We start from the raw sequence: 56712 nt of genomic DNA, 5'->3' as shown, positions 1-56712 counted from the left end.
AGCCGCCAACGGCTTCGGCAAGGTGATGGTCGGGCAGGGCGGCATCCTGTCGACGCCGGCCGCCTCGCATGTCATCCGCAAATACATGACCTTTGGCGGCATCATACTGTCGGCCAGCCACAATCCGGGCGGTCCGCACGAGGATTTCGGCATCAAGTACAATGCCGGCAATGGCGGCCCGGCGCCGGAAAAGCTGACCGACGCGATCTTCGAAAAGACCAAGGCGATTTCGAGCTTCAAGATCGCCGACATCGATCCGATCGACATCGACACGGTCGGTGCGGTCAAGGCCGCCGGCATGACCGTCGAGATCATCGACCCGGTCGCCGACTATGCCGAGCTGATGGAAAGCCTGTTCGATTTCGACGCATTGCGCAAACTGTTCAAGTCCGGCTTCCGCATGCGCTTCGACGCCATGCACGCGGTGACCGGGCCCTACGCCAAGGAGATCCTGGAAAACCGGCTTGGCGCGCCCAACGGCACCTGCCGCAATTTCAAGCCGCTGCCGGATTTCGGCGGCCACCATCCGGACCCGAATCTTGTCCATGCCAAACACCTCTATGACGAAATGATGGGGCCGGACGCGCCGGATTTCGGCGCCGCCTCCGATGGTGACGGCGACCGCAATTTGATCATCGGCAAGGGCATTTTCGTCACCCCGTCGGATTCCGTTGCCATGCTTGCCGCCAATGCGCGCCTGGCGCCGGGCTACAAGGCCGGTTTGAAAGGCATTGCCCGCTCGATGCCGACCAGTGGCGCGGCCGATCGTGTCGCTGAAAAACTCGGCATCGGCATCTATGAGACGCCGACCGGCTGGAAGTTCTTCGGCAATCTGCTCGACGCCGACATGGCGACGATCTGCGGCGAGGAGAGTGCCGGCACCGGTTCCAACCATGTCCGTGAAAAGGACGGCCTGTGGGCGGTGTTGCTGTGGCTCAACATCCTGGCCGCGCGCGGCGAAAGCTGCAAGCAGATCGTCACCGAGCACTGGGCGACCTACGGTCGCAACTACTATTCTCGGCACGATTATGAAGAGGTTGAGAGCGACCGCGCGAATGCGCTGGTCGACGAACTCCGCGCCAAACTCGGCTCATTGCCGGGCACCAGCGTGCGCGGCATGACAATCGCCAGCGCCGACGATTTTGCTTATCGCGATCCGGTCGATGGCTCGATCAGCGAGCACCAGGGCATCAGGGTGCTGTTTGAAGGTGGTTCGCGCGTCGTCTTCCGGCTGTCCGGCACAGGTACGTCGGGCGCGACGTTGCGCGTCTACATCGAGCGCTACGAGCCGGACGGAGCGAGGCACGATCTCGACACGCAAGAGGCGCTTGCTGATCTGATCGCGGCCGCCGATGATATAGCCGGCATCAAGAGTCACACCGGTCGCAACGAGCCGAGCGTGATTACTTGAGAGTGGCTGTGTGCGCTTTCCCTTCTCCCCTTGTGGGAGAAGGTGGATCGGCGCGCAGCGCCGAGACGGTTGAGGGGTGCGCGAAGGATCGCCGTCGGCGCCAAGCTGGAACGCCCCTCATCCGTCGCCTTCGGCGACACCTTCTCCCACAAGGGGAGAAGGGGGAGCCCGCATGACGTCACTCGGCGCTACCGTCACCTGCGAAGGCATCCGCTTTGCTGCGTGGTCGCAGGCCGCCCGCCGGCTCTGGGTCTCGGTCTTCGACGAGCAAGGCAACCGGGAAATCGAACGGCTCGAACTGCACCCGGAAGGCGAGGGCGTCCATGCGCTGTTCGTTGCAGGCCTTGGCCCCGGCACCCGCTATGGCTTTCGCGCCGATGGCGATTATGCGCCCGAGCGTGGGCTTTGGTTTGATCCCGACAAGCTGTTGACCGATCCCTACGCCGTCGAGATCGACAGGCCCTACGCCTATGACTGGCGGCTGGGCCGGCGCCGGGGCGAGGGGGCCGATACCGCGCCGCTGGTGCCGAAGGCGATTGCCGCCGCCTTGCCGAAGCCCGTGCAGGCTGCGCCGCCGCTTTTTCGTGCCGGTGGTCTGATCTACGAGGTGCCGGTACGCGCCTTCACCATGCTGCACCCAGACGTTCCTGAAAAGCTGCGAGGTACGGTCGCCGCCCTCGCTCACCCCGTGGTTGTCGAGCATCTGAAGAAGATTGGCGTTGGCGCGGTCGAGCTGATGCCGGTGACCGCCTCTATCGACGAGCGACATTTGCCGCCGCTCGGGCTGCGCAACACATGGGGCTACAACCCCGTCACCTTCATGGCGCTCGATCCGCACCTGGCGCCGGGCGGCATCATGGAATTGCGAAACACAGTCGCCGTGCTACGCAAGGCCGGCATCGGCGTTATCCTCGATCTCGTCTTCAACCACACAGGCGAGAGCGACAGGCTTGGTCCGACGTTGTCGCTGCGCGGCCTCGACAACCAGGCCTATTACCGGCACACATCAGACGGCAGGCTGGCCAATGAGACCGGGACGGGCAACACAGTCGCTTGCGACCATCCCATCGTTCAGGAAATGGTCCTCGACACGCTTCGCCATTTCGTCAGGGATGCCGGCGTCGACGGCTTCCGCTTCGACTTGGCAACCATTCTGGGGCGGGTCGAGGGCACATTCGATGCCGAGGCGCCGCTGCTGAGAGCGATGCGCGACGACGCGCTGCTGGCCGATCGCGTGTTGATCGCCGAGCCGTGGGACATCGGTCCGGACGGCTATCAGCTCGGCAATTTCCCACCATTCTTCCTCGAATGGAACGACAAGTATCGTGATGATGTCAGACGCTTCTGGCGCGGCGACGCCGGCATGGTCGGCGCCCTGGCGACCCGGCTCGCCGGTTCGTCCGATGTGTTTGCCGCGAACGGGCAAGACGCCAGCCGCAGTGTCAATTTCATCGCCGCCCATGACGGCATGACGCTCGCCGACATCGTGCGTTATGAGCGCAAGCACAACGAAGCCAATGGCGAGCAGAACCGCGACGGCCACAATGAAAACCTGTCCTGGAATAACGGCGTGGAAGGTGATGCGGACGACCCAGCCGTAGCCATGGCTCGCCTGAACGACCAGCGCGCGCTGCTCGCCACGCTGTTTGTCTCACGCGGCACCATCATGCTGACCGCGGGCGACGAATTCGGCCGCACCCAGCACGGCAACAACAACGCCTATGCGCAGGACAACGCGATCACCTGGCTCGACTGGCCCGGCCGCGATCAGGCGCTGGAGCGCTACACGGCGCTGCTCTCGACGCTGCGCCGAGCGATGCCCGCGCTTTCCGACACAAGCTTCCTTGCTGGCCAGCCGCCGGCAGGTTCGGAGATACCGGACGTCGCATGGCTGACCGAGATGGGCGTGCCGCTCGACGAACAGAGTTGGCAGGATCCGCAGCGGCACCGCCTTGTCATGATCCTGGCCGCCGATGACGACCGCAGTCTTGCGGTGCTCATCAACGGCGATCGCCGGGCCTGCATGTTCACCTTGCCCGAGCGAGATGGATTTTTCTGGGCTCCGGCCATCGAAACGCCGGATGCGGCGGATATCTCCCGGCCGATATCGGGGCGGACAGTTATCTTCATGATCGAACGAGTGCAGACCGGCACAAGGGAGAAGCGCAATGGGGGCAGGTGACAAGGCCGGATGGTGGCGCGGCTGCGTCATCTACCAGATCTATCCGCGCTCCTTCCAGGACACGACCGGCCACGGCAGCGGAGACCTCAGCGGCGTTACGTCGAGGCTCGCTCATGTTGCTTCGCTTGGTGTCGACGCCATCTGGCTGTCGCCCTTCTTCAAGTCGCCGATGGCCGACATGGGCTACGACGTGTCGGATTACTGCGATGTCGATCCAATGTTCGGCACGCTTGAGGATTTCGATGCGCTGGTCGCCGAGGCGCATCGTCTCGGCCTGAAGATCATCATCGACCAGGTGCTGTCGCATTCATCCGACAAACATGACTGGTTCGTTGAAAGCCGCGCCAGCCGCGATAATCCCAAGGCCGACTGGTATGTTTGGGCCGATACCAAACCCGACGGCAGCGCACCCAACAACTGGCTCTCCGTCTTCGGAGGCCCGGCCTGGGAATGGGATTCGACCCGCCGGCAGTATTACATGCACAATTTCCTCGCCTCGCAGCCGGACCTGAATTTCCATAATCAGGAGGTTCAGGACGCGCTTCTGGAAACGGTGCGGTTCTGGCTCGAGCGTGGCGTCGATGGCTTCAGGCTCGATACGGTCAACTACTATGTCCACGACCGCTGGCTGCGCAGCAATCCACCCTTGGCATCAAGCGTCGCCGGTACCAACAGCGAGACCAACACCTACCTCTACCAGGAGCACCTGTTCGACAAGACGCAGCCGGAAAACCTGGCGTTCCTGCGCCGCTTCAGGGCGCTGCTCGACGCCTATGAGGACCGCGCCGCTGTCGGCGAGATCGGCGATGAGGGCCGCTCATTGCAGACGCTCGCCGCCTACACCTCCGGCGGGGATACGCTCCATATGTGCTACACCTTCGACCTGCTTGGCCCACAGTTCTCTGCGGCGCATGTGCGCGGTTGCGTCGAAGCCTTCGAGGCAGCCGTTTCCGATGGCTGGGTCTGCTGGGCGTTCTCCAACCATGACGTGGTGCGCCATATCAGCCGCTGGACAAGGCCGGGCAGCGATCCCGACGCGATCGCAAGATTCTCGATCATGCTGCTCTCCTCCCTGCGCGGCTCGATCTGCCTCTACGAAGGCGAGGAACTCGGCCTTGAAGAGGCGGAGCTTGCCTACGAGGATCTGCGCGACCCCGTCGGCATCCGCTTCTGGCCGGGCGTCAAGGGTAGGGATGGGTGTCGAACGCCGATGGTCTGGGAGGCCGGCGCCGACAATGCAGGCTTCTCTACGGCCAGGCCGTGGCTGCCGATACCGGCCAGCCATCGCGCCCGAGCAGTCGACGTCCAGAACGCCGACACGGCCTCGGTGCTCACGTCCTATCGGACCGCGCTGGCGTTGCGCAGGGAGCATGAGGCGTTGGTAACAGGCTCGATCCGCTTTCTTGACGCTGAGGGCGACGTGCTCGCATTCGTCCGCCAAGGCGGCGGCGAGAGACTGCTCTGTATCTTCAATTTCGCTAGGGAGCCGGGGACCTGGCCGTTGCCGCCTGATATTGGAGCGGTTGCAAAGCTTGACGGCGATACAGCGGTCGTCGAGGAGTCCGAGCTTTCGCTGCCTGCGCTCGGATACTACCTTGGTCGCCTCGATTGATGCCTCGGCCGTCCCTACTGGACGAGCACCGAGCGTCCGCAGGTCGCACCGGTGACACGGACATCGGCCTGGCCGACGCCGACACCGAGCGCTGAAAGCACATTGTAGAGCAGGTCGTCGACGGGTGCTGTTACACCGTTCAGCACCGCCACCACCGCCGGCTTGACCGTTCCGAGCAGTGCGGTCAGGTCGATCCCCAGGCCAAGCGCATTGACTGAAAGCGACAGGTTGCTGACCAAGGATGTGGTGAGCGACTGCGTAATGTTGCGCGTCGAAACGGTCTTGATCGTCTTGTTGGCGATGTCGGTCGCATCGAAGGTCAGCGTCGTCGGGTTGTTGTTGGTGATCGCGGTGGCGGCGGAGCCCATCACCTGTATCAGCGGAATGTTGATCAGCAGCAGCTTGAGGCTCACATCCGCGATTTCCGCGTCGGTGAATGTCTGCGGTTGGCTGAAGTCGCCAAAGCCTGATGAGTTGCTGTTGGCCAGATGCAGCGAGGCGATACCTGGGTGTGCGGCGATGGAAACCTTGATGCTGGACGGCCCTGTCGGACAAGTGATGTCGGTCAGTTTGGCTTCGGCATAGGCGACTTCCACATTGAGCGGCAGATTGACGGCCAGCAGGCTGATGCCGCCACCGAGACTGGGTGTGCCGACGCCAACGGTGGCCACCAGCTTGATGCGCGTCTGGGCCGTGCGCACCACCGTGCCGATGCCGTCGACCGCGAGCCACGGCGAAGATTTCGCCGGCTCGCCAATGGCAATGGTAAGCGCGGTGGACAAAAGCCCGGGTACGGTGGCCCCGAGGTTGACCTGAGCCTGGTTCGTGCCGTTGGCCAGCACGGCGGCGGCGGTCAGCATTCCCATGGCGCTTGCGTCAACGCCAAGGCCGGCCGGTTTTTGCCCGAGGCCCAGGCTGCCGAAGGAGCCGAGGTCGACAAGTTTGTTGAGCGGGATCTTGACCGTGCTGGTCGCCTTGGACGCGATCGTCTGCAGGGCGACCTTGGCCGTATTGCCAACTCCGGGCACGTTGGCCATGGCAGTTGCGATCTGGCCGACGGTCGCCTTCGATGCCAGTACGTCCGAATAGGACACGCCGGTCAGGTTCAGCTGCGTGGCAAGGCCGTCGACGAAGGAAAGTACGCTCACATCCGCGGAGATCAGCGCGTTGTAGTCCATGACACTGAGCGAGATGTTGCCGCCGAGAAGTCCGCTGAGGAGCGCGTTGAGAATGCCGCCATTGACGCTGAGCAGCCTCGATCCGACCGAGAAGGTCGCCTGCGGCGTCATGCTGGCGGTGGCCTGCGTGCCGATCACGGGAGAGGGGATCAGCGAACTCGCGAAATAGCGGGCGGGGATCTTCTTCAGGGTGACACGGACGGCATTGTAGGGTGTTACGCTGGCCTGGAAGCGCTGGCTCACATTGGTGCCGGATGCCGCGTATCGCCCGGGCGTGACCGTAACGACGGTTTTCCCTACGGCCGGAGCGATCGTCTGTCCCGAGCCTTGAACGACCACCCCTGGCATGCCGTTGTCGGTCAGCGTGGTCACGACTGCTGTGTTGACGTTGGTGATGTTCGAGGCGGCGGTGATCGCCGCCAGATCCACCATTGCCTGCGCCTCGCGGCGCTCGGTGTAGATCGAGGCTTCGTCGATAGCCACCGCGGCCAGCGCCAGCGCCACCGGCGCCATGAGCGCCGTCATGACGGCGAAATTGGCCTTTCTGTCGCCCAGCATCAACCGTGCAAGCCGGAAGATCTCCTTGCGCTCACGCAGCAACATTCAGATGCCTCCGACCCTGATCGTTGACTTGCGCGTGATGGTGGTGCCTGGCATCGCTATGCCTGGGAAAAGATTCCAGATCGGCAGGTTGCGGGCATCGTATTGGATGGACACAACGAACTGACTTCCATCGGCCACGCTATCATTGGCCTGGTAGGTCAGCTTGCTGGCATCCACGAAAGGATACCCGCCGGCATTGTTGGTGACGAAGCTGGCGACGAGCGTCTGCCGTTCGGTCTGGTTCAATCCGGAGATCGCTGTGCGGGCCGCGTCCGCCGCGATCTGCTGGATCGAGTTGGCAGCGCCGAAATATATACCGTATGCAACCATCCCGAGTAGAAGAAGGATGAAGATCGGTGAGAGCAGGGCGAACTCAACCGCCGAAGTTCCTGACGTATCCATCTGGAATCGGCGGCTTATGACCGTGGGAATGACATTGCGTACCATGGCTCTGAACATGCCAAAGTTCGGATGCAAAAGCGAAAACTCTAGGCGCAACCTGGAGGTGTGCACGATTGAAAGACAGTTCTAATTTAGTGGATGCTTGCTTTGATTTCTGACTATTGACTTAAGGTCAATCAGTACTCGGTTGAAAAGACCTTACCTCCTGTCTAGTCTCCTGCCACCAGCCATCGGAGGGAACCGGTGGCGCGCTCAAAGGGGTCAGATATCGGCTCCGGGGCGTCAACACTTAAAAGGTGCGCCGACGGCAGCGCCGACAGGGAGAACTTCATGCTGATGAAAAACATGCTGAAGGCGACGGTGCTCGCCACGACGATGGCTTTGGCGGCCGGCACGTTCTACACACCGGCTTTCGCCGGGACCGTCTATAACAGAGGCAGCGCCGCCGAAGCGGAGACGGTCGACCCGCACAAGACCTCGACTGTCTACGAAGCCGATATCATACGCGACCTGTTCCAGGGCCTGGTCATGCATGACCAGAAGACCAACCTCATTCCGGGCGCCGCCGAAAGCTGGACGGTGTCCGACGACGGCACTGTCTACACCTTCAAGCTGCGCAAGGACGGCCTCTGGTCGGATGGCAGCCCGGTGACGGCGGACGACTTCGTCTATTCGTTTCGACGGCTGGAAGATCCGGCCACCGCTGCCGAATACGCTTCCATGCTCTATCCCGTGAAGAACGCCGAGGAAGTCAACACCAAGAAGGGCAAGCCGGAGGATATGGGCGTCAAGGCACTTGACGCAAATACCCTCGAAGTCACGCTCAAGGCGCCGACGCCTTACTTCCTGGAGATGCTGACCCACCAGGCCACGTATCCGGTCAACAAGGCTTCAATCGAAAAGCTCGGCGCCGACTGGATCAAGGCGGGCAATCTCGTTTCGAACGGCGCCTATACCCTGGCCGAGTGGATTCCCAACGACCACATGAAGCTGGTCAAGAATCCGAAATTCTGGGACGCCGCGACCGTCAAGATGGACGTCGTCAACTATATCCCGACCGAAGACCGTTCATCGGCGATGAAGCGCTTCGAGGCCGGCGAACTCGACAGCTACGGCGACCTGCCGACCGAACAGCTTGCTGACCTCAAGACCAAGTTCGGTGATCAGGTCCGCGTCGGACCGTATCTCGGCACCTATTACTATGCGATCAAGACCGACAAAGCGCCGTGGGACAACCCCGAACTGCGCAACGCCATCTCGATGGCGATCGACCGGGACTTCCTCGCCGAGAAAGTCTGGCAGAACTCGATGCTGCCTGGCTATTCTATGGTGCCCCCGGGCATCGCGGGCTACACGCCGGCAATGGCCAAATACGCCGACATGTCGCAGATCGACCGCGAGGACGCTGCCAAGAAGACCCTCGAGAAACTCGGCTATACGCCCGAGCATCCGTTGAAGATGGAGATCCGCTACAACACGTCGGAAAACCACAAGAACACCGCGGTTGCCATCCAGGAACAGCTGAAGCCGCTTGGCGTCGACGTCACGCTGCTCAACACCGACACCAAGACCCACTATTCCTTCCTTGAGCAGAAGGGCAACTATGATGTGGCGCGTGCCGCCTGGATCGCCGACTACAAGGATCCCGAGACCTTCCTCGGCATCACACGCAAGGCCAGCGGCAACAACTATTCCAACTATGTCAGCCCGGCATATGAAGCGGCCATGGACAAGGCGGCGGCTGCCGGCGGCAAGCCAGAAGAGCGCATGAAGGACCTCACTGAGGCCGAGCGCATCCTTGTCGATGACGTCGGTAACATTCCGCTTCTCTACTACAGCTTCCACGATATCGTTTCCTCGAAGCTGCATGGCTTCGATGACAATGTCATGGACATCCATCCGTCCCGCTTCGTCAGCAAGGACTAACTCCCTGGCCAAGCCGCCGCGCCCTTCAGGGCGCGGCGGCAGTGGTTTGCCATCGCATCGGCCCGGGAACCGGAATCGATTTTCGGCATGTCGGTGCGAAGATTTGAAGGCTAGAGCGCAACCGTCCGGCTGGACGCGCGTTGCTCTGGATCAAGCGGGGCACCGATGCTGCGATACGTATTACGGCGGCTTCTAACCGCCATCCCGACGCTGTTCGTCATCGTGACCATGGCGTTTTTCCTGATGCGCGTCGCGCCAGGCGGTCCATTCAACCAGGAGCGGGGGCTAAGTCCCGAGATCAGGGCCAACCTTGAAGCCCAGTTCGGCCTCAACGATCCGCTCTGGCTGCAATTCGTCCACTATCTCGGCAATCTGCTGCGCGGCAATTTCGGCCCGAGCTACAACATGCCGGACTTCACCGTCACCGAACTGTTCGCCAAGGGGCTGCCCATTTCGGTCCAACTCGGTGCTTCGGCGCTCGTCCTGGCGCTTCTGCTCGGTTCCGTGCTCGGCACCATTGCCGCGCTCAACCAGAACAAGCTTGGCGACTACACGGTGATTGCGTTGGCGACCGCCGGCAGCACCATCCCCACCTTCGTCATCGCACCGGTAATCCAGCTCCTGTTCGGGCTGACCTGGAAGCTCTTGCCGATCGGTGGATGGGGCGACGGCGCTTTCATCAACAAGGTCGGCCCGGTGCTGACGCTCGCTCTGCCGCAGATCGCCATCGTCGCCCGGCTGATGCGTGGTTCGATGATCGAATCCTTGCGGTCCCATCATATCCGCACGGCGCGCGCGCTCGGCCTCTCCGACTGGTCGGTGGTGGTCAAGCACGCGCTGCGCGGCGCCATCCTGCCGATCGTCTCCTTCACCGGCCCGGCAGCCGCGGCATTGCTGACCGGCTCGGTCATCGTCGAGACGATCTTCTCCATTCCGGGCGTCGGCCGCTATTTCGTCGATGCCGCGCTGAACCGCGACTACACGCTGGTGATGGGAACGGTGGTGGTGATCGCCATCTTCACCATCGTCTTCAACCTGATCGTCGACGTCATGTACGCGGTCGTCGACCCGAGGGTGCGCTATGACTGACATTGCAGCCACAGCTCCCGCCGTCGTCGGTCGCTCGCTCTGGGGTGATGCCTGGGCGCGCCTCAAGGCCAATCGCGCCGCCATGTTCAGCCTGTATTACCTCGCCCTGATCGGTGTCGTCAGCGTGTTCGGGCCCTTGTTCGTGCCGCATCAGTACACCACCATCTATGCCGACTATGTGCGCATGCCGCCGAGCCTGTCGGCCTATCCGAAGGCCGACATGATCGAGACGGCACTCACCGAAGCGATCAAGCGCATGCGGGTCGACATCAAGGAGTGGCGGCAGGAAGGCAACCAGGTCTTCGTTACCGTCAAGTCGACCAAGCCGATCGACGACCGCAACATCCGCTATCTCGACCGCTCCGATGCCTTTGACGACACCAAGATCGAGGCCAAGTCGCCTGACGGCCTCGAAGTGACCATGAGTGCCTCGATCAAGCAGCAATATTTCCTGTTCGGCACCGACAACACCGGCCGCGATCTGTTGTCGCGCACGCTGATGGCCGGGCGCATATCGCTGGCCATCGGCCTGCTTGCCGGCGTCGTGGCGGTGGCCATCGGCGTGGTCTACGGGGCCGCTGCCGGCTTTGCCGGCGGCAAGGTCGACGAGGTCATGATGCGCATCGTCGACGTGCTCTATTCCTTGCCCTTCATCTTCTTCGTGATCATGCTGGTGGTGTTCTTCGGCCGCAACTTCGTGCTGATGTTCCTGGCGGTCGGCGCCGTGCTGTGGCTCGACATGGCGCGCATCGTGCGCGGCCAGGCGCTGTCGATCCGCCGGCAGGAATATGTCCAGGCGGCGGAAGCCATGGGTGTCGGCCAGCGCGGTATCCTGCTGCGCCACGTCATTCCCAACCTGCTCGGCCCGGTGGTGATCTATATGACGCTGCTGGTGCCGCAAGTCATCATCCTGGAGAGCTTCCTGTCATTCCTCGGGCTCGGCGTGCAGGAGCCGATGACCAGTTGGGGCGTGCTGATCTCGGTCGGCGCCAAGAACATCGGCACCGCCAACTGGCTGCTCCTGTTTCCCGCCTTCTTCCTCGTCTCGACACTGTTCGCGCTGAACTTCGTTGGCGACGGCCTGCGCGACGCGCTCGACCCGAGAGATCGATAAAGATGGGGATCGCTGAAATGGCTGCTTCCGAAACGATCCTCAGCGTCAAGGATCTGCGCGTCCGCTTCCGCACGCTCGACGGCGCGGTCGAGGCGGTGAAGGGCATCAACATCCACGTCAAGTCAGGCGAAACCGTTGCAGTGGTTGGCGAATCCGGCTCCGGCAAGAGCCAGACGATGATGGCGGCGATGAGCCTGCTGGCATCGAATGGCGAAGCGACAGGCAGTGTCGACTATCGCGGCCGCAATCTTCTGACACTGAGCAAATCCGAGCTCAACAAGGTCCGAGGCCGCAAGATCAGCATGATCTTCCAGGAGCCGATGACCTCGCTCGATCCGCTCTATTCAATCGGCAACCAGCTGATCGAACCGATCCGACGGCATCGGGGCCTGAATGCTGCCGAGGCGCACGAAGAGGCGCTCAGGCTGCTGCGGCTGGTGCATATCCCCGACCCCGAGCGACGGATGAAGTCCTATCCGCACGAAATGTCCGGCGGCCAGCGCCAGCGCGTGATGATCGCCATGGCGCTCGCCAACGACCCTGACATATTGATCGCCGACGAGCCGACGACGGCGCTCGACGTGACGATCCAGGCGCAGATCCTGATGCTTTTGGCTGAATTGCAGCGCAAGCTCGGCATGGCGATCGTCTTCATCACCCACGATCTCGGCATCGTCCGTCGCTTTGCCGACCGGGTCTATGTCATGCGTCAGGGCGAGGTTGTCGAGGAGGGGGAGGCCGAAGCCATCTTCGTCAACCCGCAGCATGCCTATACGAAAATGCTGCTGGCGGCCGAGCCGACCGGCCACAAGGCGCCACCACCCGCCAATGCACCGGTGCTGCTCGAAGGCAGGAATGTCGAAGTGACGTTCAGGATCGGCGGCGGGTTTCTGGCCGGCGAGCCGCTGATGCTGCGTGCCGTCGATCACATCTCGATCCGGCTGCAGCGCAACCAGACCATCGGCATCGTCGGTGAATCCGGCTCGGGCAAATCGACGCTCGGCCGCGCTCTGCTGCGGCTGTTGCCGAGCGACGGGCTCATCCGTTTCGGCGATCGCGACATTTCCCAGGCGGACCGGCAGGCGATGCGACCGCTACGGCGTCAAATGCAGCTCGTCTTCCAGGACCCGTTCGGCTCGCTGTCGCCGCGCATGACCGTCGGTCAGGTCATTACGGAAGGGCTGCTGGTGCATGAGCCGAACCTTTCGGGCAAGCAACGCGACCAGCGCGCCGTCGAGGCCTTGCGCGAGGTCGGCCTCGATCCGAACGCCCGCAACCGCTACCCGCATGAATTTTCCGGCGGCCAGCGCCAGCGCATCGCCATTGCGCGGGCCATGATCCTGAAGCCCAAGCTGGTGGTGCTGGATGAGCCGACCTCGGCGCTCGACCGCTCGGTGCAGAAACAGATCGTCGAGCTGCTGCGCAAACTGCAGGCCGACCACGAACTGTCCTACCTCTTCATCAGCCACGATCTGTCGGTCGTGCGCGCCATGGCCGACTACATCATCGTCATGAAACAGGGCAAGATCGTCGAGGAGGGGCCGACCGAGGCGATCTTCAGCAATCCGCAGCACGTCTACACACAGACGCTGATGGCCGCGGCGATCGACGTCACGCGGTTTCGCCTGAGCGCCTGAGCCACTGCAGGCAGTTGCCGCAGATGGTCTGTTCACTCAGTCCGTTGACCGCGGGCACTTGCGCGCCCGTGCCCCGACAATCGCCTCTTGTTGCTGCTTCAGCCGATCGATTCTGGCCGTTTCACGGCTGGCGACCGCGGTCTTCACACGCGAGCCGCCCAGCAGCCAGCGCGGAACACTGGTGTTCGCGACCTTGCCACGGGTGATTGCGGTTTGTGAGATGTCACGGGCAACGGCTCCCAGCGCGCTGTTGAGCTTGGCACACGTCATCGAATCGTATTTCGCCGGATCGACGGATCTGCTGATCGATGAACAGCCAGCGACAAGAAACAGTGCAATCATCAGGACCGGTGGCAAAGCTGTCGTCGAATTCAAATTCATGTCGCATCCGGCTCGCCGTTTCATCGACCCATCATACCCATCGAACTACCTAGGGCCGAGGGCCATTTCGTCAAAGTTTGCGACTGCGAAGGACTCTACCACCGCGCTCAGCCTTTCCGGCCAAAGCAGGAACATTCTCGGTCACTCGCAGTTGGTACCCGTCGAGTGCTTTAATTCAATCACTGGTAAACGGAGAGAGCCCGTCTCGGCTAACGCCGGGACCGGCTTTTCGTGCATTTTGGTGATCTCCGACCACAACGGCTGCCGGGTCGTTCATTCGATGTCCCTGGAAATTCTCACGCTGCTTCAGCAACGAACGTCGTCGGGGCGCAACCGTCGAGCATTGCCTGGGCGATGTCGGTCTCATTTCCATCGACATGGGCCGTCACCAAAACGATCCCCTCGGTGTTACTCCGATCATCCGTCTTCACGGCAGTCATGGGGAATGTTCCAAGCAGACCGCCAGCAACGCCGCCACAGGCCCCGCCGGCCACGACTGTTGCCCATACGCTTGCAGCAAGAGGACTGATGCCGTGGGCCGCAACAGCGCTCAGGCAGGCCAACCCGCCGGCGGCAGCGCCGAGGATGACCCCCAAAGCGGAAATCCACAGAGATCCAACTTCGTCATTGTAAGGTCCGATGATGGCGATCTGTACCCGAGGAATTCCGGCCGCCACCAGATCGCTGGCGACCCGGGCCGCTTGGGCATGGGAATCAAAAAGTCTGCTGATTGTTGGCATGGTCACTCAAGGCTTTTGACTGTTTGGCAGCGTGTCGGTGACGAAGGATGCGGCAATCAGGTCGTCGCTTTCAATTCGGCCCTGGCGGTCTTCCATGATGGCCGCGACCTTGTGGAAGGTCTTCATTTCGCCCTCGGTGATTTGGGCCTTCTCCATCTTGGACTTGAGGTCAGCGACGCGCATCCCCAAGGCATGTGATCTTGCAGTCTCAGGGTTCGACATGATGATGGTCATCCGTTTCATTTTTGTTGGTCTTTGCCCCAACCAACCGAACTGGGGCAAGTGCAAAAGGTTCCCAAGTCGGGCTTCGGTCGGGCAAGGCACCGGACCTAGGTCTGATCGCAAAAAGCAATGATCCTATTGGGGGCGTCGCTCGGAACGGCCACTGCCTGCGGTCGTTGTCCGCTGCACGTTTGCGGGAGGAAGCTGATGGAGAGGAGTGTTGGCCAAGCGCGCTGGTTGCTCGCACCGGTCTTCGCCGTGGCCATCACCTTCATCGTGATGGGAATAGCTCTTGGCTGACCATCCGGAAGACCTGCTCGCGAAAGTTTTGCACATCGGTGCAGCTACGTCCCTTCCTGCGCTGATAGGGTTCGCTCGCTGCTCCTGTGTGACGGGCGAACCCTCAACTTTCAGGAGCGACGACCAAATGCCCGACTCCTGGGAGCCGGGCGGTTCGCGATCAGTAACCGTCGTTTTCTATCACCACGGGGTGGTGGCGATGAGTGGAGACGGAGCCTGTCACGACGACGGTGTCTCGACGATGATGCCGGCGCCCATGGTCATAGAACGCATCCGCACCGTGCCGGCGGTGGTGCAAGCGCTGGCCGTCTTCGTTGATGATCTTGACGCTGTTGTGGTGTCGATGGTGGGTTCTAATAACCACATCGGTCTCGGCAGCCGAAGCCATAACGGGCAATCCCATGGAAAGCGCCAAGGCGCACATGATCATTGTTTTCATTGCAGTTTCTCCATTTCCTTAATTAGCCCTTCGTCGGATAACTGCCTCTGATCACTTTGGTTCCGGCCTTCCCCAAGGCCAGCCAGAACACTTGCGGCAAGTCGAAGAACGGGCGATCGCTCTTGCAGAGAGCGATGTGTCTGACCGCATCAGTCTCGCTCGGCGCATGATGGCTCCTGACCCAGCCGGCGGTCTGCTTCTGCCGTCGGGGTAAATAGGCTCCGAGGCCAATATGAAGGCAATTCACCAGGCCATCGCTCGATCTCGCCAAACAGCGGAACATTAGGCACGTCTGATAGTTCTATTTCTCGCAGCCAGCACTGCGGCTTTGGTGTCTGCTGCGGATCAGCCGCTAAGGCTGGTCGGCCCGCGTCTCCGCCAGAGGCGCGGGCTTCCCCCAGGCAACAGGAGAGAAATTATGAACAACATCATTTGGCTCGTCGGAGCGGTGGTCATCGTCCTAGTGATATTGAGCTTTTTCGGCCTTCGTTAAGCGCGACGTGAGCCATGTCCATCGACCCTCTATCGGAAGGTGATCAGCCGAAGCGGACACTGCGAAAGCGACGCAAGCGGCCGGCCGAAGATCGACACGATGGCAGGGAGGCCATCGTCTCTGTGCCATCTGAGGAAAAGAGCTTTCGCGTCTGGTTCCTGTCCAATGAAACAGGCATCAGCCTGGACCAGGCTAGCGAACTTGTCGACAGAATCGAGGCAGATGGCGCGGCATTGATGAATGCCGCGCGGCTAATGAAAATTCACTCGCAATGACTGGCAAATCTGTAGCCGCCGACGTCGTCGGCGACTTCGAGAAGCTCACTGGCGCTACGTGCCCGACGACGAAAGACAAGACTCTGGGTTTGTCTCATCAAGCAGTGAGCTCTATCTTCAGGCGGGATATCAGTCTGAGCGCCGAAGTCGGGATGCGCTAACACTTTGTTTTTTCTGGTCGGAGTGGCAGGATTTGAACCTGCGACCCCCTCGTCCCGAACGAGGTGCGCTACCAGGCTGCGCTACACTCCGTGACCAGACCGCGGGCTTATAGCTGCCGTACTTCGTTCCTGCAAGCGGCAATGGCAGCGCTTCTGTCGCATTTCGTCCGCTTTCGTCGGGCATTTCGGCCAAGCTCGGATTTCGGTCCGGGATAAACGTGGCTTAAAGCCTTGTGTGCTAAGCCGCGGCCCTCGATAGATTGTATTTTCTGCCGCCTGGAGCTCTGCTGTCTTGCCCCCAAAAATCGTTGGCGACGCCCGGCCCAACAGTTTCGAATTCGAAACCGAAGCGCTGATCAAGGCGTCCGGCTTTCGCGAATATGATGCGCGCTGGTGGTTCGGCCATCCCGGCTCCGCGCAACCGCCAGAGCTCAATCTGATCGGCGTCCAGGCGCTCGGCATGGGGCTTGGCACGCTGATTCGCCGTCTCGGCGCCGGGCCGGATATCGTCACCGGGCATGACTTCCGCTCCTATTCGCTGTCGATCAAGTTGGCGCTGGTGTCCGGCCTGATGGCGGCGGGCGCCCGCGTGAGGGACATCGGCCTGGCGTTGTCGCCAATGGCCTATTTCGCTCAGTTCGCCTTGGATACGTCCTCGGTCGCCATGGTCACCGCCTCGCACAACGAGAATGGCTGGACAGGCGTCAAGATGGGCGCGGCGCGGCCGCTGACCTTCGGCCCCGAAGAGATGAGCGCGCTGAAGGCGATCGTGCTGGCCGGCGATTTCGATCTTGCCGGCGACGGCTCCTATGATTTCGTCCGCGATTTTCGCGCGACCTATCTCGACGATCTGACCCGCGACAAGCGCATCACGCGAAAGCTGAGAGTGGTCGCCGCGTCCGGCAACGGCACCGCCGGCGCCTTTGCCCCGCAAGCGCTGCAGCGCATCGGCTGCGAGGTCATCCCGCTCGATGTCGAACTCGACTATACCTTCCCACGCTACAATCCCAATCCTGAGGACATGCAGATGCTGCATGCCATCAGGGACAAGGTGCTAGAGACCGGTGCCGATGTCGGCCTTGGCTTCGACGGCGACGGTGATCGCTGCGGCGTCGTCGACAATGAAGGCAACGAGATTTTTGCCGACAAGGTCGGGGTGATGCTGGCGCGGGATATTTCCAGCCAGCATCCGGGCTCGACTTTCGTTGTCGACGTCAAGTCGACCGGCTTGTTCAACACCGACGCAGTGCTGCTCGCCAACGGCGCCGTCACCGATTACTGGAAGACCGGCCACTCCTACATCAAGCGCCGCGTCGCCGAGCTTGGCGCCGTCGCCGGTTTCGAAAAGTCAGGCCATTTCTTCTTCAACCCGCCGATCGGCCGCGGCTATGATGATGGGCTGGTCACCGCCATCGCTATCTGCCAGATGCTGGATCGCAGCCCCGGCAGTTCGATGGCCGATCTCTACCGCGAGCTGCCGCTGACCTTCGGCACACCGACCATGTCGCCGCACTGCGCCGACGATGTGAAGTATGGCGTGGTCGAGCGGGTGGTTGCCGACTTTCAGGCCATGAAGCGGGATGGAATGGTTTTCGCCGGCCAGAAGATCGGAGATCTCATAACCGTCAACGGCGTGCGTGTCGTCGCCGAGGACGGCACCTGGGGGCTGGTGCGCGCCTCGTCTAACAAGCCGGAGCTCGTGGTGGTCGTCGAAAGCCCGGTATCGTCGCAGCGTCGCCGGCAGATGTTCGAGGCCGTCGACGCGGTGCTGCGCCGCAGCCCCGAAGTCGGCGCCTACAACCAGACTTTTTAAGATCAGCGATCGGTCGTGGAAGCTGTCCGCTCCAGGACGCTCCAGTCGAACGACCGCGCCCAGTCGGCAAATCCGTGCCAGCGGACTTCCGGGAATTCCTTGCGCAACGCGGCGATATCGACATCGTAACCGACGCGGTCGAACCACTCGAACATGAGTGCCGCGTCCTCGCTCTGCTGGCGGGCCGCCGCGATCGGGATTTCCTGATAGCGGATCAGACGGCCGATGGCCTCGGACAGGATTTTCGCCTGCTCTTCGCCGGACAGTTCGTCCCCGGCGAAGTCGAAGCGCTTGCCGAATACCTGTTCTCGCCGCTCGACCAGGGCAGCAACGAAGGCGCCGATGTCCGTCAGGCTGACAAGCTGGAGGACGCGTTTGGCAGGCAGGGCGAAGGCATGTGTGCCTTGGCTGAGCGCGTCGATCGACCATGGCGCGACGGCATTTTCCATGAACGCGACCGGCGCGCTGATCGTATAGGGGATGCCGAGACCGACGACATGTTTCTCGACGAGATATTTGCTCTCGAAATGCGGGATATCGGTTTTCTTGTCGGCATCGGCGACTGACGAATAGATCAGGTGTCCGACGCCGGCAGCCTTCGCGGCATCGGCTGCAAGGATCCCCTGGCGGGTCTCTTCCTGCAGACCGGCCTCGTAGCTGTTGCCCATCAGGAACATCGTGTCGACGTCTTTTGCCGCCCTCACAACGGAGGCTGCGTCAGCGAGATCGCCGGCCACGATATCGGCGCCCGCCGACGCCAGTTGCCGCGCGGCCTCGCTGTCCGGCTTGCGCGTCAGCGCCTTTACGTGATGGCCCCTCGACAACAGGGCACGGGCAACCGCGCCGCCTTGTTGGCCGGTGGCGCCGGTTACCAGGATGTTTCGCTTGCCGGTCATGATCTCTGCTCCTTCTTGTTTCTCCTGGAGCAAAACTAGGGCCTGTCGCATTGATGCATAATTGGCTATAATTGGAAAACTTAGTGCCAATTTTAGATACAATGCTCGACCTCAACGACATCATCGTGTTTGCCCGCGTCGTCGAAGCCGGCAGCTTCACTGCTGCCGCGCGTCTGCTCGCCATGCCCAAGACAACGGTCAGCCGCCGCATTGCCGCGCTCGAGCGCGAGGTCGGCGTGCGCCTGCTGCAGCGCACGACACGCAGCCTCAACCTGACGGATGCCGGGCGTCTCTACTATGAGCAGAGCAGCCGGGGGCTGCGGACGATCGAGGAGGCAAATCTGCGCCTCGCACAGGCGAGGGCGGAGCCGTCGGGCACGATTCGCATTTCGGCCCCGGTCGGCTTTGGCGGCCATTTCCTCATCCGCGCCGTGGTCGACTTCCTGGCAATGTATCCGAAAACCAACGTCGAGCTGCGCCTCACCGACGACAGGCTCAATCTGGTCGAGGACGGTATAGACCTCGCTTTCCGCACCGGGATCCTTCAGGATTCGACGCTGATCGCCCGCAAACTCGGCTCCACGCACAGGCTGCTCTGCGCCAGCCCGGACTATCTCGCGCGGCACGGCATGCCCGAGAGCCCGGCGGACCTTGCGCACCATCAATGCGTCATCGCCGGCCCTTCGGTCTCAGGCGCTCATTGGGTGCTGGATGGGCCAAGCGGCCAGGAAACGGTCGTGGTGGCCGGGCGCTTCGCCGCCAATGAAATGCAGGCGGTCGTCGCGGCCGCGCTCGCAGGCTTCGGCATTGCCCAATTGCCCCAGGCGATCGCAGAAGGGTTGATCAATGACGGACGACTGCAGCGAGTTCTCAGGACCTACGCGACACCGGCCGGCGGCCTGCACGTTCTCTATCCGAGCAGCCGGCATCTTTCTCCTTTGGTCAAGGCGTTCATCGAGCTTGCATCCGAGCGCATTCCCAATGGGATAAACACCGCTTAAAGGCTAGGTGTGATAGCAACCGGCACCACTTGCCTCCTGAGCGTGAGACCTGAATGACCGAGCGGATTGTCAGTTTTGTCATGAGCGGCGGCGTCGGCTCGCGGTTGTGGCCGCTGTCGCGCGAGGACAATCCCAAGCAGTTCCACGATCTGTCGGGCGACGGCTCGATGCTGGCCAAGACCTTGCGCCGGCTGACCGCCCGGCCGCAAGGCGAAACGCCGATCTTCCTGATCGCCGCGGAGCGCCACGCCGATCGCGTCCACACCGATCTTGCCGGCCTCGATCTCGCCGGCGGCGGTCCGCTGTTCGAGCCGACCGGGCGCAACACAGCCGCCGCCGTCGCGCTGGCGGTGCTGCGCACACTGTCCGAGTTCGGCGACAGCCTGGTGCTGGTGGTGCCGTCGGACCATGAGATAGCGACCCCGCGCCAATTCTGGCAGAGCGTCGAAGCAGGCACCGAGGCAGCACGCGAGGGCAGGCTGGTGGTGTTCGGCATCAAACCGACACAGCCCGAGACCGGCTACGGCTATATCGAGGTCGCAGCCGAAACCGGCGGCACCTTCGACGTGTCGCGCTTCGTCGAAAAGCCGGACCTTGCGACTGCGCAAACTTATCTCAAGGCCGGAACTTTCTACTGGAACACCGGCATCTTCCTGTTTCGCGCCGGCGCCATGCGTGACGCCTTCATGGCGTTCCAGCCGCACATCTGGCTGGCCACCGAAGCAGCCTACAAGGCCGCGACATCGGATCTCTCCGGCCTCTACATGCCGCTTGAGCTCTACGCCGCCATTCCGTCGAACTCGATCGACTATGCCATCATGGAGCGGGCAAGAGACATCGCCATGGTGCCGGCCGGCTTCCGCTGGAACGATCTCGGCTCGTGGCAGTCGCTGCTTGATGTCGGCCCCGCCGACAACCAGGGCAATGTCATCATCGGCGATGTCGTCGCCATCGATTGCGAGAATTCCTACATCCGCAGTGACGGCCGCCTGCTGTCGGCGATCGGCATGAAGGACGTCGCCATCGTCTCGACATCGGACGCCACCTTCGTCGCCCCGGTCAGCCACAGCCAGCACGTCAAGAAGATCGTCGAGCAGCTCGAAAAATCGGGCCGGCTGGAAACCAGGTTCACGCCGGCGCAAGACCGCGTCATCGAGAGCGGCGCCTGGCGGCGGCGCGTGCACCACTGGCTATTTCAGGAGACCTTGCCGCTGTGGTCGACATCAGGCGTCGACGAACGCCATGGCGGTTTTCATGAAGCGCTCAGCCTGGACGCCTCGCCGCTGATGAAGCCCAAGCGCATGCGCACAATGGCAAGGCAGGTCTATGCTTTTGCGGTCGCCAAGGAGCGCGGCTGGGACGGTCCGGCCGACCGGCTGATCAGCCACGGCATCGACTTCATGGAAGGGAAGGGCCGCACCGACAAAGGCGGCTGGGTTCGCACGCTGAATGTCGACGGTTCGGTCGCCGATGCCACCGAGGATGCCTACGATCATTCCTGCGTGCTCTTGGCACTGGCGCATGCGCATATGTCGGGCAATCCCGACGCCTTGCGGCTCGGCGAGGAAACCTTCGCCTTTCTCGATGCCCATCTCGAAGACAGCCGCATGACCGGCTTCCTCGAGACATCGGACGGGGAGGGCGAGCGCCGCTCCAACCCGCATATGCACCTGCTCGAGGCCTTCCTGGCCTGGTATCAGGCGACCGGCGAGCGCGCCCATCTGCGCCGCGCGGCGCGCATCATCGACCTCTTCCGCAGTCATTTCTTCGATCCGGAAAGCTGGACACTTGGCGAGTATTTCGATGCCGAATGGAAACCCTCCGCCGGCGAGAAAGGCTCATGGACCGAGCCTGGCCACCATTTCGAATGGGCCTCACTGCTGGTCGATTTCGCCGGGCGCAGCGGCCAGGCCGAGTTGAGCGGCTTTGCCCGGAAACTCTACGCCTCGGCCATCGCCAACGGCCTCAACCGCGCCACCGGCCTTGCCTATGGCGCCGTCTCGCGGCAGGGCCTGCCGCTCGACCTTGTCTCGCGCAGCTGGCCGCAGGCCGAAGCGATCAAGGCGGCGATCGCACTGGATGGCTCGGGCGGTCCCGACCTGAAACCCGAGATCGAGGCGCGTGTCGGCCGCCTGTTTCGCTGGCACATCGACCCGGCCCCGCTCGGCCTGTGGATCGACCGCATCGACGAACGCGGCCGCTCGCTTGCGGCGGATGTTCCGGCCAGCATCTTCTATCATCTGGTCTGCGCACTTACGCAGTATCTTGACGGGACGGCGGAGAAGGGGTGAGGCGTTGGGACAGACGGCCGCCAGGGAATTTGTGGACGTTCCGGGTGATACAACTTTCCGGAAGACGCAGGACATTCCGCCACAAAGGATAGGCCTTCCATTAGAGGCCCATGGCCGTTTTCGTTGGTACTATCCGATCTTCGGAATCGCTGCCATTTGGGCACTGTGTTCTTCGATAAAGTTCTATTCGGTTGCAGTCCAAAATTGGGAGCCCGGAAATTCACTCGACCGCATGGCATGGGTGGCTGGAGTGGTCGGATGCTTTTTTGTCAGCGTTCTCTTTGCGGGAATGCTGGTAAGGATGATACTCGACGCGGCGAGTTCGCGCCCGTTGCTAATTCTTACCAGAGAAACGTTGTGGGATAGGCGTCAGTTAGAAGAGCCGATGCCATGGAGTAACGTCCAGCACATAAGGTTTCAATCCGTCAGGGATACTGTTGTCGTTCACCTGAAACTTGCGCAACCGGTGTATGTTAGAAGTGGATTGTTTCGGATTGGTGGCGCGATGAAAAGCGGGCTCAGGTCAAGGATAATCGTATTGCTTTCAGACTTGGAGGACGAGGGAATCATTGAGAAGGTCATCATCGCCCTTGCTAAAAAAGTCGAAGGCTGAATCACGTCAATACGGGCTCGCCACGTTCCCAGTCTCGACGTAGATGGACTTCAGCTGCGAATAAAGCGCCAGCGCCGCCAGCGAATTCTCGCGCCCGATGCCGGACTGCTTCACCCCGCCGAACGGAATCTCCACCGGCGTCAGATTGTAGGCGTTGATCCAGCATGTGCCGGCCTGCAACTCGGCGATGACGCGGTGGGCGCGCGGCAGGTCGCGCGTGAAGACGCCTGCGGCAAGGCCAAATTCGGTGTCGTTGGCGCGGTCGATCACCTCGTCCTCACCGTCGAACTTCAGCACGCTCATGACGGGCCCGAAAATCTCCTCACGGGCGATGCGCATCGTGTCGGTAACGCCGGTGAACACCGTCGGCTCGACGAAGAAGCCGCCCTGAAAACCCTGCAGTGAAGGCACGTTGCCGCCGCAGGCGAGAACGGCGCCGTCCTGCTTGCCGATTTCGATATAGCCGACCACCTTGTCGTGCTGCGCCTTGGAGACCAGCGGGCCCATCTGGGTTTCGGGATCGAGCGGGTCGCCGATGCGGATTTTCTTGGTCCGCTCGACCAGGCGTTCGACGAAGCGGTCGTGAATACCGCTCTGCACGAAGACCCGCGTGCCGTTGGAACAGATCTGGCCGGTCGAATAGAAATTGCCGAGCATGGCGCCGCCAATGGCGTTCTCGATGTCGGCATCGTCGAAGATGATCAGCGGCGACTTGCCGCCGAGCTCCATCGTCGCGTGCTTCATCTTCGAGCCAGCCAGCGATAGCACCTTGCGGCCGGTCGGTACCGAACCGGTCACCGAGACCTTGGCGACGACATCGTGGCCGACGAGGCCGGCGCCGACATCGCCATAGCCCTGCACCACATTGAACAGCCCGTCGGGCAGGCCGGCCTCGCTGTAGATCTCGGCCAGCGCCAACGCCGAAAGCGGCGTGTTTTCCGAAGGCTTGAACACCATGGCATTGCCCATGGCGAGCGCAGGCGCCGATTTCCAGCCGGCGATCTGGATCGGGTAGTTCCAGGCACCGATGCCGACACAGACACCGAGCGCTTCGCGCCTTGTGTAGGCGAAGGGCCCGCCGAGATCGACCGATTCGCCATTGTAAGCGGCGACCGCACCGCCGAAATATTCGAGGCAGTCCGCCGCCGAAGGGGCGTCCGCGACCAACGTTTCCTGGATCGCCTTGCCGGTGTCGAGCGTCTCGATGCGGGCGAGGTCGGCGTTGCGGGCGCGCAATATGTCGGCGGCACGGCGCAGGATGCGCCCGCGCTCGACCGGCTTCAGCCGCGCCCAGGCGGGTTGCGCAGCGCGTGCTGCCTCGACGGCTAGTTCCAGCACGTTCGGCGTCGCCGAACGCAGCAGGGCAATGGTCTCACCGGTTGCCGGGTAGATGACCGGCAGGGGCGCGCCGCCTTCGTCCTCGATGTAGCGTCCATTGACATAGTGCGATGCCGTGGGCTGGGCGCGCATGGGAGTCTCCAAATCGTCTTGGCTTGGGCGCAACGTTCGCCGGATCATGCTCTATCTGTCCGACACCTGCCAGCGCGGATTGATCCATGGTTCCTGGTTGGAAGGCGCCAGCGGCGTGCGGCCAAGGATGTGGTCGGATGCCTTCTCGCCGGTCATGATCGATGGCGCGTTGAGATTGCCGTTGGTGACGCGCGGGAAGATCGAGGAATCCGCCACCCGCAAGCCTTCGACGCCGATGACCCGGCACTCGGGATCGACGACGCTCATCATGTCGTCGGCGCGGCCCATCTTGCAGGTACCGCAAGGATGGTAGGCGCTCTCGGCGTGGTCGCGAATGAAGACGTCGAGATCGTCGTCCGTCTGCACCTGGCTGCCCGGCGAGATTTCCTTGCCCCGATAGGGGTCGAACGCTGACTGGCCGAAGATCTCGCGCGTCAGCCGGATGCAGTGGCGAAACTCCGCCCAGTCGTCTGGATGCGACATGTAATTGAAGCGGATCACAGGCTGCGATTCCGGGTTCGGCGAGCGCAGCGTCACCGAGCCGCGCGACTTCGAGCGCATCGGTCCGACATGGGCCTGGAAGCCGTGCGACTTGGCCGCCGCCTTACCGTCATAGCGGACAGCCGCAGGGATGAAATGGTACTGGATATCGGGGTAGTCGACGCCGGCACGCGAGCGCACGAAGGCCGCCGCTTCGAAATGGTTGGTGGCGCCGAGGCCGGTCTTGAAGAACAGCCACTGCGCGCCGATGAGTGCTTTCGAGAACGGGTTCAGCACGGAATTGAGCGTGATCGGCAGTAATGATTCCTGCTGGATGTAGAGCTCCATATGATCCTGCAAATTGCGGCCGACGCCGGGCCGGTCGGCCACCACGGCAATGCCGTTTTCGCGCAAATGCTCGGCCGGGCCGATGCCGGACAGCATCAGGATCTTGGGCGAATTGATCGACGACGCCGCGACGATCACCTCACGTCGCGCCTTAACGACTTGAATCTGCTTGTGAGCTTCGATCTCGACACCGATGGCGCGTTGATTCTCGATGATCACCCGCCGCGCAAAGCCCTTGACCAGACTCACGTTTTTGCGCTTCAGCGCCGGCTTCAGATAGGCTGATGCCGCCGACCAGCGGCGGCCGCCGCTTATGGTCTGCTCCATCGGCCCAAACCCTTCCTGCTTGGAACCGTTGTAGTCGTCGGTCAGTTCGAACCCGGCCTGGCGGCCGGCCTCGACGAAGGCGCCATAGAGCGGATTGCGCCGTGAGCCGCGCTGCACATGCAGCGGACCACTTTTGCCCCGCCAGCCATCCTCGCCGCCGTCCGAGTCTTCCATGCGCTTGAAATAGGGGAGCACGTCGGCAAAGCCCCAGCCCACCGCACCGTCTTCGGCCCAATGGTCGAAGTCGCGGGCGTGGCCGCGCACATAGACCATGCCGTTGATCGAGGACGAGCCGCCGATCACCTTGCCGCGCGGTGTCGCCAGCACGCGGCCGCCGAGATGCGGCTCCGGCTCGCTGGCAAAGCCCCAGTCGTAAAGGCTCATGTTGAGCGGGATCGACAGCGCCGACGGCATCTGGATCAGCGGCCCGATATCGCTGCCGCCGAATTCGATGACGATGACCGAATGGTTGCCGTCTTCCGACAGGCGATAGGCCATGGCCGAGCCGGCCGAGCCGGAGCCGATGATGACGAAATCCGCTTCAAGCATGGTTCATATGCGCCATGAAATCGGCGAGCGAGACATTCCCGCCGGTAGCCACAACCAGGACGGTCTTGTCCTTCACATCCACCTTGTCGCCGAGCAGTGCCGCGAGCGAGGCGGCGCCCGACGGTTCGAGCACCAGCTTCATGCGCTCGAAGGCGATCCGCATGGCGCTACGCACCGACTGATCATCGACGGTGATGCCGCGGACACCTGCCGACTTCACTGCGGCAAATGGAGCATCGCCCGGGCGGCGCGACATCAGCCCGTCGCAGATCGACTTCGGCCCGATCGGCATCGTCTCGATGCTGCCGTGTGCCAGTGACGAACCCATGCCATTGAATCCCTCCGGCTCGACGCCGATGATCTCGGTGGCGGGCGACAGATAGTGGAAGGCGAGCGAAACGCCGCCGATCAGTCCGCCGCCGCCGACCGAACAGAACAAGAGGTCGGCACTGGCGTTCTTGGCGGCAAGCTGGTCGAGCGCTTCGAGGCCGGCGCCCGCCTGGCCGGCAATGATCTCCGGATCGTCGAATGGATGCAGCAGCGCCAGCCCCTCTGTCTCGGCGATCTCGCGGGCCTTGGCGGCCGCGACTTCCTCCCGCGCGCGCTCGCCATGGTCGGTCAGCACGACACGGGCGCCATAGCCCGCGGTGGCGTCGCGCTTGGCGGCCGGTGCATCGATCGGCATGACGATGGTGACGGGAATGCCGAGCGCCTGGCCGGCGGCCGCCAGCCCTTGCGCGAAATTGCCGGAGGAATAGGCGACGACGCCTTTCCTCGCCTCGTCAGCCGAAAGCTGCTTCAGCCGCCAATAAGCGCCGCGCACCTTGAACGAGCCGGCCCATTGCAGCGATTCCGGCTTGATGAAGACGCGGGCCGCCCCCGTCTCCCTGGCCAGTGCCGTCGATTCCAGCAGCGGCGTGATCTGCGTCGCCCGTGATGTCACGGCATAGGCCTGCTTGAGATGGTCGAGGGAGGGAACGAGAAGGTCCGACATCATTCGCCTCGCGGATACCGCTTGCTCTCTTCGAGATTGTCGAGGTTCATGTGATTGCGCATGTAACGCTCGGACGCTTTTTGCAGAGGCTGGAAATCCCAGGGGTAATAGGCGCCGTTGCGCAGCGCCGGATAAACGACCCAGCGGCGCGCCTGGCTTTCGCGCACTGCGGCGTCGAAGCCGGCCATGTTCCAGCGCGCGTGGACCTTGTCCATGTATGCCGCCACCAGGCCAGCATTGGCGGGGTCGTCGGCCAGATTGTTTCGCTCGAGCGGATCGGCTTCGAGATCGAACAGTTGCGGCGAATCGAGCTCGCAGTGGACGAATTTGTATCTGCCGTCGCGGATCGCCACCAAAGGCGCGTTGGACCCTTCGGCAGCATATTCCATCAGCACAGGTGCGGTGCGCTCGATGCCGTCGGCGAGCGGCAGCAGCGACTGGCCGTCCGTCCAAGGTGCGATCGCAGCGATGTCGATGCCGGCGAGGTCGCAAAGCGTCGGCGCCACGTCGAGATTGGAGACCGGCGTCTCGATCAGCCCGGCGTGAACGCCCTTGCCGGCAATCATCAGCGGCACCCGCGCCGACCCCTCGAAGAAGCTCATCTTGAACCACAGGCCGCGCTCGCCGAGCATGTCGCCGTGGTCCGAGCAGAACAGGATGATTGTGTCGTCGGCCATGCGGGTGCGCTCGAGAACATCCAGGATCTCGCCGAGCTTGTCGTCGACATAGGAGATGTTGGCGAAATAGCCGCGCCGCGAACGACGCACCTGCTCTGGCGTGATCTCGAAAGAGGGATAGTCGCTGGCGTGGTACAGCCGCCGGGAATGCGTATCCTGCTCGTCATGCGCGATGAACGCTGTTTCCGGGTCCAGCGCCTGGCAATGCTCGTAGAGATCCCAATACTGCTTGCGCGCGACATAGGGATCGTGCGGGTGCGACAGCGAGACGGTGAGGCACCAGGGCCGATGGTTCGCGTCGTCCTGTTCGCGCGAAAGCTGATAGAGCTTCTGCGTGGCGAGAAACACGACCTCGTCGTCATACTCCATCTGGTTGGTGATCTCGGCGACGCCGGCGCCGGTCACCGAGCCCAGATTGTGATACCACCAGTCGATGCGCTCGCCGGGCTTGCGGTAATCGGGCGTCCAGCCGAAATCGGCCGGGTAGATGTCGGTGGTCAGCCGCTCCTCGAAACCGTGCAGCTGATCCGGCCCGACGAAATGCATCTTGCCCGACAGGCAGGTGTAGTAGCCGGCGGCGCGCAGATGATGGGCGAAGGTCGGGATCGATGAGGCGAATTCGGCGGCATTGTCGTAGACGCCGGTGCGCGACGGCAATTGCCCGCTCATGAACGAGGCACGGCCCGGCGCGCAGAGTGGCGACGCCGTATAGTTGTTGGCAAAGCGCGCCGATCGGGCGGCCAACGCCTTCAGATGCGGTACGTGCAGAAACTCTGCCGGCCCATCCGGAAACAGGGTCCCGTTGAGCTGATCGACCATGACGATCAGGAAATTGGGTCGCTTCGTTGTCACTGTTTGCACCGCTCACCGAGTTTGGTTTCGAGATAGTCCTCGACCAGCGCGATCGCGGTCGCGGCGTCAGGCACGCCGTCCTTCAGCGCCCGCCTGATGTAGAGCCCGTCGATCATCGCCGCTGTCGCTTCGGCTGCGCGGTCGGCTTCGGCTCTGGGCAGGATGCCGGTCAGGCCGCTCATCAGGTTGGAGTGCAGGCGCCGCGCGTACACCCTGAGCAGCCGGCGTAAGGCCGACGACTTCTGCGCCTCGACATAGAAGGCGAGCCATGCGGCGATCGTTTCCGGCTGGAACTGGATGTCGGAGAAGTTGACGGCCACCACGGCCGAAACGCGTTCGCGCGGGGTGGCAGCCGATTGAAGGGCGCGTCGCATGTCGATGGTCAGCTCGGCCAGGATGTGGCGCATTGTCGCCAGCAACAGTTCGTCCTTGGCGCCGAAATAGTGATGGGCAAGCGCGGAGGACACGCCGGCGCGTCCGGCGATCTCGGACATGGTCACGTCGAGCGAACCGCGCTCGCCGATCGCCGAGATCGTCGCGTCGATGAGCGCCTTGCGGCGCAATGGCTCCATTCCGACTTTCGGCATCTCGCTGGTCCTTTGAAGCAGGATTATTTTTTATTGACGGGTCAATCAACAAAAAAATCGGCACCGGCTTTGCCTGTACCAAGCGATTGTCTGGTCCCGGCCCTTTCCGATGCGGGGATGATTGTTTATATTTGAACAATAAACGCAAAGTGCACTGTGAGCCCACGTGTTAGGCTCGCGTCAAGGATGGAGACCGCCATGACCGCATGCATCGTTGGCTGGGCGCATTCCCGGTTCGGCAAGCTTGAGGGCGAAACGCTCGAAAACCTGATCGTCAAGGTCGCAACGGACGCGCTCGACCATGCCGGCATCGGTCCCGACGAGGTTGACGAGATCGTGCTCGGCCACTTCAACGCCGGCTTTTCGGCGCAGGATTTCACCGCCAGCCTGGTGCTCCAGGCCGACGACCGGCTGCGCTTCAAGCCGGCGACGCGCGTCGAGAACGCTTGTGCCACCGGATCGGCGGCGGTCCGCCAAGGCATCCGCGCTATCGACGCCAATGCCGCCCGCATCGTGCTGGTGGTCGGCGCCGAGCAGATGACGACGACGCCCGGCCCAGAGATCGGCAAGAACCTGCTCAAGGCGTCCTATCTGCCAGAGGACGGCGACACGCCGGCGGGTTTCGCCGGCGTCTTCGGCAAGATCGCGCAGGCCTATTTCCAGCGTTATGGCGACCAGTCGGACGCGCTGGCGATGATTGCCGCCAAGAACCACAAGAACGGCGTCGACAACCCCTATGCGCAGATGCGTAAGGATTTCGGCTATGAGTTCTGCCGCCAGGAGAGCGAGAAGAACCCGTTCGTTGCCGGTCCCCTGAAGCGCACCGACTGCTCGCTGGTTTCCGACGGCGCCGCTGCCCTTATCCTCGCCGACACCGCGACGGCACTGAAGATGCGTCGTGCCGTTGCCTTCCGCGCCAACGAGCATGTGCAGGATTTCCTGCCGATGTCGAAGCGCGACATCCTGACTTTCGAAGGCTGCGAGCAGGCCTGGAACCGGGCGCTGAAATCGGCCGGCGTGACGCTCGACGATCTTTCCTTCGTCGAAACGCATGACTGCTTCACCATTGCCGAATTGATCGAATATGAGGCGATGGGCCTGGCCAAGCCGGGAGAGGGCGCCAGACTGGCGCTGGACGGCACGACGGCCAAGGATGGTCGCCTGCCGGTCAATCCCTCAGGCGGACTGAAGGCCAAGGGCCATCCGATCGGCGCCACAGGCGTGTCGATGCATGTCTTGACCGCCATGCAGCTTGTCGGCGAGGCCGGCGGCATTCAGGTGCCGGGTGCGAAACTTGGCGGCATCTTCAACATGGGCGGTGCGGCGGTCGCCAACTACGTTTCCATATTGGACCGGATCAGGTAGAAGCAGCCCGTATTTTTACGGGGTAGCCATGACAAATCCGGTTCTGATCGAAGTCTTGCGCGGCGCGATTGTCGAGAGCGCGCACCGTGGCGCGGTCGCGGTCTTCGACGCCGACGGCAAGCCCGTCTGGGAAATCGGCGATACCGCCAAGCCGGTGTTCCCCCGCTCGGCGGTCAAGGCGATCCAGGCATTGCCGCTGGTCGAAAGCGGCGCGGCGGATGCCTATGGTTTCGGCAACCGCGAACTGGCGCTTGCCTGTGCGTCCCATTCGGGCGAGCCGGCACATGTCGAACTGGCGCGATCCATGCTGGCCAAGGCCGGGCTGGACGGATCAGCGCTCGAATGCGGCACGCATTGGCCGTCCAATCATGACGCCGAGATTGCGCTCGCCCGCGCCGGCGGCTCGCCGAACGCATTGCACAACAATTGCTCCGGCAAGCATTCCGGCTTCCTCTGCACCTGTGTCCACGCCGGCATTGCGCACCGCGGCTATGTCAAGCCGGGGCACGGCCTGCAGGAGATGGTGCGCGACGCCATGCAGTCGGTGACAGGCGCCGTCCATGGCGCGGATGAGCGGGCCACTGACGGCTGCTCGATCCCGACCTATGCGGTGCCGCTCAGGAGCTTCGCGCTCGGCTTTGCCCGCATGGCCACGACAAATGGTTTTGGTGCCGAGCGAGCCAAGGCCGCGAGGCGGCTGCTGGCCGCGTGCATGGCCGAGCCTTTCTTCGTTGCCGGCACCGGCCGCGAAGACGTCGCGCTGATGGAGGCCGCGCCAGGGCGGATTTTCACGAAAGGCGGCGCCGAAGGCGTCCACTGTGCCGCAATTCCGGAACTTGGCCTCGGCATCGCGCTCAAATGCGACGACGGCGCCGGCCGCGCCGGCGAAGCCATGGTTGCCGCAGTTCTGGCCAAATTGTTGCGCGCAGACGAGGCCCTGGCAGCGAAGCTGACCGAAATGGCAAACGCGCCGATCGAAAGCCGGAACGGCGCCAAGGTCGGGGCGCTGAGGCCCACCGCGGCCTTGAATTGAAACCGGCCCTCAGCTGACGTGATTGCGCTCGACGGTCAGATGCGCATAGCCGCTATCGTTTGACGAAGCGAGGTCGCCCGTGGCCGGCTCGGCCCAACGCTGGCCGACTACCGCACCATTCAGGGCGCCGTCGATGACATTGTCGGAGATGACCGCTGTGCCGGCGCCCTCGACCACGGACACGACGATGCCGGTTCCAGCCTTGCGGATGATGTTGCCGGTGGCCACGACATTGCGCAGGTACGGACCCCAGCCGATCTGCATGCCATAGAGCGGCGCGTTCTCGATGACATTGTTGGAAACGGTGGTGTCGGCTTCGACGCCGATGCCGACGCCAAACCCCGGCGAGTCGGCGGGGTAGGGGCCGCTGGTCGACAGATTGCGCACGATGTTGCCTGAGCAGACACCCATGCGGCCGCCTTCATTGAAGTTGACGATCGAGATGCCGTTGGCGGCACCGTCGACGATGTTGTTGCTGATGATGGCGCCTTCGAACGAGAATTCGGAATAGACTGCCGTTTCGCCCGAGCGCGAGCAGGTGTTGCCCGATATCTGCAGGTTGCTGGCGCTGTTGGCCCGGATCGCCGAGAAGGCGCAATCCGACACGATATTGCCCGAAATGACGACATTGCCGGCCCGAAAGGCGTTGATGCCATTGCCGTTCTGCCCCGTTCCGCCGCTGCGCGCCCCGATGCGTTCGACGCGATTGCCGGTGACCATGGTGCCGTCTTCCGCCGCCTGCCAGCGGTGCACGAGGATGCCGCCATTGGCGCAGTCGGAGACGGTGTTGCCCGTGATCGCCAGCCCGCCGGCCTCGACCGAATAGATGCCGGCATCGGCAGCTCCCGATATCTCCGAGCGCTCGACCCGGCCCATCGCGTGTTCCAGCGCCAGTCCGTTCTTGCCGCTGCCGGTTATCTGGCAATTGTCGACGACGAGGTGCGCGACCCGGCGCAGATCGAGCAGCCCTTGCGCATAATCGCCCATCGAGCGGTTTGCACCGTCGAAGACCAGCCCGCTGAGTTCGATATGGTCGACCTGCTCGGCCATGAACAGGTGACCGTCGCCGCCATAGACGATCCGCGTTGCGCCCTGCACTCCGGAAAGACGCATGCGGCCGGGCAGCGAGAGGTTGGACACCACATAGGTGCCCGGTGGCAGGAACACCGGCATGTCGCGGTCGTTGGCGTCGCGCAGCAGTTTGGCGAAGGCCTTGCTCTGATCGTCGAAGCTGCCGGGCTGCACGCCGAGTTCGGTGGCATTGATCGAGCCGCGCATCGAGGCTTTCTCGATGCCGGTCAGGCTCGCGGCCGCCGCCTTGCCGAGCGCAAGGCCCATGACGGCGAAACCGGCGGTTCCGGTCAGCAGCGTTCGTCTGTTCAACATCGGCACAGGTCCTGGCGTTCGGCCTCGGTATCGCAGGAATCGTGCCAGACGCTCGGCCTCCTCTCGAGACCAGAGACAATGGCTTGTCGAGCAGACTTTCCGCGCCTAAGCTTAGGGAATGAGCAGAGCTTTTACCCGCGAGGAAGACAGCGAAAACGCCATTGCCGGGGTCGGTGAGCGGCCGGTCAGCCAGTATCGCAATCTGGTTACGGAGCACGGTCTGGCGCAGATCGAGGAGAATCTGGCCGATCTGCGCGACATGTTGGCGAAGGCCGAACGGAAAGCAGACCGCGAGCGCATCGCGGTTGTGTCGCGTGACCTGCGCTATTGGACCGCCCGGCGTGAAAGTGCCGAGCTCTCTTTGCCGGAGCCGGGCAGCGACCTGGTGCGCTTCGGCATGGGCGTCACGCTGGAGGGCGATGACGGCAGGAAGGTGCACTGGAAAATCGTCGGCGAGGACGAGGCCGATCCGACCAAGGGTAGCATTTCGCATGTTTCGCCGATGGCCGTGGCCCTGTTCGGCAAGAAGGTCGGCGACGTGGCCAGCGTCAACGGCAAGGAATGGGAAATCGTCAAGCTCTCCGAGAGCTAATCCTCAAGCTTGACGACATGGTCGCGGAAGAAAGCCGCGGCTCCAGTTTCATCGATCTCGCCGGCGGCGACCATCAAGACCAGTTGAATGACGTCCTGCTGGTCGGCCTCGACGCTTAATCCGTTGAAATAAAGAAACAGATCGGCCGCGGCAAAGGCAGTACGCTTGTTGCCGTCAACGAACGGGTGGTTCTTGGCGATGCCGAACAGGTATGCCGCCGCCAGTTCGCACAGATCCGGATCGCCATAAATCTCTCGCTGCTTTGGACGAGAGAGCGCCGACTCCAGCATGCCTTCATCGCGTATGCCTGCCGCCCCTCCGTGCAGGCGCAACTGCTCGGCGTGAAGCGACTCCACGAATTCCCGCGAATGATGCTCGGTCATTTCGCGAGCGCGCGGTAGGCAACCTCGTACTTTTTCATCCGCTCACGCGCGATCTTCATCTTGCGCTCGAATTCCTCGGCGCTGTCTTCGGTGCGACGCAAGCGAAGCTCTTCGCCTTCCTGAACGATGACGATGCTGTCGCCTGCCTTCATGTTCAAACGGTCGAGCAACTCCTTCGGCAGGATCACGCCCTCGGAATTGCCGATCTTGCGTATGGTCGTGTTCATGATGGATATCCTGTTGCAACGCCGATTATAACTCGACAGGAGTGCTGTTGCAACGGATATTATAACAAGCCTATCGGGCCGCCAGCAGGCGGTCCAGCAAACGATCCGCTGCCTCCGGAATGACGGTGCCCGGCGGGAAGATTTCGGCAGCACCTGCTAGCAGCACCGCGTCGTAGTCCTGCGGTGGAATGACGCCACCGGCGACGATCAGCATATCGCCTCGGCCGAGCTTCTTCAGCGCATCGCGCAGTTCGGGGATCAGCGTTAGATGCCCTGCCGCCAGAGACGAGGCGCCGACGATATGGACATCCTGTGCGACGGCGAGCCTGGCGATCTCATCGGGGGTCTGGAACATCGCGCCGACGGTGACATCGAAGCCGAGATCGGCGAAGGCCGTGGCGATGACCTTCTGGCCACGGTCGTGGCCGTCTTGTCCCATCTTGGCAACGAGAATGCGCGGCCTGCCGCCGGATTTCTTTTCGAAAGCTTCAAGCTTGTCCTTCAGGCCGTCTACCACGGGATTATCGCCAAGGGCCTTGCGATAGACGCCGGAAATGGTCTGCACCGTGGCGACGTGGCGGCCAAAGACTTTCTCAAGCGCAAACGAGATTTCACCGACCGTGGCATTGGCGCGCGCGGCGCGGATGGCGAACTCCAGCAGGTTTTCATTGCCTTGCGCGGCGCGGGTAAGCGCGTCGAGTGCGCTCTCGACCGCGCCGACGTCGCGTGTGCCCTTCAGCCGTTGCAGCTTCGACAATTGCCGGGCCCTGACCTCGGCATTGTCGATCTTCAGCACGTCGACCTCGATGTCGGTCCCGGGACGATGCGCGTTGACGCCGACCAGCATCTGCTCGCCGGAATCGATCCGCGCCTGCGTCCGCGCGGCGGCTTCCTCGATGCGCAGCTTGGGAATGCCCTGCTCGGTCGCGGCGGCCATGCCGCCGAGCGCCTCGACCTCCTCGATATGGGCAAGCGCGCGCGCCGCCAAGTCATGCGTCAGCCGTTCGAGATAGGCCGAACCGCCCCATGGGTCGATGACGCGCGTGGTGCCGGATTCCATTTGCAGGATGAGCTGGGTGTTGCGGGCGATGCGCGCCGAATGATCGGTCGGCAGCGCCATCGCCTCGTCGAAGGAATTGGTGTGCAGCGACTGCGTGTGGCCCTGCGTTGCCGCCATCGCCTCTATCATGGTGCGGACGATGTTGTTGTAGGGGTCCTGCGCCGTCAGCGACCAGCCCGAGGTCTGGCAATGGGTGCGCAGCGACAGCGAGCGCTCGTCCTTCGGCGAAAAATTCTTCTCCATCAACGTCGCCCACAGCAGCCGCGCGGCCCGCAGCTTGGCGACTTCCATGAAGAAGTTCATGCCGATGGCCCAGAAGAAGGACAGGCGCGGCGCGAAGCGGTCGATGTCGAGGCCCGCCGCAACGCCGGCGCGAGCATATTCGATGCCGTCGGCGATCGTATAGGCGAGTTCCAGGTCGGCCGTCGCACCGGCCTCCTGCATATGATAGCCGGAGATCGATATCGAATTGAACTTCGGCATGTTCTTCGACGTGTAGGAGAAGATGTCCGACACGATCCGCATCGAGGGTTTCGGCGGATAAATGTAGGTGTTGCGGACCATGAACTCCTTCAGAATGTCGTTCTGAATGGTGCCGGCAAGATCCTTCTGCGCAACGCCCTGTTCTTCCGCCGCGACGATGTAGAGCGCCATGATCGGCAGCACCGCGCCGTTCATCGTCATCGACACCGTCATGTCGCCGAGCGGAATGCCGTCGAAGAGCTGGCGCATATCGAGAATAGAATCGATGGCGACGCCCGCCATGCCGACATCGCCGGCGACGCGCGGATGGTCGCTGTCATAGCCGCGATGCGTGGCAAGATCGAAGGCGACCGACAGCCCTTTCTGGCCGGCGGCAAGATTGCGCCGGTAGAAGGCGTTGGATTCCTCGGCCGTCGAGAAGCCGGCATATTGCCGGATCGTCCAGGGCTGCTGGACATACATGGTCGGGTAGGGACCGCGCACGAAGGGCGGCAGGCCCGGGTAGGTGTCGAGATACGGCAACCCCTTGAGGTCGCTTTGATTGTACAGATGCTTGGCGACGAGCCCTTCTGGCGTCGTCCGCTGGCCCTTGACTTCGACGGGTGCGTGGCGTGGCGGGACCCAGCCGATCTGGCTGAAATCAGGGATCAAGAGGTGGCTCCGATCGATTGGTCGATGCGGGCCGGAGGCAGCGGCTCGCAGACGGCAACGCCTTCGGTGAAGGCCGGCCGCCGTTCAGCCGCCAGCGTCTCGACCGGACGTTCGTCTTTCAGCGGGTAAAGCGTGGTGCCGATAATGGTCCGCTCGCCTGCCCGGTAGGCTGCATTGCGCTGCGCTGCCGCGGCGTGAACGCGCTTCTGGATGTGTCCGTCCTGAAGGCTGGACAGGACGCCGCCCTCGGCCTCGATTGTCTGCAGTTCCGCCCAGGCTATCTCACAGAGTTCAGCGGTCAGCGCTTCGACCGCGCCGGAACCATAGGCGGGATCGGCGACATGATCGATATGGCTTTCATTGGCCATGATCAGCTGCGCGTTGCGGGCAACGCGACGGGCAAATCCCGCCGGCAAGCCATGCGCGATCGTGTGCGGCAGGATGGAGATCGAATCGGCGCCGCCACACGCCGCGGCAAAGCAGGCAATCGTGGTGCGCAGGATGTTGGTCTCCGGGTCCATCGCCGTCATCATGCGAAACGACGTCTCGGCATGGATGTTGGCGGTGGATGTCGGGATCGAACAAGACTCCTGCACCCGTGCCCAGAGCCTGCGCAGGGCTCTCACCTTGGCCATTGACAGCAACTGGTCCTGGTCGACGCTGAGCGCAAATCCGATATGGGGCGCGGCATAGACAAGTGGCTGCCGTGCCGTCTCGAACATTCTGAGATAGGAGACCGCCGAAGCCAGCATGATGCCAAGCTCCTGCGCCTCTGTCGCACCGGCGTTGTGGAACACACGCCCGTCCGCCTCCAGCAGCACGCCCGGAACGCCCATCGAGAAGAAATGCGCCAGCGACTGCGGCATGGAGGCCTGCAGCGCCTCGATCGACATGCGCAACCGGCCGGTTCCGGCGAAGATGGCCGCCGGATCGATGCCGAAGGAGAGGTTGAGCTTTGCCGGGTCCGACCGGCGTTTGCTCAGGAACGCGACCAGCCAGTCAGCCACGGCGCGGCTCCAGGGATGGGCGTCGATCCGAACCTGGATGCGGTTGAGCGGGACGCCGTCCAGCACCGTCTCCAGCGCTTCCGCCGTTCTCGGCAGGCCGTAGCCGAACGCGTTCGGCGCCCCTTCGAAGACCAGTGACAATCCCGTGGCACCCTGTGCCACATCGTCCAGAGCCTGGGTTCTGGCGCGCTCGATGTCCGGATCGTCGACGCGCTGGCTGACGATCCAGGGCGATTTAGGGTTGGCGCGCACGATCGGCTCCGCCGCGGTGCTGCGGTCGTAGAGCGGTTCGATGCGGATGTTGTCGTCGCTATGCGAGACCAGCTTTTCCTCGAAGGAGGCGCCGGCCAGCGCCTTTTCCGCCAACGCCAGCCATCGCGGGCGCTCGGCGTTCTCGGGTTCAACATCCCTGGTCAAGGCTCCGGCGCCCATCCGTCCTCCTCGTTTTATGCGGCCGCACCAGCCGGGAGCGGTTCAGTCTACGGTCACCGGTCCGATATCGCAATGCAATGCTCTTTCAGAGACCGAATTCGATCCACCAGATATAGGGAAGCCTGAGTGGACGAACCATGAACGATTGCCAAACACCGGCAAAATCCGCAAGCTCCCAAAAACCGATTTTGAGGATTGGCATTGTCGCTCTGCGATGGCCTCACTATACCTGCGGCAAGGCCATTGGCTTTTAAACACATCAGTTTGCGGAGACCGGACATATGGCTGACGACACCAGTATTTTCATCGGCGCCAGCCGCAAGCTCGACGACAGCTATCAGCGTGCCGAGCAACTGTTGCTGCAATACGGGAATCGTCACGGTCTGGTGACCGGCGCCACCGGTACCGGCAAGACCGTCACCTTGCAGATATTGGCGGAAGGATTTTCCAATGCCGGCGTGCCGGTGTTCTGCGCCGACATCAAGGGCGATCTGTCCGGCATCGCCATGATGGGCACGGCACAGGATTTCCTGGTCAAGCGGGCCGAGCAGATCAAGCTCGACCCTTATGACTTCCAGGAATTTCCGGTCATCTTCTGGGATCTGTTCGGCGAGCAGGGTCACCCGATCCGTGCCACCGTTTCCGAAATGGGGCCATTGCTTTTGTCGCGGCTGATGAACCTGACCGAGGCGCAGGAAGGCATCATGAACATCGCCTTCCGCCTGGCTGACGAGGAAGGCCTGCTGCTGCTCGACATGAAGGATCTGCAGGCGCTGCTGGCCAACATCGCCGAGCGCGCCGACGAGATCGGCTCGCGCTACGGAAATGTGACGAAGCCGTCGGTCGGGGCGATCCAGCGCACGCTGCTGGTCCTGGAGCAGCAGGGCGCGGCAAACTTCTTCGGTGAGCCGGCACTGCGCATCGCCGACATCATGCGCACCACCCGCGATGGACGGGGCGCCATCAGCGTGCTTGCCGCCGACAAGCTGATGATGAACCCGCGGCTATACGCGACCTTCCTGCTGTGGCTGATGTCGGAACTGTTCGAGGTGCTGCCGGAAGTCGGCGATCCCGACAAGCCGAAGCTGGTGTTCTTTTTCGACGAGGCGCATCTTCTGTTCGACGAAGCACCCAAAGTGCTGATCGATCGCGTCGAACAAGTCGTCCGCCTGATCCGCTCGAAAGGCGTCGGCGTCTATTTCGTCACGCAGAACCCATTGGATATCCCCGAAAAAGTTCTGGCCCAGCTCGGCAACCGCGTCCAGCACGCGCTGCGCGCCTATACGCCGCGTGAGCAGCAGGCGGTGCGGACGGCGGCCGAGACGTTCCGGCCAAATCCGGACTTCGACTGCATGACCGCCATCACCCAGCTCGGCACCGGTGAGGCGCTGGTCTCGACGCTCGAAACCAAGGGTGTTCCGTCCATGGTGCAGCGAACATTGATCCGTCCGCCATCCTCGCGCCTCGGGCCGATCACGCCCGCCGAACGGCAAAAGCTGATCCAGGAAAGCCCGGTCACCGGCCAGTACGACCAGCTCATCGATCGCGAATCGGCTTTCGAGATGCTGCAGAAAAAGGCCAAGGACGCGCAGGATGCAGAAGAGCAGGCGCAGCAGGACGGCAGCGGCGGCTCGCGCTGGACCATTCCAGGCTTCGGCAATGACGATCCTGCGCCACAATCCGGTGGCAGGCGCGCCCCAGCGCCGCGCCCGTCCAATCGCCAGACCGTGGCCGAGGCGGCGATCAAGTCGGTGGTGCGCTCGGTCGGCTCGTCGGTTGGCCGGGCGATCGTGCGCGGGATCCTGGGCAGTCTTTCCAGGGGGCGGTGAGCCTCGGATGCCGCGGCTTGAGGCCGTGCCGCGGTCGGGAGGACATCAGAACAGCTGGTTGCGGATAGAGATTTTGGCCGGTTCGGATCGGGACCCGAACCGGCCTTTTCGTCGTCAGGTCGCTTCGAGCACCATGTTGAGGGGGGTCTGGGCGGCCCGCCGGACACGAGAGAAACCACCTGAGCGGATCACCTCGGTCAGCCGGTTCTCTCCCGCTTGCGCGCCAAGCGCGAGGCCCGTCTCCTGTGCCAGCGATGTGGGAACGCAGATCATCGTCGAGGCCGAGTAGTAGAGCCGTCCGACCGGATTGATATTTTCCTCCAGCGTGTCTCCTGCCATGGGCTCGACGACCATCCAGGTGCCGCCGTCTTTCAGCGAATTGCGAATATGCACCGCCGCGGTCTTCGGATCGCCCATATCGTGCAAGCAGTCGAAGCAAGTGACCAGATCGAAGTCGTGTCCTGGAAAGTCCTGCGCCCGGCCGACCTCGAAATCCAGGTTCGTCAGCCCGTACGACCGGGCGTGCGCGGTCGCGGCGGCAATCGAGGCCGGATGGAAGTCGTAACCTATGAATCGGGAGTGGGGGAACGCCTGCGCCATCAGGATCGTCGACAGCCCGTGCCCACACCCAACGTCGGCCACCGACGCACCCGCCTTCAACTTGTCGACAACCCCGTCAAGCGCCGGCAGCCATTCCTTCACCAGGGCATTGACATAACCCGGCCGGAACAGGCGTGACACCGCGCAGAACAGACAACCTGCCTGGTCGCCCCAGGCAACGCCGCGTCCGGTCTTGAAAGCCGATTGCACCTTTGGCTGGTTCTCGACCATGGCGGCCGCGGTATCGAACCCGCCGATCAGATGGACCGGGCTGTCAGGCTCCGCAAATATGAATGACTGCTCGGGCGTCAGCGAGAACCGCCCATGTTCAAAATGCACGTAGCCGGACGCCGCCTGTGCCGCCAGCCATTCGCGAACGTAGCGGCGCGCGCATCCCGTGGCATCGGCAAGTTCGTCGGCCTTCGCCGCCCCGATCTCCTTGAGCGTCTTGTACAGACCCAGCGCATCTCCGATTCGAACCAACGGTACACTGACTGCCCCGCCAAGGTCGCCCAGGACGCGGCCTACCAATTCATTGAGCGTGGTTTCATTGAGTTGCGTCATGTCGGGTTCCTCCTGATCTTCGGACGACGCCTTTGCGGTCCGTCAATCCAAGGATGAGACGCCGGGGAACGATGGGCATGATGCGGCGGTCCCGCGCGGGCAAGGAAATCGGGTCCAAACAGGGACAGATGTCCCACTTTTATGGCTGCGCCGCTCTCAATCGGGCTGCGGCGCTCGCCCTCTGTCGGACAGCGTCATCACGATTGCCTGCGATCGGCTGTGCACGCCAAGCTTGCCGAAGATCATCGACAGCTGGTTGCGCACCGTCTTCACGCTCTTGCTAAGGCGTTGCGCGATGGCGCGGTTGTCCAGCCCCTCTTTAACCAGATCCAGAAGCGCCGCCTCGGCAGGTGTCAGGCCGGCCTCGTGGATTGCGCGCGATTGCTTGGGCCGGTCATGTCCGAGGAAGGCGTCAAGTTCGCTCTGAAATACAGCCCAGGCCGGCTCGGTCGGCAGGAGAACATGGTTCTTGCTTTCAAGCGGTAGGAAGCGCGCTCCAGGGATCGCTGCGGCAAGCTTGCAGCCTTCATTGAATGGCACGCGCATATCCCCGCGGCTGTGCGCGATCAATGTCGGGACGCGGAGTTTCGCCGCAAGGTCCAGGACGTCGATCCCCTGCATCTGCCAGAGCAGGCGGGCGGCCACGTCGGCGCTTGCCGTCACACGCTCGAGATCGCCCCACCAGCGATGCTGTTCTTGTGTCCCGTCGGGAATGAAAAGATTGGTGAAGAACCGGCAGAACGCAGGATTTTCGCGTCCCCAGCCAATGCGAACGAAATTGACAAGCGTTTCGGCTTCCAACCGTTCGGCCTCGGTCTGCGCCCGAACCCTCGCACCCTGACCATAGGCGTTGAGGAGCACCAAATGCGACACCCGCTCAGGGTGCCGTAATGCATATGCGATGCTGAGAGCGCCGCCCTGCGAAAGACCGAGCAGAACGAAGCTTGGCTGCTCGATGGTCGCCGTCACGGCGTCCAGGTCTGCGTGCCACGCCTCGATCGACAGGTCGGCGACATGGCGATCCGATAAGCCGCAGCCGCGTGGATCGTAGCGTACAAACCGGTTGCGGGCCGAAAGGACCTGGAGCCATGGCCGCCAAACCGGACTTTCCAGATCATAATCGACATGGCTCAACCAGTGCGCCGCCCGCACGATCACCTTTCCCTCTCCGCAGGATGCGACAGCGATGCGGGTACCGTCTTCGGACGTGCAGAACCGTATGCTCTGGCTGAGTTTCATCGCCCAAGAATATCGCAGTGGCGCGCCAGTCAACAGACCGATCTCCGCAGACGCAGAATCGATATCGTTTCAGGACAATCATCCGGTGGAAGGAGCGCCAAATCCGCCGCTCCCTCGCCTGATCAGAAGACCGCGTCTGTCACTGCCTTTACCGGGCCGAGCAGCACCGATCCGTCCGGCACGCCGGCGTCGATCGGGATCGCCTGGCGGTTGGCCGTCGCCACCATCGGCTGGCTGGCGTCGCTGGTCACGATGACAGGCGTCTTGGAAGGCACGCGGTCATAGAGGTCGATAATGTCCTGATTCATAAGGCGCACGCAGCCTGAAGAGACCGACTTGCCGATCGACTTCCATTCCGGAGAGCCATGCAGGCGGTAGAGCGTGTCGACGTTGCCCTGGAAAAGATAGAGCGCACGCGCACCGAGCGGGTTCTTCAAGCCGCCGGGCATGCCGCCATTGTCGGCGCTGTACGGCTTCAATTCCGGCTGCCGGGCGATCATTTCATCCGGCGGCGTCCACTTCGGCCACTTCTGCTTCCACTGGACCACGGCGTCGCCGGACCATTCGAAGCCGGCGCGGCCGAGACCGACGCCGTAACGGATCGCCTGGCCGCCCGGGCGCACGAGATAGAGATGGTGTCCGGTCGTGTCGACGATGATGGTGCCGGGCTTCTGCCCCGTCGGATCGGGAACGATCTGGCGCAGGAACTGCGGATCGATTTTGTCGAACGGTATGGCGGGAAGGTCGAAACCGCCATCGCTGACGGCCGCGTACATCGTCGCATAGTCGGGCAGGGGCGGCTCGACATAGGTTGGCGGAGGCGGCTCGACCGGCCCCGGCCCGGTGGTGGCGCATGCGGAAACCGCGATCGAAGCGGCGCCCAAGGCTGCGGCGTTGAGAAAGCCGCGACGGCTCAGGCGAAGAGATTCGATTTCGGTTTTGGACATGGTTGCCTTCTTTAAGTCTCAAATCGCAACAAAGCATGAATTCGCCGACCGTTGCGCGGGTGCCTGACAACACCTGGGGCGATAGGCGGTTCCGATTCTGGCCTGAAGGTGGACAAACAAAGGCGAAGCTGTGACCGCGAGGCCACTGTGGCGCCAGGGCCACAGATCTTAGCTACCCGGCACCAAAGCTTCGAGCGATGGCAGGATCAGGGCCGGTGGGAAGTCCCGGTATTCTTCGGGCTGGTTGGAACGGTTGATCCACACCGTGCGAAAACCGAACTTGGTGGCGCCGGCGATGTCCCAGCGATTGGAGGACTGGAAGGATACCGCGCCGGGATAGAGGCGCCAGCCGGTGGCGATCATGTCGTAGACCGCCGGATCGGTCTTGAAGCGCCGCACCGTATCGACGGAATAGATATCGTCGAGGACTTGGTCGAGCGCGGCGGACTTGACCGCCGCCTGCAGCATTTCGGGCGAGCCATTGGACAGGATCGCCAGCCGCGCTCCGGAGGCCTTGAGCGCCTTGAGTACGGCCGGCACTTCCGGATAGCAATCCAGCCGCCAGTAGGCATCCAGCAATGTCGCCTTGAGGCCGGGGTCGGCCGAGGGAACCTTGCGCAAGGCGAAATCGAGCGCCTGTTCGGTCAACTGCCAGAAATCGACATAGGCGCCCATCAGCGTGCGCACCCAGGAATATTCGAGTTGCTTGGCGCGCCAGATCTCGGACAACAATTGGCCGTCCGCCCCGACCCGGTCGGCATGGCGGCGCACGGCGGCATGCACGTCGAACAGCGTGCCATAGGCGTCGAAGACATAGGCGGTGTATTGCATGATAACAGTTTTGAGGGCAGGCGCGACAAGGTGCAAGCCTTGATTGCATCGCGCTCCGTCTCTGGCCTCAACAAAACTCCTTGATGCCGGTTGACGGCGCCCGCCAAAGCATCTTCCAATAGCTGTCACACGAGATCGATTGAGACGGGATAACACGATGACACTGGCGGCTGCGGCGCAATCCGCGACATGGACTTTCGTCGATGGTGATTGGCACGAGGGCAATGTCGCCATTCTGGGACCGCGCAGCCACGCCATGTGGCTCGGCACCAGCGTGTTCGACGGCGGCCGCTGGTTCGAAGGCGTCGCCCCCGACCTCGAGCTTCATGCCGCCAGGGTGAATTCCTCGGCGATTGCACTCGGTCTCAAGCCGTCGATGACTGCCGACAAGATCGTTGGGCTGACGTGGGATGGGTTGAAGAAGTTCGACGGCAAGACTGCGGTCTACATCAGGCCGATGTACTGGGCCGAGCACGGCGGCTATATGGGCGTGCCGGCCGATCCCGCGTCGACCCGCTTCTGCCTTTGCCTCTACGAATCACCGATGATACCGCCGACCGGCTTTTCGGTGACCGTATCGCCTTTCCGGCGCCCGACCATCGAAACCATGCCGACCAACGCCAAGGCCGGCTGCCTCTACCCCAACAACGGTCGTGCCATTCTCGAAGCCAAGATGCGAGGCTTCGACAACGCAATGGTGCTCGACATGCTGGGCAACGTCGCCGAGACTGGAACCTCGAACATCTTCCTGGTCAAGGACGGTCATGTCTTTACACCGGCGCCGAACGGCACGTTCCTCTCCGGCATCACCCGCTCGCGCACGATAACGCTGCTTGGCGAGTATGGCTTCAAGACCACGGAAAAGACGCTGTCGGTGCGCGATTTCCTCGAAGCGGACGAGATCTTCTCAACCGGAAACCATTCCAAGGTGGTGCCGATCACCCGTATCGAAGACCGCAACCTGCAACCCGGGCCGGTGGCCAAGAAGGCGCGCGAACTCTATTGGGATTGGGCGCATTCGACTTCCGCCGCCTGAGCGGATAAAAAGGCGATCGACGCTTCATCCCGGAGTTGTCCCAACCCGTTCCAGCCCTATCTTAGTCCGGTATCGACACCGGATTTTTCCACGAGGGAGTACCATCCATGGCTTTTGAATTGCCCGCTTTGCCTTACGAATATGAGGCCTTGCAGCCTTACATGTCGAAAGAGACGCTGGAATATCACCACGACAAGCACCACAAGGCGTATGTCGACAACGGCAACAAGCTCGCCGCCGAAGCCGGCATGGGCGATCTGTCGGTCGAAGAGGTGGTCAAGCAGTCGTTCGGCAAGAATGCCGGTCTCTTCAATAATGCCGCCCAGCACTACAATCACATCCATTTCTGGAAGTGGATGAAGAAGGGCGGCGGCGGCAACAAATTGCCGGGCGCCCTGCAGAAGGCGGTCGATAGCGATCTCGGTGGTTACGACAAGTTCAAGGCCGACTTCATTGCCGCCGGCACGACACAGTTCGGCTCCGGCTGGGCCTGGGTCTCGGTCAAGGATGGCAAGCTGGCGATCTCGAAGACGCCGAATGGCGAGAACCCGCTCGTCCATGGCGCGTCGCCGATCCTCGGCGTCGATGTCTGGGAGCACTCCTATTACATCGACTACCGCAACGCTCGGCCGAAATATCTCGAGGCGTTCGTCGACAGCCTGATCAACTGGGATCACGTGCTGGAATTGTACGAAAAGGCGAAGTGACCGATTTTCAGAAAGCCTCGGCATCCCCGGGGCTTTTCTTTTGGCGTCGAGGTCTTCGTTAAGGTTTGAGAAAAATCATCCGGGGGAAGGGAATATTCCCCACGCAGCGTCCGTTAACGCCCTGGCAGCGTCGGTTAACGCCCTGTCCGAATACCTTCCTCATGGAGCCAATTGAATGAGAAAGCTTGTCCTCGCCATCTCTATGCTCGCCTTTGCCGGTTCGGTGGCCTCCGCCGATCCGATCCTCGACCGGCAGGCTCTGATGAAGGAACGTGGAAAGATTGCCGGCGGATTGTCGAAGGTTGTCAAAGGTGAAGAATCCTTCGACGCCGCGGCCGTACTGACGGCGCTGCAGGCGCTGCAAGCCAATGCCGAGAAGTTCAATGCCGAGGCGCTGTTCCCGGCCGGCAGCGATACGGGTGACACCACGGCCTCGCCAAAAATCTGGGAAGACAAGGTCGGCTTCAATGCGGCCGAGGACAAGCTTCTGGCCGACGTCAAGGCCGCGGTCGCGGCGCCGCCAGCCGATGTTGATGCCTTGACGACGCAGCTCAACACCATCGGCGGTGACTGCGCCAGCTGCCATCAGACTTACAGGGTGAAAAAGGGCTGATCGCGGCCGATGCCCTTGCTGAGAAAACTCGTCGGCGCCGTCCTCGTTCTGGGCGGCGTCGGCGCGGTTGCCGGATGGCTGCTGTCGGCGCCGGTAAGGCTGGATGCTGAAACTGTGGCGCAACTCGGCCCTGGCGATGCCGCCAGGGGCAAGCGCATTTTTTATGCCGGCGGCTGCACATCCTGTCATTCGAAGCCGGGCTCGCAGGGTGACGCCCGCCTTCAACTGGTCGGCGGCCTCGAACTGAAGACGCCGTTCGGCACCTTCGTGCCGCCCAATATTTCGCAGGATCCCAAGGACGGCATCGGCGCCTGGTCTGTCGAGAACCTCGCCAATGCCATGCTGAAGGGCGTGTCGCCCTCGAGCGAACACTTCTATCCGGCCTTTCCCTATGCATCCTACGCGCGCATGAATCCGGCCGACATTGCCGACCTCTATGCTTTCCTGAAGACGCTACCGGCCGTCGCCGGCAAGGCGCCAGCGAACTCGCTCAGCTTCCCCTTCAACATCCGCCGCGGCATCGGCCTTTGGAAACTGCTCTATCTCAGCGACCAGCCGGTCGTTCCCTTGCCCGATGGCACGCCTGGCCCGGTGATGGCCGGCCGCTATCTGGTCGAAGGGCCGGGGCACTGCGGCGAATGCCACACGCCGCGCGATTTTGCAGGCGGTACGAAAAAGAACGCGTGGCTGGCCGGCGCCGTGGCCGCCGAGGGCAGCGGCGTCGTGCCGAACATCACATCGGGCGAAGGCGGTATCGGCGATTGGTCGGAAGCCGACATCGCCAACTACCTCGAAACCGGCTTCACGCCTGATTTCGATTCCGTCGGCGGCGCCATGGTCGACGTGCAGCGGAACATGGCCGAACTCGCGCCCGAGGACCGTGCGGCCATCGCCGCCTACCTCAAGGCGGTACCGCCGCATCCAAACGGCTATCCGCCGCGCAAAAAGCCGGCGAGCTAGTTTTCCGGCGACAGGTGGCGGTCGCCGAGGAAATCGAAGCCGGTTTCAAAGAAATGATTGTAGTCGCAGGTCAGTTCCTCGCCAGGCGCGATATCGCGCAAGGCGTATGTTTCCTCAGGTGAGGAGACGTCGCAATTCGGCTCATCCGCATGGTTCATGAAGCGGGCGTCGTCGGCTTCGAAGACGATGTAGTTCGGGTCGCGCCGGTCGGGGTAGGAATAGCGGTCGAGATAGTTCTTCACCGATCCGCTTTCGCTCTCATAAGTTTCCACGTCGATGATCCGATCGAATCTCGGGTCCAACTTCCAGATCAGCGTGCCGCGCGGAATGTGGGCCCTGGCAAACACACCGATGCCCTGGATGGACGATTTGTCGAGATAGACGTCAACGAGCAGCATGGCGGACCCTTGCGAGACAGTACTGGCAGTCGCGGCTTTGAAAAGCCGGGCATTGGGTAGCGCGCGATGGTGGCAATTGCGAGCAGAAAATCGCGGCGCATGACCGCGAAATGAAGCCTCGGAAAAGATTATACGCAAATCAAAAACTCATGACATTGGAAATCCGTCGAGGAACAGCGGCGGTCGGTTCGCGACCCGTTCCGCTGACCGACGGCGAATAGGGATGAAAAGGTCAGCGCTGCTGCAGCGCGAGCCGAATACCCAGAGCGCAGTAGATGCCGCCAACAACCTTGCCTTGCCACTTCAGCACTGTCGGATTTCGGCGCAGGAACGCGCCGAGCCGACCGGCGCTCGCCGCGAAGACGACCGTGCTGAAAAAGCCGAGTAAGACGAAGATAACCCCCAATATGGTCAACTGAAGCATCACCGATCCGTTTTCAGGCCGCACGAACTGAGGCAGAAAAGCGAGGAAGAACAGCGCGGTCTTGGGGTTGAGCACTTCGGTCAGGACAGCCTGTCGAAACGCCTTGCCGGCGGAGATCGCGAGCGCACCGGCAGCCGGGTTGGCTGGTGTTTTCTCGATGATCGCGCGAATGCCGAGATAAACCAGGTAGGCCGCGCCGATGTACTTTATGATACTGAACAGCGCCGCCGACGTGGCGATGATCGCCGAGATGCCAACCATCGCCATGACGGTGTGAAACACGTCGCCGGCAGCGATCCCGGCGCCGGTCGCGATGCCAACCTTGGTTCCGGAGCTCGTTGCCCGCGCTATGGTAAGGAGCGTGGCCGGACCCGGAATAAAGACGAAGCCGAGCACAACCGCGACATAGGCAATCAAGGTAGCGAGATCGATCATCGGACGATTTCTCCAGTAAGCTGCGCCCTGCCCATCACCTTCAGTGCAAACGAATAAGTGTAGGCGATCTCCTCCAGCCGCGAAAACCGGCCGGAGGCACCGGCATGGCCGGAATCCATGTTGATCTTGAACAGCACCGGATTGTCGCCGCTCTTGCGCTCGCGCAGCCGCGCCACCCATTTGGCGGGCTCCCAATAGGTGACGCGCGGATCGGTGAGACCGGCCAGCGCCAGGATCGGCGGATAGTTGAGCGCTGCGACATTGTCGTAGGGCGAATAGGCGGCGATGGTTCGATAGTCGTCGGCTGACGCGATCGGATTGCCCCATTCAGGCCATTCCGGCGGCGTCAGCGGCAGGCTCGCGTCGAGCATGGTGGTGAGCACATCGACGAAAGGAACCTCGGCGACGATGCCGCCGAAACAATCCGGCGCCATGTTGGCGATGGCGCCCATCAGCATGCCGCCGGCCGAACCGCCTTGCGCGACGATCCTGTCATGCGCCGTGTAGCGCTCGGTCACCAGATGGCGCGCGACGGCGATGAAATCGGTGAAGGTGTTCATCTTGTGCGCCCGCTTGCCGTCGTCGTACCAGCCATAGCCCTTGTCCTTGCCGCCGCGGACGTGAGCGATGGCAAAGACGAAGCCGCGGTCGACCAGCGAGAACCAGTTGGTGTTGAAGGCGGCCGGCACGGTGATGCCGTAGGAGCCGTAGCCATAAAGCAGGCACGGTGCGGATCCATCCAGCGGCGTGTCGCGGTGGTGCAAGAGCGAGATCGGCACCAGTTCGCCATCGCTGGCCGGCGCCATCAGCCGCCTGGTGACATAGTGCTCCGCGTCATGGCCGGACGGCACCTCCTGGGTTTTCAGCAGCACCCGCTCGCGGGTGCGCATATTGTAGTCGAACACCTGGGCCGGCGTCGTCATCGACGAGTAGGAAAAGCGCATGATCTCGGTATCGTACTCATAGGAACCCGACAGGCCGAGCGAGAAAGCCTCCTCGTCTAGGGACAGATGATGCTCCTCGCCGCTGCTGCGGTCGCGCACGACAATGCGCGGCAAGCCTTCCTTGCGTTCGAGCCGGACCATGTGGTCCCTGAAGCCGATCACCGACAGGATCAGTCGCCCGGGTTCATGCGGCACCAGTTCCTGCCAGTTGGCACGGACCGGATCGCTCGCCGGTGCCGTCATGATCTTGAAATCCTTGGCGCCATCGGCATTGGTCAGGATGAAGAAGATGTCGCCCCCTTCTTCAAGGTCATACTGAAGGCCAATCTCACGCGGCGAGACCAGTTTCGGTTCGGCAAACGGATCGCTGGCGCTCAAGAGGCGGTATTCCGAAGTTTCGTGATCGTTGATGCCGATCATGATCCATTCGTTGTTGCGGGTGCCGTCGACATTCATGAAGAAGCCGGGATCGGTTTCCTCATAAATCAGCCGATCGCTTTGCGGGCTGTCGCCCAGCGCATGGAACAGGACCTTGGACGGCCGGTGGTTGGGGTCGAGTCGCGTATAGAAGAAGCCGTCATTGCCGGCGCTCCAGACACCTGAACCGCCGGTGTCGGGTATCTGGTCGGCAAGCTCCTTGCCATCGGCAAGGTCGCGCACGCGAAGCGTGTAGAATTCGGAGCCCTTGTCGTCGAATGCCCACAGCAGCTTGGTGTGGTCGGCCGAATGGTCGACACCGCCAAGACGGAAATAGGCCTTGCCTGCGGCCTCCGCGTCGCCGTCGAGCAGGATATGCTCGGCGCCGCCGTCGCGCGGCATGCGGAAATAGCGCGGCTGCTCGCCGCCAAGCTTGAAGGACGAACCATAGGCATAGGGCCCATCCTTCATCGGCACGGAAGAATCGTCTTCCTTGATACGGCCCTTCATCTCCTTGAAAAGCTGCTTCTGCATCTCGACCGTATCGGCCATCAGCTTTGACTGGTAGGCATTCTCCGCCTCGAGCTCAGCTCGGATCCCCGCATCTAGCAATGACGGGTCCCGGAACATCTCCTGCCAGTTGTCGGCGCGCAGCCAGGCATAGTCGTCGGTTCGCGTGATGCCGTGATGTGTGTCGGAAACCGGCCGCTTCTCGGGCGTTGGCGGGCTGACGATCGGAAATACGGATGTCTTGGTCATTGCGTCTCGCTTTGGAAGTATCTTGAATGGCAAATGAACACACCGATCAGGGCGGGTTCAAGAGCCGCAGTCTATGGGTTGTGTCGGCTCCAGGAGATGAGCCGGGAGGAAAGATGATGACTGTTCGGTCTCGGACTGCTGCGGCTTTCGCCGTTGCTTCGCTAACTCTGGCCTTTGCCGGCCAGTCTCATGCGACCGTATTCGCGGCTTGGCAAGTGGCCAATGTGCCGTTCGGCGACACGCTCAATGTGCGCAAATACCCTTCGGGCACGTCCCAGAAGCAGGCGGCATACCCGAATGGGACCGTTCTGCAGATGACCGGACGATGCACCGGCGGGATAAACCTGCTCGACATCGCCAACCAGCCGGCGTGGAAGCAGGAACAGAAGGTTCGCTATCGTTGGTGCGAAATCTGGCATGACCCGGCCCAGAACGGCAACTTCGTCACCGGGTGGGCCTACGGCAAATACATAACCCCGCATTGATTGACGCGGCGCGGTTAACCGATCCGGCCGGATGACAGAGATGTCCCTGATTGCTTGCTCGACGGCGGCAACCTGTGGTTTTGTGGACAGATATGAACAACCAAGTTTGCGCGTGCAATAGCCAAGCAAAATCAAGCATTGAAACCCGCTTTGTGAGTTGCCGCGAATGTAACGACGAGCTGACGTCGCGTCAGCCGTTGCTGGTTGGCGGGCGAAATATCGATAAATTGCACAATGCACGAAAGATTGAAGCTGATCCGGGAATAATTGACCAACATCGTTCAATATAGCGCAAGGGTCGAATTGACTTACTTGGCGCGCAGGCTCATTGATGTGCCCGCGAGACGAATCGCAGAAGCTCTACCTGCACAAAGTTCGTGCAATGCCCTGCCTGTAAAAAAGGGCGCGGATCGAGTAACTCTTGTTGGGGCCTGAAGACCATGGATATTGTCGAAACACCTTCCAGAAACAGCGATGCGCTGATCGAATTGACCGCCGATGTGGTGGCCGCCTATGTCAGCAACAATCCCGTGCCGGTCGGCGAATTGCCGAACCTGATATCCGATGTCCATGCCGCACTCGGGCGTGTGGGCGGAACCGCCGAACAGCCGCCTGCCGACAAGCAAAAGCCGGCGGTCAACCCGAAGCGCTCGGTTCATGACGACTACATCGTCTGCCTCGAAGACGGCAAGAAGTTCAAGTCGCTGAAGCGCCATCTGATGACCCATTATGACCTGACGCCGGATCAGTATCGCGAAAAGTGGAACCTCGACCCGACCTATCCGATGGTTGCACCCAACTATGCGGCTGCCCGGTCCCAGCTCGCCAAGAAGATGGGTCTCGGCCGCAAGCGCAAGGCGCGGTAATCGCAGCCAGCCAGACCGAATCGATAAACGGCGCCTTCGGGCGCCGTTTGATTTTGCGGGGCGGCAACGCGCTGATCGAGTAGAGCAATTCCAGGAAGAGTGTGAAACGCGCTCAGGCGGTCTGCTTGAGCGCCACCTCGGCATCGCGCTTGATACGCTTGACCATCGAGCGAAGGCCGTTGGCGCGCTGCGGCGACAGATGCTCGTCGAGGCCGAGCTCTTTCAATGTCGCTTCCGCATCGGTCTTCTGGATTTCGCTGGCGGTCCTGCCGGAAAACAGCGCCAGCATGATCGCGACCAGCCCACGCACGATATGAGCGTCCGAATCGCCGGTGAAGGTGATGACCGGGTCGGCCCCAGCTCCGCGTTCGGTGGTCAGCCAGACCTGGCTGACACAACCCGGCACCTTGTTGGTGGCGCTGCGCTGCTCGTCAGGAAACGGCGGCAAGGCCTCGCCGAGTTCGATGACGTAACGATAGCGGTCTTCCCATTCCTCAAGGAACGAGAAGTCGTCGCGGATCGTCTGGATCGTCGTGGTCATAATGCCGGATATAGTCACGCGGCGGCTCCGCGTCACGGAAAAAACAAGGACACCGCGGGTGTCGAGAGGGCAGACAGCCCGCGGTGCGCCGTCGAAACGGCTTAATTCTGCGTCGGCAGGGTGACTGTCTCGGGCAAGACGATTTCTTCCGGCACGCTGCCAGTCATCGTCGATGTATCGGGGCCGGCAGTGGACTTGTCGTCCAGCATTGCTGCCGCGATCTTGGCGGTCTCCTTGGCGCGCGCGGTGATGGTGTGCATCGCGGACTTGCCGGTTTCACAGACATCGGGCTTGCGTTCGCAAATGCCGGCGATGTCGCCAACTGCCTCGCGTGCCGCAAACAAGGCCTGGATCGGCCCGACGCTTTCATGCCCCGCTTCATCGGAACCGACACTCAATGGCAACGCCAGCAGCACCAGCGAAAACCAGAAAGCCATTCTCATCAAAAAGAACATGCCCTTGCCCTCTCGTCGTGACCGGATCATGCGTCCATATGGCATGACCTCTTTTGTGGCAGGATGTTGGCACACAGGCGCAAAGGACGGCTTGCAGGCAAAGCGACAATTTTCCTCAAATTTTAGGCAAATTCGAAACGAGCCGTTGTGCAAACGATTTGTCTCAAATCCGAATGAGTTTCCTTAACATGGGATAACCATCTATCTCCATGTTTTTCCTGTATTTTTCTTGAAATCTCGGAGTCAAGGTGCCGCATGCACCCACCCGATGGGCACCGTCGCCGAATAACCCTCCGTTTACTATGGCTGCATTTGCCCGGGCTTTCGGCTGCCGGCATCCCGATATTTGCCGCAGGCCGGGGCTTTGGTCGGCCCTGCCTTATCCATTCCTTAAACGCTGGATGCGAGTTTCAAAGCCAACCAGAAAGATCTGCAGGGCAGAGCTGTCCACGACGATTACGGGTGCGTTGAGTTGAGTTCAATCAAGGCCAGATACGTTGAATTGCCTGGCGCGATTGCCGCCGGTTGCGAACGTATGGTCCATCCGTCCATCCTTGGGCAGGGCGACCGCGAGCGCCAGCGCCGCTTCATCGGCGTCATGCTCGCTGCTCCTTTCTTTGCCGCGGGTGCCGCGGTCACGCTGGTCACTTCGGGCATGGGCGCCGCCGTCACCATGGCCGCCATCTTCGCGGCCTTTGGCCTGTGCTGGTTCGTCGCCCTGCTGGTGGCGGCGACCGGCAAGATGGCGATGGCGAGTCGGATCGCCCTGGCAGTGGCGGGCATTTCTCTCGGCAGTCTCATTGCCGCCGCGGGCGGGCTGAGTTCGCCTGTCGCCATGCTTGTCGTGGCGCTGCCATTCGAAGCCTGGTGGATCGGCGCCTCACGGCGCGCGGCACTGTGGGGAGCCCTGTCGGCCGCTGTCGCCATCCTGGCTCAGCCTCTGGCTGGAACCGTGTTCCCGTTCGCAGGAGCGCAGATCGCGGCGTGGCACTGGCTGGTGCCGTTGGCCTGGGCGCTCACGCTGATCCCGCGCGCATCGGCGTTTCGAAACACGGCCGATGCGGCTGATGTGGTCGACACTGCCGACCGGCTTGAAGACATCATCGATGCGGTGATCTTGCGCGTCGCCCGTCATGGCGAGGTTCTGGACGCTTCGCCAAAGGCGCGCACGCTTCTGAAATTGCCGCCCGAATTGCTGTCCGGAAGCGGCCTTTTCGATCGCGTCCATCTGTCGGATCGCGTTTCCTATCTCAGCGCCCTGGCTGACATGCGCGACGGCGCGTTGTCGCGCCGGCTCGAATTGCGCATCAGGCTGCCCCAGAACGGCCATGGCCAGAATGACAGTCGCATGACGGCCGACAATTATCGGCCGTTCTCGCTCGATCTGGTGCGAGCCGAGGAACAGGGCGACGTCTTCACGCTTGTCCTGCGCGAGAATGACGAGATTGCCCGGCTGCGCGAGGATCTGGCGGCGGCCAATGAAGCGGCCGCGTCCGCCGAGGTGGCGAAGGGGCGCTTCCTTGCGGTGGTCAGCCACGAATTGCGCACGCCGCTGAATGCCATTATCGGCTTCTCGGACATGCTGCTGCATGAAATGTTCGGCGCCTTCAAGGATCCGCGCCAGAAGGAATATGTCGGCCTTGTGAGGGATTCGGGCCAGCATCTGCTTGCAGTCGTGACCTCGATACTCGACGTGTCCAGGATTGAATCGGGCGTCTATGCGACCGAACCGGAGCCGTTTCGGTTCGCGGAAGCGGTCGACATGTGCCAGTCGATGATGCAACTGCAGGCGCAGGCCAAGAACATCCATCTGCAGGCGCAGATCGCGCCGGACGCCGGCGACATCAATGCCGATCAGCGTGCCGTGCAGCAGATGCTCATCAACCTCGTCTCCAATGCGATCAAATTCACCCCCGATGGCGGCGATGTCGTCGTCGGCGCCAAGCGGATCGGCTCGCGCTTGCATTTCTGGGTCAGGGACACCGGCATCGGCATCGCCGAGGAGGATTTTGCCAATCTCGGCAAGCCCTTCATGCAGATCCAGAACGACTATACCCGCCGTTTCGAGGGGACCGGTCTCGGCCTGTCGTTGGTCAAGGGCCTGGTGGCGCTGCACGAAGGCACGATGTCCATTGAAAGCATGCCGGGCGAGGGCACCACGGTGACCATCAGCCTGCCGGTGAACGGACCGAAGGGGCATCAGGCGGAGAAGGCCGGCGTGCTGACGATGCCTGTGGCCATGGCGAAAGGGGACAGAAATGGCTCGCTCCGCAAAACAGCCTAAGGCGGTCAAGCGCCGCAGCAATGCCTTTCAGGACGGCGCCGTCGCCGTCGGTGGCATGATCTCGCGCAATCCTGTCCTGGTGGGTGGCTCGACCGCATTCCTGGTGACGTTGTTCTACGTTTCCGCCAATGCCTTGTGGTATCAGCCGTTCCCTCATGCCGGCGCGTTTTTCGCGACCCGCAGCATCGAGGGCTTTCCGCGCGCGGCGTCCGACGAACCGGAGACGACATTCAACATCGTGCGGCCATCCGGCGCGCCGGCGCCGATCAAAGGTGACCCGGTGGTCGAGCAGGTGCAAGGCATACTGAAGGATCTCGATTTCTATTCCGGAACGGTCGACGGCATTTCCGGGCCCAACACGCGCAAGGCCATCCAGGCCTATCAGCAGAAGGTCGGGCTCAACGCATCCGGCGAGATCGATGCGCTTCTGTTGGATCAATTGGGCGCGACGCCGAAAACCGCTTCCGTCGTACCCAGGCCGCAGCCGCGCCCGGATATGCCGGCCGCCGTTCCGGTGTCTTTGCAGACAAATTCAGGGCAGGCGAATACCGCCGATCCGAATGCCGCGACGCAAGCGCCCGATGCCCGCATCGTCAAGATCCAGGCCGGGCTCAAGGCGTTCGGCAATGACGACATGCAACTGGATGGCGTCGTCGGCGCGCGCACCAAGGCGGCGATCAAGGAATTCCAGTCGCTGTTCGGGCTGCCGCAGACGGGCGAGCCCGATGAGATCGTCTACGTCAAGATGCGCGAGATCGGCCTGACCAACTGACGGCCGAAACGACGGCTCGCCGAGCGGCGCAAATATCGATACAGAACCCGCTTGCCTTGTTTTCATGCATGTCGTTGTCCCAAAACCGGGGCCACTTTTGGGCGACATGCATTAGCGGAGTTCTCTCATGCGCGTCACATCGGATCTGTGGGTCTCGGCCCTGTTGCGCCGGGTTTTCGGCGCCGGCGGATTTGCCGCCGTGGTCAAGCGTGGCGCGACCGAAGCCGGCGCTGTCTTCGTCCTGGCGCGGGGCAGGCTGGGCGAGGTTGCCCTGTTCGGGCCGGCACCGCAGACAAGCTACGATTCGGCCAAGCCCGACGACCGGTTTTTCAGTCTGCTCGGAGCCGGCGACGATGCCGCAGTGCTCGATGCCAGGCTGGAACGGGAAAAGAAGTTCGATCCCGACATCTGGGTGGTCGAGATCGAGGCCGGCACCGTGCCTGTCGAGGAACTTATTTCCGTGAAGACGCCCTGAGGCCGGAGGTCTCAGCCGCATCGTCGCTGTTCGATGCCATGCGGGTATCGCTGTTTGCCGGTGCGGCGTCGCGAACCACCCTCGAGAGGGTTTCGGCTTTCCAGTGCCGCACCTTGTCCTGGGCCGCCTCGCGATGCAGCTGGCGGTAGCGGTCGAGGAAGGTGCGGATAGCTTGAGGATGTGGGAATTGGCTGGGGTAGACGGCAACGGCGATCAGGAAGGCCTTGTCTTCGCTGAGGTCCAGCGAGCGCAATGCCGCAAGCAGCGATGCGCAGTTATGGTTGGCGGTGAGCGATCGCGCGATCGAGAAATCGATATCGAGCGCATCGGCGAGCGCGGTCTGGAAGAACGCGGCGTTTCCCGTCAGCGCTGTCTCGCGCAATTTCACATAGGTGTCGGCGCCTGTGAATAGATCGGCGTTCGTCGCTGCCGTCTCGTCGCCCGTGCGC

General features: G+C 62.3%; 52 protein-coding genes and 1 tRNA gene (2 of these 53 cut by a window edge). 26 read left to right on the top strand and 27 right to left on the bottom strand.

What is annotated here, in order from left to right:
- From ASD99_RS27215 to ASD99_RS27205, 3 genes are all read left to right on the top strand, one after another.
- Positions 1 to 1411, top strand: the 3' portion of a protein-coding gene (locus ASD99_RS27215; RefSeq protein ID WP_057145460.1) for an alpha-D-glucose phosphate-specific phosphoglucomutase. Its footprint begins 218 nt before the window's first position; the window shows 1411 of its 1629 coding nt (coding positions 219-1629); the start codon falls outside the window, past its left edge; its stop codon occupies positions 1409 to 1411.
- Between the two features lie 172 nt (positions 1412 to 1583).
- Complete coding sequence (gene glgX / locus ASD99_RS27210; RefSeq protein ID WP_057145459.1) at positions 1584 to 3593, top strand: glycogen debranching protein GlgX; 2010 nt, start codon at positions 1584 to 1586, stop codon at positions 3591 to 3593.
- The gene (locus ASD99_RS27205; protein ID WP_057145458.1) at positions 3580 to 5205 is read left to right on the top strand and encodes an alpha-glucosidase family protein; all 1626 of its coding nucleotides are present in this window, start codon (positions 3580 to 3582) and stop codon (positions 5203 to 5205) included. The genes glgX and ASD99_RS27205 overlap by 14 nt, the downstream gene beginning before the upstream one ends.
- A gap of 14 nt (positions 5206 to 5219) precedes the next feature.
- Here ASD99_RS27205 and ASD99_RS27200 read toward each other — a convergent pair whose 3' ends face one another.
- Together ASD99_RS27200 and ASD99_RS27195 are read right to left on the bottom strand one after the other, a co-directional pair.
- Positions 5220 to 6986, bottom strand: coding sequence for a TadG family pilus assembly protein (locus tag ASD99_RS27200; protein ID WP_057145457.1), 1767 nt, complete (start codon positions 6984 to 6986; stop codon positions 5220 to 5222).
- A complete protein-coding gene (locus ASD99_RS27195) occupies positions 6987 to 7445 on the bottom strand; it encodes a TadE/TadG family type IV pilus assembly protein (protein ID WP_413813956.1) in 459 nt (152 codons plus the stop codon).
- A 276-nt stretch (positions 7446 to 7721) separates the two neighbouring features.
- On the opposite strand from ASD99_RS27195, the gene ASD99_RS27190 reads away from it, so the two are divergent.
- The 4 genes from ASD99_RS27190 to ASD99_RS27175 all read left to right on the top strand — a co-directional run bounded on the left by ASD99_RS27190 (position 7722) and on the right by ASD99_RS27175 (position 13154).
- Complete coding sequence (locus tag ASD99_RS27190; protein ID WP_057145548.1) at positions 7722 to 9314, top strand: peptide ABC transporter substrate-binding protein; 1593 nt, start codon at positions 7722 to 7724, stop codon at positions 9312 to 9314.
- Positions 9315 to 9479: 165 nt separating this feature from the next.
- Positions 9480 to 10403: an ABC transporter permease subunit gene (locus tag ASD99_RS27185; RefSeq protein WP_056580795.1), complete on the top strand. Its 924-nt coding sequence runs from the start codon at positions 9480 to 9482 to the stop codon at positions 10401 to 10403.
- The gene (locus ASD99_RS27180; RefSeq protein ID WP_057145456.1) at positions 10396 to 11517 is read left to right on the top strand and encodes an ABC transporter permease; all 1122 of its coding nucleotides are present in this window, start codon (positions 10396 to 10398) and stop codon (positions 11515 to 11517) included. The genes ASD99_RS27185 and ASD99_RS27180 overlap by 8 nt, the downstream gene beginning before the upstream one ends.
- 17 nt (positions 11518 to 11534) lie before the next feature.
- Entirely contained in the window at positions 11535 to 13154 is a 1620-nt protein-coding gene (locus ASD99_RS27175) for an ABC transporter ATP-binding protein (protein WP_057145546.1), read from the top strand.
- Positions 13155 to 13190: 36 nt separating this feature from the next.
- Here ASD99_RS27175 and ASD99_RS27170 read toward each other — a convergent pair whose 3' ends face one another.
- The 3 genes from ASD99_RS27170 to ASD99_RS27160 all read right to left on the bottom strand — a co-directional run bounded on the left by ASD99_RS27170 (position 13191) and on the right by ASD99_RS27160 (position 14497).
- Positions 13191 to 13535, bottom strand: coding sequence for a hypothetical protein (locus ASD99_RS27170; protein ID WP_057145455.1), 345 nt, complete (start codon positions 13533 to 13535; stop codon positions 13191 to 13193).
- Positions 13536 to 13831: 296 nt separating this feature from the next.
- Entirely contained in the window at positions 13832 to 14275 is a 444-nt protein-coding gene (locus ASD99_RS27165) for a hypothetical protein (RefSeq protein WP_057145545.1), read from the bottom strand.
- A 6-nt stretch (positions 14276 to 14281) separates the two neighbouring features.
- Positions 14282 to 14497 carry a hypothetical protein gene (locus ASD99_RS27160; RefSeq protein WP_056581897.1) on the bottom strand — a complete coding sequence of 72 codons (216 nt, stop codon included), beginning with the start codon at positions 14495 to 14497 and terminating at the stop codon, positions 14282 to 14284.
- A gap of 292 nt (positions 14498 to 14789) precedes the next feature.
- Between ASD99_RS27160 and ASD99_RS35355 the strand changes: the two genes are divergently transcribed.
- Together ASD99_RS35355 and ASD99_RS27145 are read left to right on the top strand one after the other, a co-directional pair.
- Positions 14790 to 15287, top strand: coding sequence for a hypothetical protein (locus ASD99_RS35355; RefSeq protein ID WP_162256731.1), 498 nt, complete (start codon positions 14790 to 14792; stop codon positions 15285 to 15287).
- A 456-nt stretch (positions 15288 to 15743) separates the two neighbouring features.
- Complete coding sequence (locus ASD99_RS27145) at positions 15744 to 16004, top strand: hypothetical protein (protein ID WP_057145453.1); 261 nt, start codon at positions 15744 to 15746, stop codon at positions 16002 to 16004.
- Between the two features lie 175 nt (positions 16005 to 16179).
- Here the strand turns inward: ASD99_RS27145 and ASD99_RS27140 are convergent.
- Positions 16180 to 16256: transfer RNA gene (locus ASD99_RS27140), tRNA-Pro, on the bottom strand.
- Positions 16257 to 16457: 201 nt separating this feature from the next.
- Here ASD99_RS27140 and ASD99_RS27135 point away from each other — a divergent pair.
- Positions 16458 to 17978 (top strand): phosphomannomutase/phosphoglucomutase, encoded by a 1521-nt coding sequence (locus ASD99_RS27135; RefSeq protein ID WP_057145452.1) that lies wholly within the window; start codon positions 16458 to 16460, stop codon positions 17976 to 17978.
- Positions 17979 to 17980: 2 nt separating this feature from the next.
- Here ASD99_RS27135 and ASD99_RS27130 read toward each other — a convergent pair whose 3' ends face one another.
- Entirely contained in the window at positions 17981 to 18874 is an 894-nt protein-coding gene (locus ASD99_RS27130) for an NmrA/HSCARG family protein (protein WP_057145451.1), read from the bottom strand.
- 101 nt (positions 18875 to 18975) lie between these two features.
- On the opposite strand from ASD99_RS27130, the gene ASD99_RS27125 reads away from it, so the two are divergent.
- Genes ASD99_RS27125 through ASD99_RS33700 form a run of 3 tightly spaced genes read left to right on the top strand, consistent with a single transcriptional unit; the run spans position 18976 to position 22779 of the window.
- On the top strand, positions 18976 to 19875 hold the full coding sequence (locus ASD99_RS27125) for a LysR family transcriptional regulator (RefSeq protein WP_056580775.1): 900 nt from the start codon (positions 18976 to 18978) through the stop codon (positions 19873 to 19875).
- Between the two features lie 53 nt (positions 19876 to 19928).
- Positions 19929 to 22166, top strand: coding sequence for an AGE family epimerase/isomerase (locus tag ASD99_RS27120; RefSeq protein WP_057145450.1), 2238 nt, complete (start codon positions 19929 to 19931; stop codon positions 22164 to 22166).
- A 4-nt stretch (positions 22167 to 22170) separates the two neighbouring features.
- On the top strand, positions 22171 to 22779 hold the full coding sequence (locus ASD99_RS33700) for a hypothetical protein (RefSeq protein ID WP_056580770.1): 609 nt from the start codon (positions 22171 to 22173) through the stop codon (positions 22777 to 22779).
- A 6-nt stretch (positions 22780 to 22785) separates the two neighbouring features.
- Here ASD99_RS33700 and betB read toward each other — a convergent pair whose 3' ends face one another.
- Genes betB through betI form a run of 5 tightly spaced genes read right to left on the bottom strand, consistent with a single transcriptional unit; the run spans position 22786 to position 29063 of the window.
- On the bottom strand, positions 22786 to 24249 hold the full coding sequence (gene betB, locus ASD99_RS27110; protein WP_057145448.1) for a betaine-aldehyde dehydrogenase: 1464 nt from the start codon (positions 24247 to 24249) through the stop codon (positions 22786 to 22788).
- 51 nt (positions 24250 to 24300) lie between these two features.
- Positions 24301 to 25953 carry a choline dehydrogenase gene (betA, locus tag ASD99_RS27105; protein ID WP_057145447.1) on the bottom strand — a complete coding sequence of 551 codons (1653 nt, stop codon included), beginning with the start codon at positions 25951 to 25953 and terminating at the stop codon, positions 24301 to 24303.
- Positions 25946 to 26947: a threonine/serine dehydratase gene (locus tag ASD99_RS27100; protein WP_082525176.1), complete on the bottom strand. Its 1002-nt coding sequence runs from the start codon at positions 26945 to 26947 to the stop codon at positions 25946 to 25948. The genes betA and ASD99_RS27100 overlap by 8 nt, the downstream gene beginning before the upstream one ends.
- The gene (gene betC, locus ASD99_RS27095; RefSeq protein ID WP_057145446.1) at positions 26947 to 28476 is read right to left on the bottom strand and encodes a choline-sulfatase; all 1530 of its coding nucleotides are present in this window, start codon (positions 28474 to 28476) and stop codon (positions 26947 to 26949) included. Before betC ends, ASD99_RS27100 begins: the two co-directional genes overlap by 1 nt.
- The gene (betI, locus tag ASD99_RS27090) at positions 28473 to 29063 is read right to left on the bottom strand and encodes a choline-responsive transcriptional repressor BetI (RefSeq protein ID WP_056580755.1); all 591 of its coding nucleotides are present in this window, start codon (positions 29061 to 29063) and stop codon (positions 28473 to 28475) included. The genes betC and betI overlap by 4 nt, the downstream gene beginning before the upstream one ends.
- Before the next feature lie 198 nt (positions 29064 to 29261).
- On the opposite strand from betI, the gene ASD99_RS27085 reads away from it, so the two are divergent.
- The gene (locus tag ASD99_RS27085) at positions 29262 to 30428 is read left to right on the top strand and encodes an acetyl-CoA acetyltransferase (RefSeq protein WP_056580753.1); all 1167 of its coding nucleotides are present in this window, start codon (positions 29262 to 29264) and stop codon (positions 30426 to 30428) included.
- A 28-nt stretch (positions 30429 to 30456) separates the two neighbouring features.
- Positions 30457 to 31461, top strand: a complete 1005-nt coding sequence (locus ASD99_RS27080) for an asparaginase (protein WP_056580749.1) — start codon at positions 30457 to 30459, stop codon at positions 31459 to 31461.
- 9 nt (positions 31462 to 31470) lie between these two features.
- Here the strand turns inward: ASD99_RS27080 and ASD99_RS27075 are convergent, their stop codons facing one another.
- Positions 31471 to 32847: a TIGR03808 family TAT-translocated repetitive protein gene (locus ASD99_RS27075; RefSeq protein ID WP_057145543.1), complete on the bottom strand. Its 1377-nt coding sequence runs from the start codon at positions 32845 to 32847 to the stop codon at positions 31471 to 31473.
- A gap of 118 nt (positions 32848 to 32965) precedes the next feature.
- On the opposite strand from ASD99_RS27075, the gene greA reads away from it, so the two are divergent.
- Positions 32966 to 33439: a transcription elongation factor GreA gene (gene greA / locus ASD99_RS27070; protein ID WP_056580741.1), complete on the top strand. Its 474-nt coding sequence runs from the start codon at positions 32966 to 32968 to the stop codon at positions 33437 to 33439.
- On the opposite strand, the gene ASD99_RS27065 is transcribed toward greA, so the two are convergent.
- The 4 genes from ASD99_RS27065 to ASD99_RS27050 all read right to left on the bottom strand — a co-directional run bounded on the left by ASD99_RS27065 (position 33436) and on the right by ASD99_RS27050 (position 37682).
- Positions 33436 to 33822: a type II toxin-antitoxin system death-on-curing family toxin gene (locus tag ASD99_RS27065; RefSeq protein ID WP_056580737.1), complete on the bottom strand. Its 387-nt coding sequence runs from the start codon at positions 33820 to 33822 to the stop codon at positions 33436 to 33438. The genes greA and ASD99_RS27065 overlap by 4 nt on opposite strands.
- Positions 33819 to 34049 (bottom strand): AbrB/MazE/SpoVT family DNA-binding domain-containing protein, encoded by a 231-nt coding sequence (locus ASD99_RS27060; RefSeq protein ID WP_023760503.1) that lies wholly within the window; start codon positions 34047 to 34049, stop codon positions 33819 to 33821. Before ASD99_RS27060 ends, ASD99_RS27065 begins: the two co-directional genes overlap by 4 nt.
- A 70-nt stretch (positions 34050 to 34119) precedes the next feature.
- Positions 34120 to 36243 carry a methylmalonyl-CoA mutase gene (gene scpA, locus ASD99_RS27055; RefSeq protein WP_057145445.1) on the bottom strand — a complete coding sequence of 708 codons (2124 nt, stop codon included), beginning with the start codon at positions 36241 to 36243 and terminating at the stop codon, positions 34120 to 34122.
- Positions 36240 to 37682 (bottom strand): methylmalonyl-CoA mutase subunit beta, encoded by a 1443-nt coding sequence (locus ASD99_RS27050; RefSeq protein ID WP_056580726.1) that lies wholly within the window; start codon positions 37680 to 37682, stop codon positions 36240 to 36242. Before ASD99_RS27050 ends, scpA begins: the two co-directional genes overlap by 4 nt.
- 281 nt (positions 37683 to 37963) lie before the next feature.
- Between ASD99_RS27050 and ASD99_RS27045 the strand changes: the two genes are divergently transcribed.
- The gene (locus ASD99_RS27045; RefSeq protein WP_057145444.1) at positions 37964 to 39511 is read left to right on the top strand and encodes a helicase HerA-like C-terminal domain-containing protein; all 1548 of its coding nucleotides are present in this window, start codon (positions 37964 to 37966) and stop codon (positions 39509 to 39511) included.
- A gap of 114 nt (positions 39512 to 39625) precedes the next feature.
- Here ASD99_RS27045 and ASD99_RS27040 read toward each other — a convergent pair whose 3' ends face one another.
- The 4 genes from ASD99_RS27040 to ASD99_RS27025 all read right to left on the bottom strand — a co-directional run bounded on the left by ASD99_RS27040 (position 39626) and on the right by ASD99_RS27025 (position 43692).
- Entirely contained in the window at positions 39626 to 40675 is a 1050-nt protein-coding gene (locus ASD99_RS27040) for a class I SAM-dependent methyltransferase (protein ID WP_057145443.1), read from the bottom strand.
- 156 nt (positions 40676 to 40831) lie between these two features.
- Positions 40832 to 41914, bottom strand: coding sequence for an alpha/beta fold hydrolase (locus tag ASD99_RS27035; RefSeq protein ID WP_056580716.1), 1083 nt, complete (start codon positions 41912 to 41914; stop codon positions 40832 to 40834).
- Between the two features lie 122 nt (positions 41915 to 42036).
- Entirely contained in the window at positions 42037 to 42861 is an 825-nt protein-coding gene (locus ASD99_RS27030) for a L,D-transpeptidase (protein WP_056580714.1), read from the bottom strand.
- A 168-nt stretch (positions 42862 to 43029) separates the two neighbouring features.
- Complete coding sequence (locus ASD99_RS27025) at positions 43030 to 43692, bottom strand: haloacid dehalogenase type II (RefSeq protein ID WP_056580710.1); 663 nt, start codon at positions 43690 to 43692, stop codon at positions 43030 to 43032.
- A 157-nt stretch (positions 43693 to 43849) separates the two neighbouring features.
- Between ASD99_RS27025 and ASD99_RS27020 the strand changes: the two genes are divergently transcribed.
- The 4 genes from ASD99_RS27020 (at position 43850) to ASD99_RS27005 (ending at position 47008) form a co-directional block, all read left to right on the top strand.
- Positions 43850 to 44728 (top strand): branched-chain amino acid aminotransferase, encoded by an 879-nt coding sequence (locus ASD99_RS27020; protein WP_056580708.1) that lies wholly within the window; start codon positions 43850 to 43852, stop codon positions 44726 to 44728.
- Positions 44729 to 44835: 107 nt separating this feature from the next.
- Complete coding sequence (locus ASD99_RS27015; RefSeq protein WP_057145442.1) at positions 44836 to 45435, top strand: superoxide dismutase; 600 nt, start codon at positions 44836 to 44838, stop codon at positions 45433 to 45435.
- 175 nt (positions 45436 to 45610) lie between these two features.
- Positions 45611 to 46048 (top strand): c-type cytochrome, encoded by a 438-nt coding sequence (locus tag ASD99_RS27010; protein WP_056580704.1) that lies wholly within the window; start codon positions 45611 to 45613, stop codon positions 46046 to 46048.
- Positions 46049 to 46057: 9 nt separating this feature from the next.
- Entirely contained in the window at positions 46058 to 47008 is a 951-nt protein-coding gene (locus tag ASD99_RS27005) for a cytochrome c (protein WP_057145441.1), read from the top strand.
- On the opposite strand, the gene ASD99_RS27000 is transcribed toward ASD99_RS27005, so the two are convergent.
- The 3 genes from ASD99_RS27000 to ASD99_RS26990 all read right to left on the bottom strand — a co-directional run bounded on the left by ASD99_RS27000 (position 47005) and on the right by ASD99_RS26990 (position 50385).
- Entirely contained in the window at positions 47005 to 47406 is a 402-nt protein-coding gene (locus ASD99_RS27000) for an SET domain-containing protein (RefSeq protein WP_056580698.1), read from the bottom strand. The two genes, ASD99_RS27005 and ASD99_RS27000, sit on opposite strands and share 4 nt — an antisense overlap.
- A gap of 232 nt (positions 47407 to 47638) precedes the next feature.
- Positions 47639 to 48265 carry a LysE family translocator gene (locus ASD99_RS26995; protein WP_056580695.1) on the bottom strand — a complete coding sequence of 209 codons (627 nt, stop codon included), beginning with the start codon at positions 48263 to 48265 and terminating at the stop codon, positions 47639 to 47641.
- Positions 48262 to 50385, bottom strand: a complete 2124-nt coding sequence (locus ASD99_RS26990) for a S9 family peptidase (RefSeq protein ID WP_057145440.1) — start codon at positions 50383 to 50385, stop codon at positions 48262 to 48264. The genes ASD99_RS26995 and ASD99_RS26990 overlap by 4 nt, the downstream gene beginning before the upstream one ends.
- 116 nt (positions 50386 to 50501) lie before the next feature.
- On the opposite strand from ASD99_RS26990, the gene ASD99_RS26985 reads away from it, so the two are divergent.
- Together ASD99_RS26985 and ASD99_RS26980 are read left to right on the top strand one after the other, a co-directional pair.
- Positions 50502 to 50870 (top strand): hypothetical protein, encoded by a 369-nt coding sequence (locus ASD99_RS26985; RefSeq protein WP_056581896.1) that lies wholly within the window; start codon positions 50502 to 50504, stop codon positions 50868 to 50870.
- A 440-nt stretch (positions 50871 to 51310) separates the two neighbouring features.
- Complete coding sequence (locus ASD99_RS26980; protein ID WP_013532660.1) at positions 51311 to 51736, top strand: MucR family transcriptional regulator; 426 nt, start codon at positions 51311 to 51313, stop codon at positions 51734 to 51736.
- 112 nt (positions 51737 to 51848) lie between these two features.
- Here ASD99_RS26980 and ASD99_RS26975 read toward each other — a convergent pair whose 3' ends face one another.
- Both ASD99_RS26975 and ASD99_RS26970 read right to left on the bottom strand, forming a co-directional pair.
- Positions 51849 to 52277 (bottom strand): SufE family protein, encoded by a 429-nt coding sequence (locus ASD99_RS26975; RefSeq protein WP_056580686.1) that lies wholly within the window; start codon positions 52275 to 52277, stop codon positions 51849 to 51851.
- Between the two features lie 101 nt (positions 52278 to 52378).
- Positions 52379 to 52732, bottom strand: coding sequence for a DUF5330 domain-containing protein (locus ASD99_RS26970; protein WP_057145541.1), 354 nt, complete (start codon positions 52730 to 52732; stop codon positions 52379 to 52381).
- Positions 52733 to 53267: 535 nt separating this feature from the next.
- Here ASD99_RS26970 and ASD99_RS26965 point away from each other — a divergent pair.
- The 3 genes from ASD99_RS26965 (at position 53268) to ASD99_RS26955 (ending at position 56263) form a co-directional block, all read left to right on the top strand.
- Positions 53268 to 55016 carry a PAS domain-containing sensor histidine kinase gene (locus tag ASD99_RS26965; RefSeq protein WP_057145439.1) on the top strand — a complete coding sequence of 583 codons (1749 nt, stop codon included), beginning with the start codon at positions 53268 to 53270 and terminating at the stop codon, positions 55014 to 55016.
- Positions 54991 to 55788 (top strand): peptidoglycan-binding protein, encoded by a 798-nt coding sequence (locus ASD99_RS26960; protein WP_057145438.1) that lies wholly within the window; start codon positions 54991 to 54993, stop codon positions 55786 to 55788. The genes ASD99_RS26965 and ASD99_RS26960 overlap by 26 nt, the downstream gene beginning before the upstream one ends.
- Positions 55789 to 55915: 127 nt before the next feature.
- A complete protein-coding gene (locus tag ASD99_RS26955; protein ID WP_056580674.1) occupies positions 55916 to 56263 on the top strand; it encodes a DUF1491 family protein in 348 nt (115 codons plus the stop codon).
- On the opposite strand, the gene ASD99_RS26950 is transcribed toward ASD99_RS26955, so the two are convergent.
- On the bottom strand, positions 56241 to 56712 hold the end of the coding sequence (locus ASD99_RS26950; protein ID WP_057145437.1) for a hypothetical protein. The gene runs 566 nt beyond the window's last position; 472 of the gene's 1038 nt are visible here — the last part of the coding sequence; its start codon lies off the right edge, out of view; it ends in the stop codon at positions 56241 to 56243. The two genes, ASD99_RS26955 and ASD99_RS26950, sit on opposite strands and share 23 nt — an antisense overlap.

It is taken from the genome of Mesorhizobium sp. Root695 (assembly GCF_001428185.1).
GTDB lineage: Bacteria > Pseudomonadota > Alphaproteobacteria > Rhizobiales > Rhizobiaceae > Mesorhizobium.
The sequence above is the reverse complement of the archived record's forward strand: the minus strand, read 5'-3'. Positions and strand labels throughout refer to the sequence as shown.

Bases quoted from the DNA above. Each gene is read 5' to 3' on its own strand.
- ASD99_RS27085 (WP_056580753.1), top strand. From the start codon at position 29,262: ATGACCGCATGCATCGTTGGCTGGGCGCATTCCCGGTTCGGCAAGCTT.
- ASD99_RS27175 (WP_057145546.1), top strand. From the start codon at position 11,535: ATGGCTGCTTCCGAAACGATCCTCAGCGTCAAGGATCTGCGCGTCCGC.
- ASD99_RS27195 (WP_413813956.1), bottom strand. From the start codon at position 7,445: ATGTTCAGAGCCATGGTACGCAATGTCATTCCCACGGTCATAAGCCGC.
- ASD99_RS26980 (WP_013532660.1), top strand. From the start codon at position 51,311: ATGGATATTGTCGAAACACCTTCCAGAAACAGCGATGCGCTGATCGAA.
- betI (WP_056580755.1), bottom strand. From the start codon at position 29,063: ATGCCGAAAGTCGGAATGGAGCCATTGCGCCGCAAGGCGCTCATCGAC.
- ASD99_RS27025 (WP_056580710.1), bottom strand. From the start codon at position 43,692: ATGCAATACACCGCCTATGTCTTCGACGCCTATGGCACGCTGTTCGAC.
- ASD99_RS27005 (WP_057145441.1), top strand. From the start codon at position 46,058: ATGCCCTTGCTGAGAAAACTCGTCGGCGCCGTCCTCGTTCTGGGCGGC.
- ASD99_RS27145 (WP_057145453.1), top strand. From the start codon at position 15,744: ATGTCCATCGACCCTCTATCGGAAGGTGATCAGCCGAAGCGGACACTG.
- ASD99_RS27180 (WP_057145456.1), top strand. From the start codon at position 10,396: ATGACTGACATTGCAGCCACAGCTCCCGCCGTCGTCGGTCGCTCGCTC.
- ASD99_RS27100 (WP_082525176.1), bottom strand. From the start codon at position 26,947: ATGTCGGACCTTCTCGTTCCCTCCCTCGACCATCTCAAGCAGGCCTAT.
- ASD99_RS27020 (WP_056580708.1), top strand. From the start codon at position 43,850: ATGACACTGGCGGCTGCGGCGCAATCCGCGACATGGACTTTCGTCGAT.
- ASD99_RS27000 (WP_056580698.1), bottom strand. From the start codon at position 47,406: ATGCTGCTCGTTGACGTCTATCTCGACAAATCGTCCATCCAGGGCATC.
- ASD99_RS26965 (WP_057145439.1), top strand. From the start codon at position 53,268: ATGGTCCATCCGTCCATCCTTGGGCAGGGCGACCGCGAGCGCCAGCGC.
- ASD99_RS27035 (WP_056580716.1), bottom strand. From the start codon at position 41,914: ATGAAACTCAGCCAGAGCATACGGTTCTGCACGTCCGAAGACGGTACC.
- ASD99_RS27015 (WP_057145442.1), top strand. From the start codon at position 44,836: ATGGCTTTTGAATTGCCCGCTTTGCCTTACGAATATGAGGCCTTGCAG.
- ASD99_RS27080 (WP_056580749.1), top strand. From the start codon at position 30,457: ATGACAAATCCGGTTCTGATCGAAGTCTTGCGCGGCGCGATTGTCGAG.
- ASD99_RS26960 (WP_057145438.1), top strand. From the start codon at position 54,991: ATGGCTCGCTCCGCAAAACAGCCTAAGGCGGTCAAGCGCCGCAGCAAT.
- betA (WP_057145447.1), bottom strand. From the start codon at position 25,953: ATGCTTGAAGCGGATTTCGTCATCATCGGCTCCGGCTCGGCCGGCTCG.
- ASD99_RS27165 (WP_057145545.1), bottom strand. From the start codon at position 14,275: ATGCCAACAATCAGCAGACTTTTTGATTCCCATGCCCAAGCGGCCCGG.
- ASD99_RS26970 (WP_057145541.1), bottom strand. From the start codon at position 52,732: ATGTTCTTTTTGATGAGAATGGCTTTCTGGTTTTCGCTGGTGCTGCTG.
- ASD99_RS27120 (WP_057145450.1), top strand. From the start codon at position 19,929: ATGACCGAGCGGATTGTCAGTTTTGTCATGAGCGGCGGCGTCGGCTCG.
- ASD99_RS27045 (WP_057145444.1), top strand. From the start codon at position 37,964: ATGGCTGACGACACCAGTATTTTCATCGGCGCCAGCCGCAAGCTCGAC.
- ASD99_RS27010 (WP_056580704.1), top strand. From the start codon at position 45,611: ATGAGAAAGCTTGTCCTCGCCATCTCTATGCTCGCCTTTGCCGGTTCG.
- ASD99_RS26985 (WP_056581896.1), top strand. From the start codon at position 50,502: ATGACTGTTCGGTCTCGGACTGCTGCGGCTTTCGCCGTTGCTTCGCTA.
- ASD99_RS26990 (WP_057145440.1), bottom strand. From the start codon at position 50,385: ATGACCAAGACATCCGTATTTCCGATCGTCAGCCCGCCAACGCCCGAG.
- ASD99_RS27065 (WP_056580737.1), bottom strand. From the start codon at position 33,822: ATGACCGAGCATCATTCGCGGGAATTCGTGGAGTCGCTTCACGCCGAG.
- ASD99_RS27205 (WP_057145458.1), top strand. From the start codon at position 3,580: ATGGGGGCAGGTGACAAGGCCGGATGGTGGCGCGGCTGCGTCATCTAC.
- betB (WP_057145448.1), bottom strand. From the start codon at position 24,249: ATGCGCGCCCAGCCCACGGCATCGCACTATGTCAATGGACGCTACATC.
- ASD99_RS27170 (WP_057145455.1), bottom strand. From the start codon at position 13,535: ATGAATTTGAATTCGACGACAGCTTTGCCACCGGTCCTGATGATTGCA.
- ASD99_RS27030 (WP_056580714.1), bottom strand. From the start codon at position 42,861: ATGTCCAAAACCGAAATCGAATCTCTTCGCCTGAGCCGTCGCGGCTTT.
- glgX (WP_057145459.1), top strand. From the start codon at position 1,584: ATGACGTCACTCGGCGCTACCGTCACCTGCGAAGGCATCCGCTTTGCT.
- ASD99_RS26975 (WP_056580686.1), bottom strand. From the start codon at position 52,277: ATGACCACGACGATCCAGACGATCCGCGACGACTTCTCGTTCCTTGAG.
- ASD99_RS27060 (WP_023760503.1), bottom strand. From the start codon at position 34,049: ATGAACACGACCATACGCAAGATCGGCAATTCCGAGGGCGTGATCCTG.
- ASD99_RS27200 (WP_057145457.1), bottom strand. From the start codon at position 6,986: ATGTTGCTGCGTGAGCGCAAGGAGATCTTCCGGCTTGCACGGTTGATG.
- ASD99_RS26995 (WP_056580695.1), bottom strand. From the start codon at position 48,265: ATGATCGATCTCGCTACCTTGATTGCCTATGTCGCGGTTGTGCTCGGC.
- ASD99_RS27050 (WP_056580726.1), bottom strand. From the start codon at position 37,682: ATGGGCGCCGGAGCCTTGACCAGGGATGTTGAACCCGAGAACGCCGAG.
- ASD99_RS27125 (WP_056580775.1), top strand. From the start codon at position 18,976: ATGCTCGACCTCAACGACATCATCGTGTTTGCCCGCGTCGTCGAAGCC.
- ASD99_RS27160 (WP_056581897.1), bottom strand. From the start codon at position 14,497: ATGTCGAACCCTGAGACTGCAAGATCACATGCCTTGGGGATGCGCGTC.
- ASD99_RS27075 (WP_057145543.1), bottom strand. From the start codon at position 32,847: ATGTTGAACAGACGAACGCTGCTGACCGGAACCGCCGGTTTCGCCGTC.
- ASD99_RS27185 (WP_056580795.1), top strand. From the start codon at position 9,480: ATGCTGCGATACGTATTACGGCGGCTTCTAACCGCCATCCCGACGCTG.
- greA (WP_056580741.1), top strand. From the start codon at position 32,966: ATGAGCAGAGCTTTTACCCGCGAGGAAGACAGCGAAAACGCCATTGCC.
- ASD99_RS27130 (WP_057145451.1), bottom strand. From the start codon at position 18,874: ATGACCGGCAAGCGAAACATCCTGGTAACCGGCGCCACCGGCCAACAA.
- ASD99_RS27040 (WP_057145443.1), bottom strand. From the start codon at position 40,675: ATGACGCAACTCAATGAAACCACGCTCAATGAATTGGTAGGCCGCGTC.
- ASD99_RS26955 (WP_056580674.1), top strand. From the start codon at position 55,916: ATGCGCGTCACATCGGATCTGTGGGTCTCGGCCCTGTTGCGCCGGGTT.